This window comes from Streptomyces sp. SudanB52_2052 (assembly GCF_964272415.1).
In the GTDB taxonomy this organism is placed as follows: domain Bacteria; phylum Actinomycetota; class Actinomycetes; order Streptomycetales; family Streptomycetaceae; genus Streptomyces; species Streptomyces olindensis.
Map to the genome: position 1 here is coordinate 4,763,015 of NZ_OZ186796.1, position 56,575 is coordinate 4,819,589.

The following is a 56,575-nucleotide window of genomic DNA, read 5'->3' on the forward strand; positions in this document are numbered from 1 at the left end:
CCGCCGGCCCGGACCACAGCTGGCGGCTGGACCTGCCCGACGAGCCCGCGCTCGTCTCGGCGGACGCGGCCCGGCTGCAACAGGTCCTCGTCAACCTGCTAGGCAACGCCCGCACCCACACGCCGCCCGGTACGACCGTCACCGCGCGGGTGCAGCGGCGCGGCACCTGGCTGTGCGTGGACGTCGAGGACAACGGGCAGGGCATCCCGGCCGCGTTGCTGCCGCACGTCTTCGAACGGTTCGCGCGGGGCGACTCCGCGCGCTCCCGCGCCACCGGCTCGACCGGCCTCGGCCTCGCCATCGTGCAGGCCGTGGCGACCGCGCACGGCGGTGCCGTGACCGTCGACAGCGTGCCCGGGCGGACCGTGTTCACCGTGCGCCTGCCCGCGCCGCCGCCCCAGCCGCAGCGGGAAATGAACTGGCAACAGCACTCACAGGCACGCCACAGCGTCACCACATGGGCACAACAGGGCGCCTGACGAAAGTCGGTCCCATGCGAACCGACTCTTCTCCCGGCACCCTGCCGGCGCGGGAGCACCTCCCGGCCGCACCAGCCGGTACGCCTGTCCTGGACGTAGTGATCCCCGTCTACAACGAGGAGAAGGACCTCCAGCCGTGCGTCCGCAGACTGCACGAGCACCTCGCGAGGACGTTCCCGTACGCGTTCCGCATCACGATCGCGGACAACGCCTCCACGGACACCACCCCGCAGGTCGCGGCCAGGCTGGCGGCGGAGATCCCCGAGGTCACCACCTTCCGTCTCGAACAGAAGGGCCGCGGGCGGGCCCTGCGGGCCGTCTGGTCGGCCTCCGACGCCCCGGTCCTCGCCTACATGGACGTGGACCTGTCCACCGACCTCAACGCCCTGCTCCCGCTGGTGGCGCCGCTGATCTCCGGCCACTCGGACCTCGCGATCGGCTCCCGGCTCGCCCGCAGCTCGCGCGTGGTGCGCGGCCCCAAGCGGGAGTTCATCAGCCGGGCCTACAACCTCATCCTGCGCGGCTCGCTCCAGGCCCGCTTCTCCGACGCCCAGTGCGGATTCAAGGCCATCCGCCGTGACGTCGCGCAGGCGCTGCTGCCGCTCGTCGAGGACACCGGCTGGTTCTTCGACACCGAGATGCTGGTGCTCGCCGAGCGGGCCGGGCTCAGGATCCACGAGGTGCCGGTCGACTGGGTCGACGACCCCGACTCGACCGTGCACATCGTCAAGACCGCGACCGACGACCTCAAGGGCGTGTGGCGGGTCGGCCGGGCCCTGGCCACCGGGTCGCTGCCGCTGGACCGGCTCACCCGGCCGTTCGGCGACGACCCGCGCGACCGCGAGATCCAGGACGTACCGAAGGGGCTGGCCCGCCAGCTCGTCGGGTTCTGCGTGGTCGGCGGCCTGTCGACCCTCTTCTACCTGCTGCTCTACAGCGGCTTCCGCGTCTTCACCGGCTCGCAGGTCGCCAACGCCCTCGCCCTGCTGGTCTCCGCGATCGCCAACACGGCGGCCAACCGCCGGCTCACCTTCGGGGTGCGGGGGCGCGGCGGGGCCGTCCGCCACCAGGCGCAGGGCCTGGTCGTCTTCGGCATCGGGCTCGCCCTGACCAGCGGCTCGCTCGCCGCGCTGGGCGCGGCCACGTCCGACCCCGCGCACTCGACCGAACTGGCCGTCCTCATCGCCGCCAACCTCGCGGCGACCGTGCTGCGCTTCCTGCTCTTCCGGGCGTGGGTGTTCCCCGACCGGCGGGACGAGCAGGGGCCCCCGGCAGCCGTGGGCACGCCCGGCCCGCGCCGGGACCACGGCCCGCGCCAGGACCACGCCCCGCTCCCGCAGCGGCCGGCCGAGCGGCGGTACGCCCCGTACGACACGACCCGGTTCCGCGCCGGTGACGCCGCGGACCGCACCTGGAGGGACGCCACCGTGCGACTCCAGCCGGTACGCCCGACCGACACCGACCCGAGGAACGCCCGATGACGACGTCCTACGACGAGAGAACCCGCGAGACGGGCACGAGCCCCGCCGACGGGGAGCGGCCCGCCACGGCACCCCCGCAGTCCAGCTCGCCGCCCCCGGCGTCCGAGCGGCCCTTCGCGCGCCGCCTGTGGCGCGGCCGCCCCGAGGACCCCCGCTGGGCCCGCCCGGCCTTCCTCGGCCTGCTGCTCGTCACCACCGTGCTCTACCTCTACAACCTGAGCGCCTCCGGCTACGCCAACTCCTTCTACTCGGCGGCCGTCCAGGCCGGCAGCGAGTCCTGGAAGGCGTTCTTCTTCGGCTCGCTGGACTCGGCGGGCGCCATCACCGTCGACAAGCCCCCGGCCGCGCTGTGGCCGATGGCCCTGTCCGTGCGGCTCTTCGGTCTCAGCTCCTGGGCGATCCTCGTCCCCGAGGTCCTCATGGGCGTCGGCACGGTGGCCGTCGTGTACGCGGCGGTGCGGCGCCGGTTCAGCCCCGCGGCCGGTCTGATCGCGGGCGCGGTGCTCGCGCTCACCCCCGTCGCGGCGCTGATGTTCCGCTTCAACAACCCGGACGCGATGCTGGCGCTGCTGATGGCCGTGGCCTGCTACCTCGTCATCCGGGGCCTGGAGGACGGCCGTACGAAGTGGCTGGCCTGGGCCGGGGCGGCCATCGGCTTCGCCTTCCTCGCCAAGACCCTCCAGGCGTTCCTGATCCTGCCCGGGCTCGCCCTGGTCTACGGCGTCTGCGCCCCCGTCTCGGTGAAGAAGCGGATCGGGCAGCTCGCCGCGGGTCTGGCGGCGATCGTCGTCTCCGGTGGCTGGTGGGTGGCGATCGTCGAGCTGTGGCCCGCGTCGTCCCGCCCGTACATCGGCGGCTCGCAGAACAACAGCTTCCTGGAGCTGACCTTCGGCTACAACGGCCTGGGCCGCCTCAACGGCGAGGAGACCGGCAGTGTCGGCGGCGGTGGCGGGGGAGGCGGCGGCAACTGGGGCGAGACCGGCTGGGACCGGCTGTTCAGCTCCTCCATCGGCGGTCAGATCTCCTGGCTGATCCCGGCGGCGCTGATCCTCCTGGTCGCCGGGCTGGTGGCCACCCGCAGGGCCGGGCGCACCTCGGTGACCCGCGGTTCGTTCCTGGTCTGGGGCGGCGCGCTGCTCACGACCATGCTGGTCTTCAGCTACATGCAGGGCATCTTCCACGAGTACTACACGGTGGCCCTCGCCCCCTACATCGCCCCGCTCGTCGGCATGGGCGCGGTGCTGCTCTGGGAGCAGCGCGGCAAGGCGTGGGCGTCGCTGACCCTGGCAGCGGCGACGACGGCGACCGCGGCCTGGGGGTACGTCCTGCTCAACCGCTCCTCCGACTACCTGCCGTGGCTGAAGTGGCTGGTGCTGGTCGGCGGTCTGACCGCGGCCCTCGGCCTGGTCTTCGCCGGGCGGCTGGGCCGTCGACTGGCCCTGGGCGCCGCGGGGCTGGGCCTCGTCGCCGCGCTGGCCGGTCCGGCGGCGTACACCCTGACCACGCTGAACGAGGGACACACCGGCTCGATCGTCACGGCGGGCCCGGCGGTGGCCGGCGGACGCGGCGGCCCGGGCGGCGGCCCCGGTGCCGGTGGCCCCGGCGGCGGCTTCCCGGGCGGGGGCCAGAACCAGCAGGGACAGCAGAACCAGCAGAACCAGCAGGCTCCGCAGGGCTTCCCCGGCGGCGGCATGCCGGGCCAGAACCAGCAGGGGAACCAGAACCAGCAGGGCCGGAACCAGCAGAACGGCGACGGCGGCCGGACGGGCGGCATGGGCGGCGGTGGCGGCATGGGCGGTCTGCTCAACGGCGCGAGCGTCAGCTCCCAGGCCAAGAAGCTGCTGGAGGCCGACGCCGACCGGTACACGTGGGCCGCGGCGGCCATCGGCGCCCAGAACGCGGCGAGTTACCAGCTGTCCACCGGCGAGCCGGTGATGGCCATCGGCGGCTTCAACGGCACCGACCCGTCCCCGACCCTGGCCCAGTTCAAGCAGTACGTGGCCGACGGGAAGATCCACTACTTCATCGCCTCCGGCGCCGGCGCCGGCGGCGGCATGGGCGGCAGCGGCGACGGCACCTCCTCCCAGATCACCTCCTGGGTCGAGGCCAACTTCAAGAAGGTCACGGTCGGTTCGGCGACCTTCTACGACCTCACGCAGAAGGCGAGCGACTGAGCGATCCCGACCGGGACAAGGGCGGTGGCCGAGCGCCACCGCCCTTCGCCGTTACTCGGTTGTACACCGTATGGGAATCATTCTACGGTGTACAGCATGACGACGACTTCCCAGGAACAGGGCCAGGACCAGTCCCCACCCCAGGCGCAGGGCCACCCCCAACGCTGGCTGATCCTCGGTGTCATCTGCCTCGCCCAGCTGACCGTGCTGCTGGACAACACGATCCTGAACGTGGCGATCCCCTCGCTCACCCGCGAGATGGACGCCACGACCGCCGACGTCCAGTGGATGATGAACGCCTACTCCCTGGTGCAGTCCGGCCTGCTGCTCACCGCGGGCAACGCCGCCGACCGCTACGGCCGCAAGCTGCTGCTGATGTCCGGCCTCGCGATCTTCGGCGTCGGCTCATTGGCGGCCGGCCTGTCCCAGAGCCCCGCCCAGCTGATCGCGGCCCGTGCGGGCATGGGCGTCGGCGGCGCGCTGCTGATGACCACGATCCTCGCCGTCGTCGTGCAGATCTTCGACGACAGGGAGCGGGTGAAGGCCATCGCGCTGTGGTCGACGGTCAGTTCGCTCGGGTTCGCGGCCGGGCCGCTGATCGGCGGGGTGATGCTGAACCACTTCTGGTGGGGAGCGATCTTCCTGATCAACATCCCGGTGGCCGTGCTGGGCCTGGTCGCGGTCGCCGCGCTCGTCCCGGAGTCCAAGCACAAGGCGGGCGACCGGCCCGACCTGGTCGGCGCGGTGCTGTCGACCATCGGCATGACGGCCGTGGTGTACGCGATCATCACCGGCCCCGAGCACGGCTGGACCTCCGCGCAGGTGCTGGTCTCCGCGCTCATCGGCGTGGCCGTCCTGGGCCTCTTCGTCACCTGGGAGCTGCGGACCGAGCACCCGATGCTCGACATGCACTTCTTCCGCAACCAGAAGTTCGTGGGCGCGGTCGCGGGCGCGATCCTCGTGGCGTTCGGCATGACGGGCTCGCTGTTCCTGCTCACGCAGCACCTGCAGTTCGTGCTCGGCTACGAGCCGCTGGACGCGGGTCTGCGGACCGCGCCGCTGGCGTTGACCGTCGTGGCGCTGAACTTCACCGGGATCGGGGCGAAGCTGGTGCTGAAGGCCGGGACGCCGACGGCCATCGCGCTCGGCATGGCCCTGGTGTCCGCGGGGCTCGCGGCGATCGCCCTGCTCGGGGGGCACGGGTACGGCGGGATGCTGCTCGGCCTGGTCGTGATGGGCGCGGGGGTGGCCTTGTCCATGCCGGCGATGGCCAACGCGATCATGAGCGCGATACCGCCGGAGAAGGCGGGCGTGGGGGCGGGGATCAACGGGACCCTCGCGGAGTTCGGGAACGGGCTGGGGGTCGCCGTTCTCGGGGCCGTGCTCAACTCGCGGTTCGCGTCGCTGGTCGCCGTCTCGGCGGCGTCGCTGCCGGCGGCGCTGGCGGCGGCCGGCAGTGCGGAGGAGAAGGCGCGTATCGCTGACGCGTTCGCGTCCGGGTTGGAGACAAGTCAGTTGGTGGGGGCGGTTGCCGTGCTGGCCGGTGGTCTGGTCGCGGCGGCGTTGCTGCGGCGGGCCGAGCGGGCAGAATCCGCCTAGGGGGTGTCCGCCTAGGGCCTCGGGGCTGGTCGTCGTCGTGCGGGTGCGGCTTCGCTGTGGTTGATCGCGCAGTTCCCCGCGCCCCTGAAGGGCGCCTAGCATGATCGGCGTCCAGAGTCGAGGAAGGTGCGCCATGGCGAAAGCGGCCCGGGAGGGTCAGGCGCGGACCAGCGTCTGGCTGGAGAGCAAGGCGCACCGGCGGCGCGGTGGAGGTCAGCCCTCGGGGCTGGACCGGGGGCGGATCATCGAGGTCACCGTGCGGCTGCTGGACGCCGAGGGGCTGCCCAGGTTCTCGATGCGGCGGCTGGCCGGAGAGCTGAACGTGACCGCGATGTCCGTCTACTGGTACGTCGACACCAAGGACGACCTCCTCGAACTCGCCCTGGACCAGGTCATGGGCGAGATGCGGCTGCCCGACCCGGACGCCGACGAGGACTGGCGCGACCAGGTGCGGGCCCTCGCCCGGGAGTACCGGACACTGCTGGTGCGGCACCCCTGGGTGTCGGCGCTGGTCGGCGTCTTCCTCAACATCGGCCCCAACAACCTGGCGTTCTCGCGGGCCGTCCAGCGCGTCGTCCGCAGGACCGGGCTGCCGGCGAAACGCCTGACGAGCACGATCTCGGCGGTCTTCCAGTTCGTCTACGGCTACGGAACGCTGGAGGGCCACCTCGCCACGCGGGCCGCGACCGCCGGCCTGACCGTGGACGAGTACTTCCAGCAGTCGCTGAGCACGGTGACGGAGGCCCCGCAGGCCGCCGACGTCATCCGGGAGTCCCAGGAGATCATGGCGGCGCGCGGCGGCGACACCGTCGCCGAGATGCTGGAGCGCGACTTCGAGTTCGCGCTGGAACTGCTCGTCGCGGGCATCGAGGCGATGGTCGCCCGGGAGCGATGAGTCCCTGGAGTCCCTCGGGAGGGACCGGCTACTCCCCCTCGACGAGCCGAGCCGGGAACCCGCCCGTCGCCACCGGGCCCCACCGCTCCGGCGTGATCCGGATGATGGACTTGCCCTGCTTGACCATGGCCGCGCGGTACTCGTCCCAGTCGGGGTGCTCCCCGGCGATGTTCCGGTAGTACTCCACGAGCGGTTCGACGGAGTCGGGGGTGTCGACCACCTCGGCCGTGCCGTCGATCTGGACCCAGGGGCCGTTCCAGTCGTCGCTGAGGACGATCAGGCTCACCCGCGGGTCGCGCTTGGCGTTGCGGGTCTTGGCGCGCTCCGGGTAGGTGGAGACGACGATCCGGCCGGAGTCGTCCACCCCGCAGGTCAGCGGGGAGCCCTGGGGGCCGCCGTCGGCCCGCCGGGTCAGCAGGATCGCGTGGTGCCGGGGCCGGACGAAGTCGAGCAACTCGTCCAGCGAGACGCGGGTGTTCGTTGCGATGTTCGGTGCCATGGGCGGCAGCCTACGACGCAAGCGCCTCGGCGAGGTTGTCGTACACGGGGACGTCCCGGCGCAGCCCGGTCAGCTCCAGGACGCGGCTCGCGACACCGTCGGGCCGGGCCACCAGGCGCACCCGTGCCCCGGGACGCAGCCGGTGCCGTACGTCGTTGATGAGGCGGACGCCCTGGGAGTCCATGAAGGAGGTGCGGGTGAGGTCCAGGACGAGCACCTCCAGTCGGTCGCCCCGGGCCTCGACCGCGGACACGACGAGCGGAAGCAGTTCTTCGGCGTTGCAGAAGTCGATCTCGGCGGGCATGGCGAGATGGACGCGACCGGGGAGGTCACGCGATTCGGTGGGATTCGGGAGGAATGTCACGGTGCTCACCTGGCAGACGTTCGTCCGTATTCCGGTATGGCCGCTTCCTGACCCGTGAGGCCCATTCCACCACGGCGCGAGGTGGTCGCGAAAGCGCCTGGCGCGGGCGTCGGCCGGACGTCACTTCGAGGCAACCGAGCAGTTAGAGTGCTGTCCGTCCTGTGCTCGCAGTCGGGAATGTGCTGCGGAGCTCTCCTGCGCATGGTCATGGCCGTGCATGCCGAAGAGGTTCGTGGTGGCTGCGTCCGAGTTTCCTGATTTGCCCCGTTTTGCGGTCGGCTTCGAGCTGGCCGAAGCCCTCACGGTGGCTTCTCAGCAACTGCACGAAACCCTCACCCCGCACAGCACCCTGCGCACGGCGGTCCGGCTCGCCGTCCACCTGATGCCCGGGGCCGAGCACGCCGGTGTCTCCGAGATCGAGCGCGGCAACAAGCTCCGCACCCTCGCCTGGACCGACGAGGTCGTGCGCTCCGCCGAGGCCCGGCACGAGGGCCGCGACCAGCCCGGGCACTGGGAGCAGCTGTGGCACACCCCTGTCGCGCGGATAGCGGACAGCGAGTCCGACGAGGGCTGGGACGTGCTGTCGGCCCTGGGGCTGCGCTCGGCGCTGTCGCTGCGGCTGCGCGCCGACCGCCGTCGGCTGACCGTGCTCACGGCCTACGCGCGCAAGCCGGGCGCCTTTGACGAGGACGCGACACGCATCGGCCGGCTGTTCACCGCGCACGTCAGCTTCGCCCTGGAGTCCGCGACCGTGCGCGAGCAGCTCACCGAGGCCATGCACACCCGGGACCTGATCGGCCAGGCCACCGGCATCCTCATGGAGCGCCAGGGCATCGACGCCGCCGCGGCCTTCGAGAGCCTGGTGCGCGCCTCCCAGCGCGAGAACGTGAAACTGCGCGATCTGGCCCGCCGTATCGTCGGCGCTCACAACTCCACCTGAGCGGCTGTGAGTTGCGGGCGGGTGCGTTAAGGGACGCCGACGGGATACCCGTACGGTCATGAGCTCCGAGACGTCCGACACGCTGGACCAGGCGATGGTGCGCAGCAGCGGTCTCGACACCCTGCTGCGCGACCTGACCGACCGCGCGGTGCAGGAGGTGCCCGGCGCCGCCGCGTGCAGCATCACGGTGCGCCGCGCGGACCGGCTGCTCACCCTGGCCGGCAGCGAGGGCCTGCCCAGCGGCCTGGACCTGCGGCAGTACGAGAACGGCTCCGGCCCCTGCGTCGAGGCCGCCGAGACCGACACCGAGCAGTACGCCCCGGACCTGGCCACGGAGTCCCGCTGGCCGTCGTACACGGGCTACGCGCTGTCCACGGGCGTCCGCTGCGTGCTGGCGGTGCCGATCGCCGTCGAGGGCGAGACCGGCGCCGCGATCAACTTCTACGGGACGCGGGCCGGGGTGCTGGGCACGGGCCGGGACGCGGCCCGTGCCTTCGCGGCCCGGGCGGGGGACACGATCAGCGTGGCGCTGCGCATCGAGCGCCGCCGCCAGTCGGCGGCCGACGTGCGCACCGCGCTGCTCTCCCGCAGCGTCATCGACCAGGCGATCGGCATCCTCATGGCCCGGGAGCGGATCGACGCGCGCCTCGCGCTGGAACGGCTGCGCCGGGTCTCGCAGGAGCGCAACGTCAAACTCCGGGACCTGTGCAGCCAATTGGTGGCGAGAGTCTCCCGGCCGGGAGACCCCGCCTCACGCCGCCGGGAGTGACTCGCCCTGCACGGCCTGGATGTCCAGCTCCACCTTGAGCGTCGTGCCGACGGCGGCGATGCCCGCCTGGAGGACCTGGTTGTAGTTCATCGCGAAGTCCTCGCGGTGCAGCTCGGTCGTGGCGCGGAAGGCCGCGCGGGTGCCGCCCCAGGGGTCCGGGCCGGTGCCGAGGCAGGCCAGGTCCAGGTCGACCGGCCGTACGACGCCGTGCATGCCCAGTTCACCGTGGACGGTCCACCGGTCCGACCCGGTCGCCGTCAGCCCCGTGGACCGGTAGGTGATCTCCGGGAACCGCTCGACGTCGAGGAAGTCCGGCGACTTCAGGTGCCCGTCGCGCATGCCGTTGCCGGTGTCGATGGACGCGGCCCGGATCACCGCCTCCACCCGGGACTTGGTGACGTCGTCCGGGGCGATCTCGATCGAGCCGGAGAACTCCGTGAACCGGCCGTGCACGCTGGAGATGCCCAGGTGCTGCGCCACGGCGGCCACGCTGGAGTGCACCGGGTCGACGGTCCACGGCCCGGGCGGCGGCAGTTCGGTGCCGCCCTGCCGGGCCAGCGTCACCGTGCCGACCTCGGCCCGCCCGCTCGCCGTGACGATCACGCTGGAGGCCGCGGGCGCGTACCCGACGGCCGTGACGATGACCGTGTACGCCCCCGGCTCCAGCGGCGTCACGTCCCGTACGGTGCCCTCCGCGTCGGCCTCGGCGCGCAGCACCTGCGCACCCGTCATGTCCGCCACCGTGACGACCGCGTGCGACACGGCCCATCCGTCCCGGGTGCGGATCCTCGCGGTCAGTCCCATACACGTAGCTCCTCAGAATGAAACCGGCCCGTGGCAGGGGCGCACCTCCGCTCAGAGCGCGCCCACCACCACGGGCCGGGGTCCGTACTACTCGCCGGGGTGGGCGAGTTCGATGTCGTGACCGTCGGTGCCGCGGCCCGTGACCGTCAGGGCGGTGGCCACCGGCGGGTAGCCCGTGGCGATGACGGTGTACTCGCCGCCGTCCAGGTCGGTGAAGGCGTACGCCCCGTCCGTGCCGGTCGTGGCCGAGCCGACGACGTTGCCGGCCTGGTCGAGCAGCGTGACCCGGGCGTCGGCCAGCGGGCCGTGCGGGGCGCGGACGACACCCTGGACGCGGGCGCCCGAGTCCAGGTCGATCTCGACGCGGGTGACCCCGGCGCCGCCCACCTCGACGGGCAGGGCGCGCGGCCGGTACCCGGCGGCGTTCACCGCGACCGTCACCGCGCCCGGCACCAGCTCGGCGAAGGAGAACTCGCCCTGCTCACCGGTGGCCTGGGTGGCCAGCAGGTCCCCGCGCACGTCGGTCACGATGACCATCGCGTCCTTGACCGGCTGCCCGCTCTCCGCGGCCCGCACCAGGCCGGTCAGCCCACTGGTGCCGCTGAGCAGGATGTCGTAGGAGACCGGCTCGCCGTTCACCACGACCGTGGAGGCCTGCGGCTGGAAGCCGTCGGCGGAGGCGATCAGGACGTACGACCCGGAACCCGGGGCGTCCAGCGCGTAGGAGCCGTCGGCCTGCGCCACGGACCGGCCCAGCTGACGCCCGGCCAGCGAGATCAGCGTGACGGCGGCCCGCGGCACGGGCGCGGACTCGTTGCCGCGGACGAAACCGCGGACCGGCACACCGCCTCCGCCGGAGACGGGCTCCTCGCCCCGGGCCACCGTGGCGACGGCGGCGAGCCGCCGCGTGCCCTCGGGCCCGGTCCCGCCGGCGCCCTCGGTCTCGGCCACGGCCCAGCTCGGCACGGCCCGCTGTCCGGCGGGAGCCTCGGCCGCCGCCTCGGCGGACGCCGTGGCCGGAGCCTCGACCGGGGTCTCGGCGGGCGCGTCCGCGTCCGCGGCCTGCGCCAGGCCACCCTTCGTCTTCAACGGGACCTCCTTGATGAACAGCGACACCAGCAGGGCGAGCAGCGCCAGCGGGGCCGAGTAGAGGAACACGTCCGCGACGCCGTGGCCGTAGGCGCTCTCCACGACGGTGCGGATCGGGGCGGGCATCGCGCCGAGGTCGGGGATGTTGCCCTCGCCCGTGCCTGCGTGACCCAGGGCCGCGCCCTTGGGGCCGAGGTCGGTGAGACCGTCCTTGACGTAGTCGGTGATCTTGTTGCCCAGGACCGCGCCCAGGGCGGAGACGCCCACGGCACCGCCGAGGGACCGGAAGAAGGTCACCGTGGAGCTGGCGGCACCGAGATCACCCGGCTCCACCTGGTTCTGCGTGCAGAGCACCAGGTTCTGCATCATCATGCCGATGCCGAGACCCAGCAGCGCCATGAAGATCGCTATGTGCCAGTACTCGGTGTCGTACCGGATGGTGCCCAGCAGCCCCAGGCCCGCGGTCACCAGCACACCGCCGCCGAGCAGCCAGCCCTTCCAGCGGCCGGTCCGGGTGATGATCTGGCCGGAGACGGTGGAGGAGACGAACAGGCCCGCGATCATCGGGATCGTCATGACGCCGGACATCGTCGGCGACTTGTCCCGGGCCAGCTGGAAGTACTGGCTGAAGAAGACGGTCCCCGCGAACATCGCGACACCGACGAACAGCGAGGCCAGCGAGGCCAGCGTGATGGTGCGGTTGCGGAACAGCCGCAGCGGGATGATCGGCTCGCTCGCCTTGGACTCGACGAGGACGAAGACCGCCAGCAGCACCAGCGAACCGCCGACCATCGCATAGGTCTGCCACGAGACCCAGTCGTACTTGTCACCGGCGAAGGTGACCCAGATGAGCAGCAGGCAGACGGCCGCGGTGATGAAGAAGGCGCCGGCCCAGTCGACCTTGACCTTCCGCTTCACCACGGGCAGGTGCAGGGTCTTCTGCAGCACGAGCAGGGCGATCACGGCGAAGGGCACGCCGACGTAGAAGCACCAGCGCCAGCCGAGCCAGTCGGTGTCGGTGATGACACCGCCGACCAGCGGGCCGCCGACCATCGCGGTGGCGAAGACGGCGCCGAGGTAGCCGTTGTACCGGCCGCGCTCACGCGGCGAGATCATCGCCGCCATGATGATCTGGGCCAGCGCGGACAGACCGCCCATGCCGATGCCCTGGACGGCGCGGAAGGTGATGAGCATGCCGGGGTTCTGGGACATGCCGGCCGCCGCCGAGCCCAGCACGAAGATCACCAGCGCGAGCTGGATCAGCAGCTTCTTGGAGAACAGGTCGGCGAGCTTGCCCCACAGCGGGGTGGAGGCGGTCATCGTCAGCAGGGACGCGGTCACGACCCAGGTGTAGGCGCTCTGGCCGCCGCCGAGGTCCCCGATGATCCGGGGCAGGGCGTTGGAGACGATCGTCGACGACAGGATCGCGACGAACATGCCGAGCAGCAGGCCGGTGAGGGCCTCCATGATCTGCCGGTGCGTCATCGCAGCGCCGTCGCCGGAGGAGCCGTGGGAGCCTCCCCCGTGCTTGGCATGAGCCCGCACACCGGCTGGTGTGGTCGTTGCCATGGGCTTCCTTTACTTACGTGCTTGCGGGTGTACGGGTGGTCCGTTCGAAAGCGGGCGGTGCCGCCGCCCGGGCGGCGGGCCGGCAGTCGAAGCTCTCCCGCAGCCGCGCCATCAGGTCCGTGAGCTGGCCGACCTCCTCGTCGGTCCAGTCGCTCAGGCGCTCGGCCAACACCTCGGTGGTCCGCCGGGACAGCTCGTCGAGCTGGGCGTGGCCCGCGGGGGTGAGGCGCAGGATGCGGGAGCGCTTGTCCGCGGGGTCGGGGGAGCGTTCGATCCAGCCGCGGGCCACGACGTGCGCGACATGGCGGCTGGTGACCGACATGTCCACCGCGAGCAGCTCGGCGAGCTTGCTCATGCGCATGTCGCCGTGGCGGCCCAGCAGCGTCAGCACGGCCGCCGATCCGCCGGGGCACTCGGCCGGCATGATCCTGCCGAGCTCCCGCTTCACGGCGCCGAAGGCACTGAACTGGCGGACCAGCTCCTCGTACTGCGCCCTCTCGGCCATGACACCTCCGCTTTCGTTGCTTAGGGCAACCATGACAGCTGTTGGTTGCTGAAGGCAAATAAAAGAGGGGTGTGCGGCATAAAAACTTGGCAAAGGCAAGTATTGCGGCAGTAAATGTGCAGGTGGCGAGCCTGGCGGTACGGGTCGCGCCAGGACAAACGGAAGGCCAACCCCCACTTGGGGAGCCCCGGCGTTTTCGCTAGGGTCTCGGGCCATGGCTAACAACCAGGCCCCCCAGGGCAATCACGACCCTGCCGGCAGCACCCAGATGTTCCGCGCGTTCGTCGACGAGGCGCCGCAGGGGCGGCAGGCCGCGGCGAGCAGTGGCGGGCCGCGGATCGGTCTCATCCTCGGCGTCGTGGTCGCGGTGGCGATCGTCGCGGCGGTGGCTTGGCTGGCGCTGTCGTAACGGGTCCTTGCCGGCTGCTGCCGGTTCTCAGCGCTCGGCGTTGCTGCTGGGGCCGGGTGGGTCCGCAACCCGGCGGAACGGGGTGCCTCCCCCAAGCTCTCGCCTTCGCTCGAGCAGGAGGGACCCCCACCGCCCACCCGTGCCGCCCCTAGCGGCACGCATGCCCGCAGCTGAGCGGGACGGGCGGCCCGCAGCCAGGCGGCGGGCCCCGCGACGGTGGGTCTGCGGCGGCAGCCGAGACGCACCCGCAGCCGCCGGACGAAGCAAGGGGACGTGTCGGGGGGTGTCCGCCCGCAGCGGTTGGCGCGTCAACGCCAGTCAGTCGGTAAGTGGGTCCATCGCGCCGTTCCGAGGACGGACACCCCCCGACACGGCCCCGACCCACCACCGGCGACTAGGCGCGGACACAAGCCCCCACCCAGCCGCACAGGCCGCCGCAGGCACCCCCGGCTCAACCGCCGGAGGCACCCGCCCCGGTCAGTCCGAGATCAGCCCTTCCCGAAGCTGCGCCAACGTCCGCGTCAGCAGCCGCGAGACGTGCATCTGCGAGATGCCGACCTCCTCGCCGATCTGCGACTGCGTCATGTTCGCGAAGAAGCGGAGCATGATGATCCGCCGTTCGCGGGGCGGCAGCTTCGCCAGCAGCGGCTTCAGGGACTCCCGGTACTCCACGCCCTCCAGCGCCGTGTCCTCGTACCCCAGCCGGTCCGCCAGCGACCCCTCGCCGCCGTCGTCCTCCGGCGCCGGCGAGTCAAGCGAGGACGCCGTGTACGCGTTCCCCACCGCCAGGCCGTCGACGACGTCCTCCTCGGACACCCCGAGCACGGAGGCGAGTTCGGTCACCGTCGGCGACCGGTCCAGCTTCTGCGAGAGTTCGTCGCTGGCCTTGGTCAGCGCGAGCCGCAGCTCCTGAAGCCGGCGCGGCACCCGCACCGACCACGAGGTGTCGCGGAAGAACCGCTTGATCTCACCCACGACGGTTGGCATCGCGAACGTGGGGAACTCGACGCCCCGTTCGCAGTCGAACCGGTCGATCGCCTTGATCAGCCCGATCGTGCCGACCTGGACGATGTCCTCCATCGGCTCGTTCCGCGACCGGAAGCGCGCGGCCGCGTACCGCACGAGCGGCAGGTTGAGCTCGATGAGCGTGTCACGGACGTACGCACGCTCGGGGCTGTCCTCGTCGAGCGCGGCCAGCCGCAGGAACAGGGAGCGGGACAGGGTGCGGGTGTCGATGGCGCCCGCGGCCGGAAGTGCCGGGACGGGCTCGGCCGCCAAGGCCGACACGTCATCGATGGGGCCGAGTGAGTCGAGAGCATGGGGAGCTGTCTCGCTCTCCGCGAGCGTGAGCACCTTCGAGCTGCCCTGTTCTGCGGACATGCCACCCCCTTTGGGTCGCGGGACGGTCGCGGCGAACGCCCCCGTCTGAGGAACGCAGCCTTCACCTGAATACCGGAGCCGAAGCCCCGGCAAACGCGCTTCACGCAGAATGTCACATGTCGGCAACACGCTGTAGTGACATGTCGACATCTGAGACGCGAATCAACCCTGCAAACAAGGGGTCTGACGCCGTGTCGGCCCCGAACCGCCGGTAACGGCCCTGATGAGCGATTCCCTCGCCCAGGTGACCTCTCGCTCCTGTTTGCGGTTACGCGTCGATTCGGTTCGCAGACCGCAATCGCTGGAAGCTACGCGCGAGTAGCCGCGAGACATGCATCTGCGAGACGCCGAGCTCCGCGCTGATCTGAGACTGCGTGAGATTGCTGTAGTACCGCAGCAGCAGGATCCGCTGCTCCCGCTCGGGCAGTTGGACGAGCAGGTGCCGCACGAGGTCCCGGTGCTCCACGCCGTCCAGCGCGGGGTCCTCGTAGCCGAGCCGGTCCAGCAGCCCCGGGAGCCCGTCGCCCTCCTGCGCGGCCTCCAGCGAGGTCGCGTAATACGACCGCCCGGCCTCGAAGCAGGACAGCACCTCGTCCTCGGTGATGCGCAGCCGCTCGGCGATCTCCGCGGTCGTCGGGGTCCGCCCGAACGCGGTCGTCAGGTCCTCCGTCGCGCTGTTCACCTGCACCCACAGCTCGTGCAGCCGGCGCGGCACGTGGACCGTGCGGACGTTGTCGCGGAAGTAGCGCTTGATCTCGCCGACGACCGTCGGCATCGCGAACGTCGGGAACTGCACGCCCCGGTCGGGGTCGAAGCGGTCGATGGCGTTGATGAGCCCGATGGTGCCGACCTGGACGACGTCCTCCATGGGCTCGTTTCGGGAGCGGAAGCGGGCGGCCGCGTAGCGCACGAGCGGGAGGTTCGCCTCGATGAGTGCCCCGCGCACCCGGTCGTGCTCCGGCGTGCCCGGCTGGAGCTCCTTGAGCTGGGCGAAGAGCACCTGGGTCAGGGCGCGGGTGTCGGCGCCACGGCTCCGCTGGGGAGCGGCCGGGGCGGTGTCCGGGGTTTCCGAGTTTTCCGAGGTTTCAGAGGTGGGTGCCTGAGGTGCGGTACTGGCCAGCACGGTCAACTCCACCTCGTCATCGTCAACTCATCCGTCAACTCTTCCATCAAAAGCGGTCATAGCATCACAAGACATGTGCACTGTGTGCAAGCACCCCATAACTACGTGTTGAGGGATGAATGGTGCACAAATAAACCCGCGCAACAGAAGAACCCCCTGTCGCGGTGACAGGGGGCTTCAGGCGGGCGAAGCGGCCGGGGTCAGAACTCGTAGTCCGCGATCACCCAGGTGGAGAACTCCCGCCACTGGGCGACACCGGCCTGGTGGGCGGGGTGCTCCACGTACCGGCGCAGCGCCTCCGCGTCGTCGAAGGCCGAGTTGATGGCGAAGTCGTGGGCGATGGGGCGGTCGCTGACGTTCCAGCCGAGCTCCCAGAAGCGGATCTCGGGGATCGTGCCGTCGAGCGCGCGGAAGGCCTCGACCCCCTTCAGGACGCGCGGGTCGTCGCGCTCGACGCCCTCGTGGAGCTTGAAGAGGACCAGGTGGCGGATCATCACTTTCCTCCGTCGGCGACCCAGGTGGCGAAGTCGCCGAGGGCCCGGGCGGCGTCCGATATGCCCTCGAACCCTATCTGGACGTAGCCGGCGGCCCCCTTCGGGTCCGTGATGATCACGTACATCACGAAGACCACGAGCACGTAGACGGCGACCTTCTTCGCGTTCACCGCCATCGCGGCCTCCCCAGTCACTGGTGTTCCGGACAGCGCACATGATCGCACGAAGATTCCGGCACACGAAGGGGCGGATCGCACGAAGGGCCCCGTCCGACGACGGGGCCCTTCTCAAGCGGTAGCGGAGGGATTTGAACCCTCGGTGACTTGCGCCACACTCGCTTTCGAGGCGAGCTCCTTCGGCCGCTCGGACACGCTACCGAGGGAGACCTTACAGCAAGGTGGCGCGTGCTCCGAAATCGGTATTCGGGATCCGGCGGCCGAGGATTCAGCGGTCGCGGAAGAACGCCGTGAGGAGCCGGGCGCACTCCTCGGCGAGCACGCCCTCGATCACCTCGGGCCGGTGGTTGAGCCGCCGGTCGCGGAGGAGGTCCCAGAGGGAGCCCGCCGCGCCGGCCTTCTCGTCGCGGGCGCCGTAGACGAGCCGGTCGACGCGGGACTGCTGGATCGCGCCCGCGCACATCGTGCAGGGCTCCAGCGTGACCACGAGCGTGCAGCCGGCCAGCCGCCACCGCCCGAGCGCGGTCGCGGCCCGCCGCAGGGCGAGGACCTCCGCGTGGGCCGTCGGGTCGCCGCCCGCCTCGCGTTCGTTGTGCCCGGCCGCGAGCACGGTCGTGCCGTCCGGGGCCAGGACGACGGCGCCGACGGGGACGTCCCCGCCCTGGACGGCCGCGGTGGCCTCGTCCAGGGCGAGTCGCATCGCGGGCCGCCAGGGGTCCCGTACCGGATCGGGCGGTCCGGGGGTGGCGCGAGCGGTCAGCGGACGGTCTCCAGGGTCTCCGAGGCGCCCAGGGACTCGGCGATCTCGGTGACGGCGTCCGACGACAGCGTGCGCAGTTCCTTCTCGCTCACGCCGAGGTCCTCCAGGATCTGGGCGTCGCCCACCGGGCCGTGCGGCACGGACTCGGCGGAGCCTGCGACCGGGTCGGCGTCGTCGGACTCGTCGTCGTCGGGTTCACCGTCCTCGGTGCCGTCGAGGTCGAGGGCGTCCAGGTCGTCCCCGTCGTCCGGGTCCCGGCCGAGCAGCTCGTCGGTGAGGAGGATCTCGCCGTAGCTGCTGCGGGCAGCGGCGGCGGCGTCCGAGACGTAGATGCGAGGGTCGTCCTCGCCGTCCACGCGGACGACGCCGAACCAGGCGTCCTCCTGCTCGATGAGCACGAGCACCGTGTCCTCGTCGGGGGAGGCTTCACGGGCCAGGTCGGCCAGATCCGACAGGGTTTCCACATCGTCGAGCTCTGTGTCGCTCGCTTCCCACCCGTCTTCGGTGCGCGCGAGCAGTGCGGCGAAGTACACCGTGACTCTCCCACTGGTCATAGGCGTGCCGGTTGGGGGTCCCCCCGGCGGAGGTTGCGGGCGGGGAGTGCTCGTCCGAGCCCCACCCACTCGGAATCGTGGCAGAAACAAGGCGTTCAGGGGACGTCTTCGGCTCCCTGTGTCCGGCAGTTTTGATCGCGCGCTCGTTGCCGCCACCTGCGGATCGTACGCGGCTTTGCCCCGCTCCACGCACGGCCACCTCGACAACGCCCGCGCGGTTCGTGATCTTCCCCGGGGGTTTCCTCACCCGTTTCCTACCAGCGGAAGGTGCGCATGCGCATCGCGTGGCGCAGCCGGGCGGTCTTGGCGCGGCGCGGCTGGACGCGGTCGCGCAGCTCCCGGGCCTCGGCCAGGTCGCGCAGGAACCGGGCGCGGCGCCGGCGGCGCTCGGCGTCCGACTCGTCGGTGTCGGTCGTCTCGTCCATCCGGTCGGTCTCCGGGTCCGCCCCGGGCTGTGCGCGCGGCGACGGAACCACTCGTCGGGAATCCCGGTCGGGCATCAGGCTCACCACCCCCAGTCCGTCCCTCCCACATTCCCCCGGACGGGCGGTTTGACGCCAGCGAACGGGTGACGGCCGGGCGGCGGGCTTGCCGTGCGGCCGGGCTCATCCGGCCCGGTTACTGTTGTCGACATGCGTCTCCACGTCGTCGACCACCCCCTGGTCGCCCACAAGCTCACCACGCTGCGCGACCAGCGCACCGACTCCGCGACCTTCCGCCGTCTCGCCGACGAGCTGGTCACCCTGCTCGCCTACGAGGCCACGCGCGACGTGCGCACCGAGCAGGTCGACATCCGGACGCCGGTGGCCGGGACCACGGGCGTGAAACTGTCCCACCCGCGCCCGCTGGTCGTGCCAATCCTGCGGGCCGGCCTCGGCATGCTGGACGGCATGGTCCGGCTGCTGCCGACCGCCGAGGTGGGCTTCCTCGGCATGATCCGCAACGAGGAGACGCTCCAGGCCTCCACGTACGCGACGCGCATGCCGGAGGACCTGTCGGGCCGTCAGGTGTACGTGCTCGACCCGATGCTCGCCACCGGCGGCACGCTGGTCGCGGCGATCCAGGAGCTGATCCGGCGCGGTGCCGACGACGTGACGGCCGTGGTGCTGCTGGCCGCGCCGGAGGGCGTGGAGGTCATGGAGCGCGAGCTGGCGGGCACGCCGGTGACGGTGGTGACCGCCTCGGTCGACGAGCGCCTGAACGAGCACGGCTACATCGTCCCGGGCCTCGGCGACGCGGGGGACCGGATGTACGGGGCGGCCGAGTAGGCCTGGGCTCGAGGAGTCGTTACGGGCCCCAGGGCTCCTTCTGGGCCCCAGGGCTCTCTGGGCCCAGGGGTCCTTCCGGGCTTCAGCAGCCCTTCTTCGACGGCGCCGGCTCGGGCCTGGCCAGCTTGGTCAGGGCCTGGTCGGCGGCCGGCTTCTTCGCCAGCTCCTTGAAGCCGTCGCCGATGACGAGGTCGACGGCGGCGCCCTTGCGGGCCGCCTCGGTGCGCCGTTCGGCGCCGGGGAGCTGGGTGCCGAGCACGGGCAGCGCGGTGTCGCGGGCGGCGGCGGGGCCGAGCAGCACGCCGGGGCCCTTGACCTTCTTGTCGTACTCCTTGGTCGCGTTGCCCACGTCGCCGATCTTGAAGCCGCGCTTCTTCAGCTCGTCGGCGGTCTTCTTCGCCAGGCCGCTGCGGGTGGTGGCGTTGAGCACGTTGACCGTGATGGCGCGGGGCTCGGGCAGGGGCTTGGCGCTGGGCGAGGGGCTCGCCTTGGTCGCGGGGCCGCACTCCGTGCCGCCGCCGGCCGCCGAAGCCTTTCTGCCGCCGCCGGTGAAGACGTCGATGAGCTGCAGCGTGCCCCAGCCGCCCACGCCGAGCACGGTCACGGAGGCGACGGCCAGGACGACGAGCCTGCCGCGCCGCCGGGGTCGGCGCATCCGGGGGTACTTGTTGCCCTTGATGCGGTACTTGCCGCCCATGCCGGGGGGAGTCAGCATGCTCATGAGCGCAGCGTAGTGCGCCCGGGCGACGATGCCTACTAGATGATCATTCGACGTCGCCCAGCGGAACCCGAAAGGGCCAACCCGTGACCTGCGGGGGTCAGTCGAGCTCGAGCACGCGCGCGTGCAGCACCTGGCGCTGCTGGAGTGCCGCCCGCACCGCGCGGTGCAGGCCGTCCTCCAGGTAGAGGTCGCCCTGCCACTTCACGACGTGCGCGAAGAGGTCGCCGTAGAAGGTCGAGTCCTCGGCGAGGAGGGTCTCCAGGTCGAGCTGTTGTTTCGTCGTCACGAGCTGATCGAGGCGGACCGGGCGCGGCGCGACGTCCGCCCACTGCCGGGTGCTTTCCCGGCCGTGGTCGGGGTACGGCCGGCCGTTTCCGATGCGCTTGAAGATCACACGGAAAGCCTACCGGTCACGACCTTCCGGGCGCAGCCATGGCGACGGAGTACGACGCTGAAAAAAACCCCACAAGGGGGTACGAAACGGGAACAGGGGCGTGAATATGCCGGAGGATGAGCCCTTTCATCGGCCCCGGCTGTTCTCGGTGCTCCTGGGGGCGATTCCGTGAACCGTGCGCCTGGTTCCCCCGAACGGGTGAGGTGTCGTCGGGATTTTCCGGGCGCCGCGGGGGCGTCGGGCCGACGCCCCCGCCGCGGTCGGGTCAGCCGCGTTCCCGCTTCTTCGGGGGCTGCCGACGCGGTTTCCGCGGCTCCGGCTCGGCGTCGGCCTTGGGGGCGTTGCGGACGGCTTCCGCGCGCACGAGGGCGCGCAGGACGGCGTACGGGTCTTGAAGCATGGCTGTGCTCCTTCTGGTTCCGTGCGGGGACTGCGGGACTGAGGGACCGGCGGGGTCCGCTCAGCAGCGCAGGACCTCGGAACGCAGGGGGCGGGGGTCGGGCCGCGGGTCCGGTGGCGCGGGCACGGGGTGCTGTGCGGTGGGCGCGGGCCCGGGGCCCTGGAGTGGTGCAGGGCGCAGGGGGACGGCGGCGCGGCGGGAGGCCCGGGCCGGCGGGCGCGGGGCGGTGTCGAGGACGTCGCACACGACGGTCGTGCTCTCCCCCGGGACGGTGGCCGTCGGCCCGGTGTGCGCCTCGGCGTGCGCGCCCGGCACGAGCAGGGCGAGCAGCAGCACGAGAACCCGCAGCCAGGCGCTTCGGCGGCGGCTGCCGCGGGGGACGGGCTGCGGTGCGGGGCTCACGGGAGGTCGTTCCCCGGTATGAGGGCGCCGTTCATCGCACCGGCTGCGAGATCCGCTCGCTCGGCGTACGGCGGCCCTGAGGGGACGCGGCGTCGCCGGCGTCCTGCGGGCCCGGCTGGGTGTGACGGGGCCGTCCGTGGACGAGCGCGCCCGGGCCCTGGGGGGCGTCGGGTGCCGGGCCGTGAGGCGGGTGGGGCCCGTGGCCGCGGGAGAGGGGCGGCTCCGGAGTCCAGGAGCCGCTCGGTGGCTCGGTCATGGTTCATGCTCGGACCGGCCCTGAGGGGCCCGCCACCTGGGACGGGCCGGGTGGCTGACGGCTACCTCCCGGCGGCCTTCGCGGCCTTGGCCGCCGCCTTCATCTCCTGCTTGTGGGCCCGTACCTTGGCCAGCGACTCGGGGCCGGTGATGTCGGCGACCGAGCGGAAGGACTTCGGCTCGCCGTAGGAGCCGGCCGCCTCGCGCCACCCGGGCGGCTGCACCCCGAGCTGCTTGCCCAGCAGGGCGAGGAAGATCTGGGCCTTCTGCTTGCCGAAGCCGGGCAGTTCCGCCAGCCGCTTCAGCAGTTCCTTGCCGGTGCCGGCGTCCTTCCAGACGGCCTCGGCGTCACCGTCGTAGTGCTCGACGAGGTACTGGCACAGCTGCTGGATGCGCTTGGCCATGGAGCCGGGGTAGCGGTGCACCGCCGGTTTCTGCGAGAGCAGCGCGGCGAAGGCCTCGGGCTCGTGCGCCGCGATCTCGTGCGCGTCCAGGTCGTCGGTGCCGAGCCGCTGGGCGATCGTCGCCGGACCCTTGAACGCCCACTCCATCGGGATCTGCTGGTCGAGCAGCATCCCGACCAGCGCGGCGAGCGGACTGCGGCCGAGCAGCGCGTCGGCCTCGGGGTCCTGGGCGAGGTGAAGAGTGACGTCCATGCCCCGATCATCCCCCGGGGCGGGCCGGGCCGCGTCCTCAGCCGGCCCGCCAGTAGCCCAGCGCGTGCACCCGCTGCTTGGGCAGGCCCAGTTCCTTGCGGACGTACGCCGCGAGGGTCCGGGTGGTGGCCGTGTCGCAGGCGATCCAGACGTAGGGGTCGGGGGTGTCCCGGAGCAGCCCGGGCAGGTCCGACTTCACCCGGTCGACCAGGTGCGCGCCGGAGTCCTGGCGCGGGACCTTGCGCAGCTCGTGGCGGTCCGGGTCCGTGCGGAACGGCAGGGCGTCGTCGCCGCCCTCGAACCAGACGGTGGCCGGGGCGGGACCGAGCGCGTCCAGGAGCGAGTTGATGGCCGGGAGCGAGGCCGGGTCGCCGACGGCGAAGACGTGCGAGGGTGCGGGGCTCGGGTGCTCGAAGCCGGTGCCCTGGACGGTGGCCTCGATGGTGTCGCCCGGCTTCGCCGCTCGGGCCCAGTCGCTGGCGCACCCTTCGTGCAGCGCGAACTCCAGGCTGAAGGTGCCGGCCGCCGGGTCCGGGTCGACCAGGGTGTAGGCCCGCTGGTGCGGCTTGCCCGCGTTGTCGAACCAGAGCCGGACCCACATGGTGGGGTGGACGCCGGTCGCGGCGAGCAGGCCGCCGTCGGTGAAGCGCAGCCGCCGGTAGTCCGGGGTGACGTCCTCGGCGTCCGTCACGGTGAACTCGAAGTCCTTCGCGCGCAGCAGTTTGAGGACCGCGCCCTCCCAACCCCGCCCCTGCCCCATCGCGTCTTCACCCTTCACGTACGATTTCGCCACGCATGATACTTAGGCAAGCCTAACCTAAAGCAAAGAAGGGGCACAGCGTGGCCACCGAGATCTACCGTGATGCCTGGGGCATTCCGCATCTGCGCGCGGGCAGCGCGGCCGGACTCGCCCACGCCCAGGGCCTCGTCACCGCCCGCGACCGGGCCTGGCAGCTGGAGGTCGAGCGCCACCGGGCGCGGGGCACCTCGGCGTCCTTCCTCGGCGAGAGCGCCCTGGCCTGGGACCGGTTCGCCAGACGCGCCGGACTCGACGACACCGCGAGACGCTGCTTCGCGCGGCTGGAGGGGCAGGACCCGGAGACGGCCGCGTGGGTGCGGGCGTACGTCGACGGCGTCAACGCGGGGCTGGCCGAGGGCGCGGGCGCGGCCCCGGAGTTCGCGCGCACGGGTCTCGCCCCCGGCCGCTGGGAGCCCTGGACCCCCCTCGGCGTCTGGCTCGCCACGCACATCCTCTTCGCCGGGTTCCCCGCCAAGCTCTGGCGCGAGCACGTCGTCTCCCACCTCGGCGCGGAGGCCGCCGGCCTGTTCGCCACCGACGGCCCCGGCACCTCCGGCAGCAACGGCTGGCTGGTCGGCGGCGAGCGGACGGTCACCGGGCAGGCGGTCATCGCCGGCGACCCGCACCGCTGGATCGAGGACCCCGGCGTCTACCAGCAGATCCGCCTCTCCTGCCCCGAGTTCGACGTCGTGGGCCTCGCCGTCCCGGGCGTCCCCGGCATCGCCCACTTCGGGCACGCCGGCACGGTCGCCTGGGCCATCACCAACGCCATGGCCGACTACCAGGACCTGTACCGGGAGCGGCTGCGGCGCACCGGCGCCGGAGTGGAGGCGCTGGACCCGGACGGCGTCTGGCGGCGGGCGGTCCGGCACACGGAGGTCGTCGAGGTCGCGGGCGAGGAGCCGGTCGAGGTCGAGGTGATCGAGACCGACCGGGGCCCGGTGGTGATCGGCGGCCCTGAGGGCCTGGACGGCGGCACCACCGACCCGGGCCTGCCCCCGGTCGCCGTCAGTCTGCGCTACCCGCCCCGGGTCACCGGCGAGCTCGGCTTCGATGCCCTGCTGCCGCTGCTGCGGGCCCGCCGGGTCGCCGACGTGGACCGGGCCTTCGACCGCTGGGCCGAGCCGGTCAACGTCGTCCAGGCCGCCGACACCGAGGGCGGTGTGCTGCACCGCGTGGCCGGGTTCGTGCCGCTGCGCGCCGAGGCCAACCGGCTGCGGCTGGTGCCCGCCTGGGAGCCCGGCCACGAGTGGCACGGCCGACAGGAGACGCCCCGCGCCGGGCTCACCGACGGCGTCGCCGTCATGGCCAACCAGCGCGGCCCGGCTTCACCCCTCGGCGTCGAGTTCGCCCCGCCCCACCGCCACGACCGCATCGCCGCGCTGCTCGCGGGCCGGGAGCGCTGGTCCGCCGCCGACATGCCCGCCGTCCACACGGACACGTACCTCGCCTCCGCGACCGCCCTGCTGGAGCACCTGAAGTCCCTCGGCGACCTCAGCCCCGAGGCCCGCGCCCTGCGGGACCGGCTCCTCGGCTGGGACCGCCGCATGGACGCCGGCAGCGCCGACGCGGCCCTGTACGCGGCGGTGCGCGGCGCGGTCGTACGGAAGCTGGCGGCGCACCCGGCGTTCGCCGCGCTGGCGACCCCGCCGGCGTACCCCGAGGTGTTCCTGCCCTGGCTGGCCCTCGTCCCCCGCGTCGGCTTCGCCCTCGAACACCTGCTGGCCGCCGGGGAGCTGTACGGGATCGACCGCCCGGCGGCCGTCCGCGCGGCGATCGAGGAGGTGGCCGCGCAGCCGCCGACCGGAGTCTGGGGCGACACCCACCGGCTCGCCCCGTGGCGGGCGCTGGAGCCGGAGCAGCCGTACGACGAACCGGGGCTGTCCGGCGACCACGACTGCGTGCTGTGCACCTCGGGCGTCCCGGGCCTCACCGACCGGGCCGCGCGGGGCCCGGCCGCCCGGTACGTCTGGGACCTGGCCCGGCGCGAGGACAGCCGCTGGGTGGTCCCCCTCGGCGCCTCGGGCGTGCCCGGCTCGCCCCACCACCGCGACCAGCTCCCCCTCTGGCTCGGGGGAGACCTCGTCCCGGTCGTCACCGACTGGGCGCAGCTGACGAAGGAGACCGATGTCTGACCCGTACGCCTCCCGCACCGCCGTCCACGAGCAGGTGACCGACGGCTTCGGCACCGTCCGCGTGCTGCCGCTGGACCCGCGGGCCGACGCCGAGGTGATCCACCGCTGGGTGAGCGAGGACCGGGCCGTCTTCTGGGGCATGACCGGCCTCACCGAGGACCAGGTCGCCGAGATCTACGCCCACATGGAGACACTCACCACCCACCACGCCTTCCTCGTCGTGCGCGAGGGCGAGCCGGTGGCGCTCCTGCAGACCTACGAGCCGGAGGCCGACCGCGTCGGCGAGTGCTACGACGTCCGGCCCGGCGACATCGGCGTCCACCTGCTGCTCGCCCCCGCCGGGCCGGAGGGCGGACAGCCCGGCTGGACCGCCCGGCTGGTGACCGCCGTCGCCCGGTACGTCCTGCTCGGGCTGGACCGCCGGCGGATCGTCGTCGACCCGGACGTGGCCAACGAGAAGGCGATCGCCCGTTTCCTCAGGCAGGGCTTCACGGCGGGGCCGGTGGTCGTCCTGCCCGAGATCGACCTCCCGGACGTGTACCTGCCGGAGAAGAAGGCCCAGCTCGCCTTCCTTCACCGGGAGATACTCTTGCCCGGGTGACGCCCGACGACCTCATCACCCACTACGGACTCGAGCCGATCCCGCGTGAGGGCGGCCTGTTCTGCCAGACCTGGGCCGGCCCCGAACGCCCCGACGGCAGACCGGAGGGCACGGCGATCGTCGCCCTCCTCACGGCGGACGACTTCTCCGCCCTTCACCGCCTGCCCACGGACGAGATCTGGCACTTCTACCGGGGCGACCCCCTGGAGCTCCTCCTGCTCGCCCCGGACGGCAGCACCCGGACGGTGGTCCTGGGCCCGGACGTCCTCGACGGCCAGCACGTCCAGTTCACGGTCCCGGCGGGCACGTGGATGGGCGGGAGGGTGGTCGAGGGCGGCTCCTGGACCCTGTTCGGCTGCACGATGGCTCCCGGCTTCACGTTCGAGGGCTACGAGCACGGGGACGCGGCCGAGCTGACGGCCCGCTACCCGGCCGCGGCCGACAGAATCTCCGGGCTTTCCCGGCCCTAGGCCTGACCGGTGAGCGCTACACGCTTCCCGTCCGTACATAACCGGGAGCCGTACAGCCCGACCCCGGAGACCCACGTGGAGCGCAATGTCGGACACCCCCGGCGACTTCAAGCCCTGGTGCTGCTCGGCACCGTGCTGGTACTGCTCCTCGGGGGAGCGACCCCCGCCTCGGCCCACGCGGCCCTCCGCTCCACCGACCCCGACGACGGATCCCTCGTCCAGCGGGCCCCCCGCCACGTCACCCTGACCTTCACCGAGTCCGTGGGCCTGCTGGACGACTCCTTCCGGGTCTTCGGCCCGGACCAGCGCCGCGTCCCCACCGGCGAGGCCACCCACGCCGACGACCGCTCCGACACGGCCCGGGTCGCCCTGCCCGGCAAGCTCGCCCAGGGCACCTACACGGTGGCCTGGCGGGTGGTCTCCGCCGACAGCCACCCCGTCTCCGGCGCCTTCAGCTTCTCCGTGGGGAAACGTTCCTCGACCATGCTCCAGGTCGACACCGGCGCGGACGAGGACCCCCTCACCGACGGCCTCTACACCACCGCCCGCTACCTCGCCTACCTCGCCGCCGCGCTGCTCGTGGGCACGGTCGCGTTCGCGCTGCTGTGCCGGCCCGCCCGCACCGCCCCGCTGCGCCGGCCCCTGGTCGTGGCCTGGTGGACGCTGCTGGGCTCGACGGCCGTCCTGCTCCTGTTGCGCGCCCCGTACGAGGCGGGCACCGGCCCGGCGGCGGCCTTCGACGCCGACGCCCTCGGCCGCACCCTGTCCAGCCGCCCAGGCCTCGCCCTGCTCGCCCGGCTGGCCGTCCTCGCGCTGACCGCGGTGTTCCTGGTGTGGCTGTCCAGGCGCCGGGACCGCCGAGAGCCCGTCGAACTCGCCCTCGGCACGGCCCTGGCCGCCGGCCTGGCCCTCACCTGGGCCGCGGCCGAGCACGCCTCGGCCGGGATCCAGGTGCCGGTGGCGATGACGTCGTCCGTGCTGCACCTGCTGGCGACCGGGGTGTGGCTCGGAGGTCTCGTGGCGCTGCTCCTGACGCTGCGCCGCTCCTCCGGCGAGGACCTCACGGAGGTCGTGCCCCGCTTCTCCCGGATCGCGTTCGCCTCGGTGATCGTCCTGTGCGTCACCGGCTTCTACCAGTCCTGGCGCGGCCTCGGCTCCCTCTCCGTGCTGAGCGGCACGTCGTACGGCAGGCTGCTGCTCGCCAAACTGGCCGCGGTGACGGTGCTGTTGCTGGCGGCCGGGTACGCGCGGCGCTGGACGGAGCGGATCGCCGCGCCGGCGGCCACCGCCCGGACCGCCGCACCGGCCGGCACCGCCCGGACCGCCGTACCGGCGCGGGTCCCGCAGCCGGTCGGCGCACCGGTCGAAACCGGGGAGCGGGACGGCGCCGACGTGGTGGCGGGCGACTCGGCCGACTCCACCGATGCGAGTGACTCAGCCGGTGCGGGCGGCTCGGCCGATGTGGGTGACTCAGCCGGTGCGGGCGGCTCGGCCGATGTGGGTGACTCGGCCGGTGCGGGCGGCTCGAGCGCGAGTGGTCCGGGCGGACCGGGCAGCCCAGGCGATCCGGACGCCCTGCGCCGTGGCCTGCGCCGCTCCGTCCTCGTCGAAGTCGCCGTCGCCGCCGTGGTGTTGCTGATCACGACCGTGCTCACCGGGACCCTGCCCGGCCGCGCCCAGGCCGAGGCGGCGCAGCAGGCCCCGGCGGGTGCGCTGCCGCCCGTCTCCCAGGTCACGGTGCCCTACGACACGGGCGTGGACTCCGTGACCGGCCGCGGCAAGGTGCAGGTCACCGTGGACCCGGCGCGGGTCGGCGAGAACGGCGTCCAGGCCGTGGTCTACGGCTCCGACACCGGGCTGGTCGTCGTCCCCGAGGTCCGCATCACCTTCAGCCTCCCTTCCCGCGACGTCGGCCCGATCGACGCCGAACTCGCCGACCGGGGCGGCTACTGGAGCACCAACACCGTCAACCTGCCCCTCCCCGGGACCTGGACGATGAAGACGACCGTGCGGGTGTCGGAGGTGGACCAGGTGACGGTGAAGCGGCAGGTGCGGATCGCGCCCTAGGCAGCCTGGGCAGCTCGGGGAGCCTGGGCGCCGCCGTCGGCCCGTCGCCGTCGAGGAGCCGGGTCATGGTCTCGGCGGCGCTCACGGCGGCGTCGCCGCAGCAGTTGTTGAACAGGACGTGGACCCGCTCGGTCCGCTCCGCCAGCCGGCGCACGCGGGGCAGCCACTCGGCGAGTTCGTCCTCGCCGTACGCGTACCGGAACCGGTCCTCCTTGCTGCCGGTCCCCCAGGCGGCGCTGCGGCCGTGGAACCGCACGACGGACAGCCGGGGCGAGGTCACCGGCGTCACGGGCGGCACGGAGGACGGCAGCGCCTGCGTCATGTCGACGGCGACCGCGGCCATGCCGTACCGGGCGAGCAGCGCGCCCGTCGCCTCCTCCCGGCCCGGTTCCCACCAGGACGGATGCCGGAACTCCACGGCGAGGGGCCAGCCGCGCGTCCGCTCGGCGCACTCCCGCAGGAACGCCTCCGCCCGCTGCCCGGGCCGGAACCAGGGCGGGAACTGGAACAGCACGCTGCCGAGCCGCCCGGCCCGCCGCAGCGGTTCGATCCCGGCGGCGAACCGGGCCCACACTTCGTCCAGCACCGCCGGGTCCCGGGGGTCCGCCGGCAGCCCGGCGGGCATCACCGCCGCCCTGGTGGGATGCCCGGTCAGCAGCGAGAACGCCTTCACGTCGAACACGAACCCGTCCGGTGTCCGCTCGGCCCACAGCCGGCTGTTCCGCTCGCTCGGCAGCGCGTAGTACGACGCGTCGACCTCGACGACCGGGAACCGCTCGGCGTAGTGCCGTAACCGCCCCTCGGCGTCCCGCCGCCCGGGTGGGTACCAGCCGCTGCCGACCAGCGCCCGGTCGGTCCAGGAACACGTGCCCACGAGGATCTCGCCCATGGGGGAGCGGTTACCCGGGCCGGGCGGCGGCAGGCCCTTCGAGCCGGGGCGCGGTGGGACGGTCAAAGCCTCGCAATAGGGGTAATCAGGTGATAATTGCATGTATCCGGGGTCATGGCTGATTCCCCGCAAGAGCGAGATGACCGACATGGAGCAGCCCGTCACCCTCGGCCGGGTCACCCGGTCGTCCGGAGAAGAGCCCGAGGTCCTCGAAGCCCTCGTCGGCGAGGCCCTCACCGCCCGCGTCACCCTCGACGACCGCGGCACGGTGACGGGCTGGAACGCGGGCGCCGAGCGGCTCCTCGGATACCCGGCCGGGCGGATGACCGGCCGCCGCGCCGCCGATCTGCTGGCCGAGCCGATCCCGGTGCGTGGCGGCATGCCCGCCCTCGCCGGGCTGCCCCGGTGGAACGGCGACGTCGAGCTCCGGCACCGGGACGGCCGCAAGGTGACGGTCAGGATCCTCGCCCACCACCGGGAGCCCGGCACCGGCGCCCCCGCCTGGCTCATCGTCTCCGCGCTGACCGGCGGGCAGCCCCGGCCCGGCCTCGACGACGCCCTGGTGAGCTGGAGCTTCGCCCAGTCCCCGTGCTGCGCCCTGGCGCTCTACGACACCCGGCTGCGGCTGCGCCGGGCCAACGCGGACATGGAACGCTCCGTGGCGCTCACCGAGGCGGAGATGCGGGGGCTGCGTGTCTCCGAGATCGTCGACGACGACGCCGGTGCCCGGGCGGAACGCAGCATGGCCCGGGTGCTGCGGACCGGGGAGCCGCAGTACGAGGAGAACTACCTGCGCGCCCCGGGCGAGGACCACGAGCACGCCTGGTCCGTCTTCATGTCCGCGCTGCGCGACCCCGAGGGCACGATCCAGGGTGTCTGCCTCTCCGCGCACGACATGACGGAGCAGTTCCGGGCCCGCCAGCGGCTCCAGCTGATCGCCGAGGCCGGCCGGCGCATCGGCGGCACGCTCGACGTGACCCGCACGGCCCAGGAGCTGGCGGACGTGACCGTCCCGGTGCTGGCCGACTTCGTCAGCGTCGACCTGCTGGCCGAACTGGACGACCTGCACGAACCGCCCGCGCACGCGGTCCCGGCGGACGGGCCGCTGCTGCTGCGGCGCGTCGCGCTGCGCTCGGTGATCCCCGGGGCCCCGGAGGCGGTCGGCGCGGTCGGACGGGTGGAGTCCTACCCGGAGGGCTCGGCGCCCTTCGAGAGCCTGCGCACGGGACGGCCCGCCGTGCACGCGGTGACCGACGCGGCGATCGCCGGGTGGCTGGCACACGACCCGGCCCGTGCCGCCCGGGCCCGGGCGTTCGGCGTCCACTCGGTGATGACCGTGCCGCTGGCCGCCCGCGGCACCACACTGGGAGTCGCCTTCTTCGTCCGCAACCGCACCCCCGAGGCCTTCGGGCACGACGACGAGATCCTGGCCGGGGAACTGGCGGCGCGGGCGGCGGTCAGCATCGACAACGCCCGCCGCTACACCCGGGAGCGGGCCACGGCGGTCACCCTCCAGCGCAGCCTGCTGCCACAGCGGCTGCCCCGGCAGGCGGCGGTCGAGGTCGCCTCCCGCTATCTGCCGGCCGGCGCGCACGCCGGGGTCGGCGGCGACTGGTTCGACGTCATCCCCCTGTCCGGGGCGCGGGTGGCGCTGGTCGTCGGCGACGTCGTCGGCCACGGCCTGCACGCCTCGGCGACCATGGGGCGGCTGCGCACGGCCGTCCGCACCCTCGCCGACATCGACCTGCCCTGCGACGAACTCCTCACCCACCTCGACGACCTCGTGGCCCGCCTGAACACCGAGGAGGAGGCCGGTGCCGAGCCCACCGCGCCCGCGGAGACCCCCGGGCCCGCGCAGGTCCTCGGACACCCGGAGCCGGCCGGCTACCCCGAGACCTCCGCCGACGTCGGCGCCACCTGCCTGTACGCCGTCTACGACCCCGTGTCACGCCGCTGCTGCTTCGCCGGCGCCGGGCACCCCGTCCCGGCCCTGGTGAGCCCCGACGGCACCGTCGAACTCGTCGGGCTCCCGGCCGCGCCCCCGCTCGGCGTGGGCGGCCTGCCGTACGAGGCCACCGAGGTCGAGATCCCCGAGGGCAGCGTGCTCGCCCTCTACACCAACGGCCTGGTCGAGAACCGCGACCGGGACATCGACGCCGGCGTCCACCGGCTGCGCGAGGCCCTCGCCCGCCCGGCGCCCTCGCTGGACGCCCTCTGCGACACGGTGCTCGCCGACCTGCTGCCGCGCCGCCCCGCCGACGACGTGGCCCTGCTCATCGCCCGGACCCGTGCGCTCGACTCCGAACACGTCGCCACCTGGGCGGTGCCCGCCGACCCCTCCGCGGTCGCCCAGACCCGCAAGGACGTGGTGGCGCAACTGGACAGGTGGGGGCTGTCCGACGCCGTCTTCGTCACGGAACTGGTCGTCAGCGAACTCGTCACCAACGCCATCCGGCACGCCGAGCCGCCGATCCAGCTCCGCCTGATCCACGACACCACCCTCATCTGCGAGGTCTCCGACGGCGGCAACACCGCACCCCACCTGCGGCGTGCCCGCAGCTACGACGAGGGCGGCCGCGGCCTGCTCCTCGTGGCCCAGCTGACCGAGCGCTGGGGCACCCGCCAGGGCGCCACGGGCAAGACCATCTGGGCGGAACAGTCCCTGTCTCTCCAGTGAGGAGCCACCGGCCATGACCACACCCACCTCCCACCGGGCCGCCCGCGCCCCCGTGCAGCAGGCCGCCATGCTGGTCGGTCTCGTCTTCCTGCTGGTCGGCGTGCTGGGCTTCATCCCCGGCATCACCACCGACTACGACTCCATGGAGTTCGCCTCCCACGAGTCGGGCGCCGAGCTGCTGGGCCTGTTCCAGGTCTCGATCCTGCACAACCTCGTGCACCTGGCCTACGGCCTCGCCGGGCTCACCCTCGCCCGCACGGCCGCCGGCGCGTACGCCTACCTGATGGTCGGCGGTGCCGTGTACCTGGTGCTGTGGGTCTACGGCCTGTCCGTGGGCCATGACAGCGACGCCAACTTCGTGCCCCTCAACACCGCGGACGACTGGCTCCACTTCGTCCTCGGCGTCGGCATGATCGGGCTGGCCCTCGCCCTGAGCCGCCGCACCGCCCGCACCCGCCAGACCCGCTGAGGCCCGGGGCCACCCGCGTGCAGACCTTCCTCCCCCACCCCGGCTTCCGGGACTCGGCCCTGGCCCTGGACCGCCGCCGGCTCGGGAAGCAGCGGGTCGAGGCGCTGCAGGTCCTGCGGGGCCTGATCGTGCCCGGCTACGGCTGGCGCCGGCACCCGGCCGTCCGGATGTGGGCCGGGTACGAGGAGGCGCTGGTCCGCTACGGCCTGGAGATCTGCCGCGTCTGGCGGGAGCAGGGCCACCAGGACAGCTGCGCGGCCACCCTGGTCGCCGACCTCGCCGCGGCCCGCCCGCACGCCCCGGTCCGCGACCAGTCCGTCCTGGCCGCCGAGGGCGAACTCCCGCCCTGGCTGGGCGACACCGGCTTCCACCGCAGCCACCGCTCGGCCCTGGTCCGCAAGGACCCCGCCACGTACGCGGAGCTCTTCCCCGGCGTACCGGACGACCTGCCCTACGTCTGGCCGGCGTCGGACCGGGAGCCGTAGACCCGGTTTCACAACTCCCTTCCATGCGGCCACCGTTGTCGACCGGATGGTTCCGTGTTCCACTGGATCTTTTCTGGCACATCGGTCACCGGTCACCCGCCCGCGGGCGGGCAGGCACTCCATGGGGGGTCCGTGTGTGAAGAACTGGGCTTCGAGAAACTCCTCGACGAGGAGGGCTTCTTCGCTCGACTGTTCGGCAGGGCTCCGTCGGGTGCCGGCAAGGACCCGCTGTACGGACCCGACCTTCCCGTGGTGCTGCTCACCGGCGGCCCGGGCATGGGCAAGGGACGGCTGCTGCGCGCCGTACGGGACCGCTTCGCCGCCAAGGTGCCGGTGATCCACCTGGACTGCGCCTCCCCGGTGTACGCGGACCGCGCGGACCCGGAACCCGGCGCCCGTTCGGCCACGACCGAGGCCCTGGTCGAGGTCGCCGGGCGGCTGAGCACCTGGCAGGGCACGGGCGGCTCGTTCGCCTTCCCACGGCTCTTCACCGGCCTCGCCGTGATCGCGACCGGCGTCGCGGAGGGCACGCCCGAGGCGGTCGCGACCGAGGCCGAGCGCTACGAGAACCTGCCCCAGAAGCAACGCCTGCGCGGCCTGGCCACGGGCGACTTCTGGCGCGGCGTGCTGCGCGGCGCCATCCGCAACCTGCTGACGACCCTGTCCGGGCAGGCCTTCGACCCGTACTCGGCGGCCGTGAGCAACGCCCTGCTGGACGCCCTCTTCGAACGGCTGGCCCCCCGGGGCAGGGCGGAACTGGAGCGGATCTACGGAGCCTACCCCGGCGCCGCCGGCCAGCCCCGGATCGGGCTGCGCATCCTCGCCGCCGACTTCCGGGCCGGCGGCGAGGCCCGGGAGGTGGCGGAGAGCTTCCTCTTCCGGGCCCTGCGCGAGGACCTGGAGGCGGCGTACGCCGGGCCGGCCGGCTGGCTGCGCCGGGTCGGCCGCCCCGGCCTGCTGCTGGACCACGCCGAAGCTCCCCTGGGCGAGCGGCTGCTGCGCGCCGTGCTGACCGACCGCCGGGGCGGGCAGCGCGACCGCGTCGTCATCGTGGGCACGGCACGCCGGTCCGACGGGGGAGCCTTCCTGCACGGCGGCCTGCCGCCCCGGGAGGCGACGCCCCCGGCGGAGTACCGGCCCGCCGACGGCGCCCCGCCCACCTGGTCCCGGCGCACCGACGAGGGCGCGGACCGGGCCCCGCTCGCCGACGGCGTGCTCCTGCTGCGGATGCCGCTGCTCACCGGCGACCAGCTGCGCCGGGAGACCGTGCGAAGACAGCAGCGCGCCGAGCCGGAGGGCGGCGCCAACCGCCGCCGCATCGACGCCGCCGTGGCCCGGCTGAGCGGCGGCCGGCCGCACACGGTGATCCGCCTGGCCGCCGCGGCGGCGGCCTTCCGCATGCCGGCGGACGCCAACGACCGGGACATCCTGGACGCCCCGCTGCGCCTGCCCGGCGACGACGCCACCGAACGCCCCGTCGCCGAGGTGCTGCTGCGGGAGCTGGTCCTGGACCAGTTACCGGTCCGGCTCCCGACCGAGCACCACGCCCACTGGCTCGACCTCCTCACCCACCTGTCCGTGGCCCACGACACGGAGTGCGCGGACGTCCTGCTCCGGCACCACCAGTCCGGGCACGTCCACCACCTGACCGCCCACCACGTCTCCCGGCTCCTCACCGACACCGGCTGGCCCACCTGCGAACGCCACTTCATCGGCGACTTCGGCCTCCGCCAGCTGCTGGTGCACCGGCTGTACGGACTGCGCCCCGGCGGCGCCGCCTGGTACGCCGACCACCACCTGCTGCGCGACCACTACGCCGACCGCGCGGCCGGCGCGGACACCCCCGGGACGGGCGGCGCCTTCCGCTCCCTCACCGCCCACCGGATGAACCACCACCTGGTGTCCGGCGGCGCCGACGACGTCGTCAGCCACCTCGCCGCCACCCTCCCCGGCCGCCCCCGCGAGTGGTGCGCCGAACTCCTGGAGATCGCCCAGGCCCCCTACCCGGGCGGCGCGGACGCCCGGCGGGAGCGCGCCCAGGGCCTGGTCCCGGCGGACGGCCCGCCGCTGCGCCGCACGGTCGACCAGCTGCTGCACGCGGTGTGGCTGTGCGAGGAGCGGACCCGGCCCACCGGCCAGGAGACCGCCCGCACCCTGGCCAAGCTGCTGGACCTCCTCTCGATCATGGACTTCGACGGGGCGGGCCTGCTCAGCAGGACGGCGACGGAGTGGAGCGGCCTGGCGGAGAACGAGCAGCCCCTGTTGCGCTGCACCTGCACCGAACAGCTCCGGCGAAGGAGATAGCGGGCATGCCCAGATGGAAGAAGATCCTCTACTCGGTCTTAGCCGCGGTGGTGGCCATCGCCGCCATCGCGTTCACCACCTCCGTCGTCCGCAAGCCCGACACCTGCGCCGACGGCGTCGAGCGGATCGAGGGCGAGTGCGTCGGCGTCAACGGCGACGGCTACGACTTCGGCACCCCGGAGATCGCCCCCGTGGCCCGGGCCATCGCCCGCGAGAACCGCAGGATCGAGAAGCAGCCCCACGTCACGGTCGCGATGATGCTGCCGCTGCAGTCGGACCGCCCGGCGCTGCGCCGGCAGATGCGCAGCGACCTCCAGGGCGCCTACCTCGGGCAGCGGCAGGCCAACGCCGGCGAGGGCGAACCGCCGAAGATCCGGCTGGTGCTCGCCAACCCCGGGCAGGACTACGGCCGTCAGGCGAAGGTCGTCGACACGCTGCTGCGGATGGCCGCCTCGCCCGAGGACCGGCTGCGCGCCGTCACCGGCTTCAACCTGAGCCTCGCCGCCACGGAGGCGGCCGTCGCCCGTCTCACCGAGAACAGGATCCCCGTACTGGCCGCCCGCATCAGCGGAGACCGGATCGCCAACAAGGACCAGGAGGACGGCATGGCCGAGCTGCGCTTCCCGGGCCTCGCCCGCATCCTCCCCACCAACACCGACGCCGCCCGTGCCCTGGCCGACTTCAACGGCGAACGGGGCCGCCGGAACCTCAAGACGGTCCTGGTCTACGACAAACGCCCCGACGGCTACAACGAGTCGCTCGCGAGGGCCTTCAGCGGGATCAAGGAGAAGGGCCCGGCCGGCCCCGCCGCGATGTCCTTCGAGTCCCCGTCCATCGACGAGGCGGGCTCGACCGGCAACCAGTTCACCCAGACCGCCAACAACATCTGCGACTCCGAGGCGGACACCGTCTACTTCGCCGGCCGCACCCTCCACCTGCGCATCTTCGCCCTCAAGCTCGCCGAGGTGGGCTGCAAGGACCGGCACTACACCATCGTCAGCGGCTCCGACGCGGCCTCGCTGCGCCAGGACATGACGGAGCAGGACTGGGCGAAGCTCCGCGGCGACGACGGCCGGGCGAAGGTCACCGTGCAGTACGCGGCCCCCGCGCACCCCGCCGCCTGGACCACCGAGCTGACCGACTGGGCGAAGAAGTGGCGGTCGACCCACAACAACCGGGAACCGGCCGAGCGGGACCTCCCCCAGTACCTCACCGAACCGAGGGCCGCCCTGGACGCCCTGCGCCGCCAGATCATCGCGGCGGAGGCCGAGGGCGTCGATCTCGGCGGCACCCCGAACCTGGAGGACTCCCGCACGATGCTCGTCCACGACGGCCTCCTCACCATCGGCAAGGCCCTCCACCAGGCCCAGCAGGGCGCCCCCGAGACGACGGTCCCCTCCCGCGAGGACGTCGGCCGCCAATGGTCCCTCCTCCACTCCCGCCACCGCGTCGCGGGCACCAGCGGCCTGATCTGCCTGACCACCGGCGGCAACGCCTACGACAAGCCGGTCTCGATCGTCGAACTGGACCCGGGCACGAAGGGCAACGGCACCCTCAAGTTCGTCGGCCTGGGCTGGCCCACGGGCCGTCCCCAGCCGAAGAACTGCGTGATCCCCAGTACCACGCCATGAGCGCCTTCGTCCGGGGCGTCGCGGGCGGTCCCGCAACTGGCCATACTGGTCGTTGAGTTGCCGGACGCGGACGAACCGACGGGGATGTGATGGCGGGGAGCACGGGCACGACGCGGGGCCTCGTCCTCCTCGCGACGGCCGCGGCGGTCCTGGTCGCCGGGGCCGGCGCGGGTGCCGTACTCGTTACCGTGGACGGCGCTCCGGCGGCCGGTCTGTGGCTGCTCGGCGGCTGGCTGGTGCTCGTGGCGGCCGCCGTGTGGTGCGCCGAGGCGGCCGTGGCCCGCGTCCGGCGCAGCCGCCAGTCCACCCGTCAGGGGGAAACCCGGTCGCTGCACCTGGACACGACCGGGATCCTGGCGACGGTCTTCGTGGCCGAACTGACCCTGGTCATCGCGAGACTGACCCGCGGCCAGGAGTACGCGACGGCCTGGGCGGCCGGAGGCCTGCTCCTCGTGCTGCTCGGCGCGGCGTCCCGGCGCACCGCCCACGTCAGCGGCCGCTACGGCTCGGCCACCGGCCACACCCCGTCCGACGACATCCTCACCATCGCTCCCTTCGTCCTGGCCGAGGCGTGCGGCGCCTGGCTCACCGCCCGCTTCGCGGCCGAGGGGCCCCTGTGGGCGGCCTGGGCCGTGGGGGGCGCGATGGTGGCGCTGGCCGCGGGCTTCTGGCTGTCCGACGGGCAGGACTGGTCGGCCGAAGACAGGTACCTGAAGGTGTTCGGGGCCGCCGCGGTCCTGGGCGCGGGCGGTGTGGTGGCGCGGTTCGCGCTGCGCGGCGAGACCGTGGCCGCGTGGTGGGCGGGCGGTGTCGCGGTGGGCGGTCCGCTGCTCGTCTTCGGCGTGTCGTCCCTCGCCTCCGCCCTCCGCCGGCGTTCCCCCGGCGGCCGCGGCCGGACGGCTCCGCCCGGGGCGCAGCTCGCCGGGATCCTGGTCCCGCTGGCCAGTGTCGCGTGGGCGATGTCGCACGGGGAGCCGTGGAGCGCGGCGGACTCCGGCGAACGACTGCTGCGGGCCGGCTGGCTGGCCGGGGCCGGCGCCGTGCTGCTGCTGGCGCAGAACGTCGTACTGCTGTGGACGGGCACCGGGCAGCCGGGAAGCTGGGCGACCGACCTGGCCCGGCGGGCCCGCGCGCTGGCGGAGGAGGAGGCCGGGCACCGGGGCCGTCCGGACCGCTCGGGCCGACTGTCCCCCGGGCACGGGTACGGGCCGCCCGGGTGGCTGTCCCCGGAGGACGTGTGGGACTGGGAGCGGGAGCAGGCCCGGGAACGTGAGCGGCAGTGGGAACGTGAGCGGGAATGGGAACGCGAGCGGGCCAGGGAACGCCACCTGCGCGAACTGGACTCACTTCCGGACAACGCCTGGTGGCGGCGCCTCGCCCACCCCCTCCACTCCGCCGCCGTGACCGAACTCCACCGGCGTACGGCCCTCACCACCGGCCTCGCCATCGACGAGATCTGGCCCCGGATCGCCCTGGTCGCCTCCGACGAGGTCGTCCGCCAGGTGCGGCGCGGGGAACGGGGCGTCCTCGGCTGGCGGATCACCATCGCCGCCGCCCTGTGCACGGCGGGTGCCTGGCTGCTCATCGCGCTCACCGGCTTCGGCGGTTTCCGCTACACGGACTGGCGGCCCGTCCTGCTCGTCTGGGGTCCGCTGCTGGTGGCGGCGATCGCGCTGTGGCAGGCGCGCAGGCTGCTGGCCGAGGTGGACCAGGCCAAGGCGGAAGCGGTCGGGGTCTACCGGTACGACCTGGCGAAGCGCATGCACATCAGCCTGCCGCCGGACCCCTCGGGCCCGTACATGATCCGGCTGGCCGGCGCGCTGAGCGGTGACGAGCCTTTGGACCCGTCCGTGTTGCACCGGCCGCACGAGCCGGAGCTTCCCGACGGCGCCCGGCTCGCCGAACTCGCCGCCCGCGTGGCGCAACAGGTACGGAAAGGTGTACTCGCCGAGGTACGCCAGGCGGTCCGGGAGGGCTACGCCTCACCCGGCCCGCGCTTCCCGGCCGGCGCCGCCGGCCCGGACCTCGACCTGACCGCCCTCGCGCGGGAGGTCGCCGACCGGGCGTCCGGTCCCGTCACCGAAGGCCTCAAGGGTGATCTGAAGAACCATCTGACGGAACTGCACCGGCAGTTCGAGCGGGACGTCCGGGCCGCGATCCACGCCTCGGTGAAGGAGTCCGTGAGCGGCCCCTCCTTGTCGAACTTCACCGGCTACCTCGCGATCGAGCTGGACCGCGGGCAGCGGGACGTACGGGCCGAGGGCGGCACGATCACGGCCCCGGCGGGGCGGCGGGTGAAGCTGTTCGTCTCCGTCGTGCGCGACCCGCGCGCCCGTGACCTCCCGTCGGTCGTCGAAAGCCCGCCGGGCCGGGACTTCTTCGTCTTCGAGCCGGTACGCGTCGAGGGCGGCAGGGACACCCGCACGGTGTCCTTCGACGCCATGGCCGACAGCTCGACGCTCACACCCCTGCCCCAGCGCAGGAACCTCCTCGTCGAGAACGAGCAGCAGACGGCCTTCGAGTTCCGGCTGCCCGAGGAGGAGGGCGGCCACGAGGTGTGGTTCCAGCTGTACCAGGCGGGCCACCTCGTCCAGGTCGTCGCCCTCAAGGTAGAGGTACGGGCCCCGGCCGGGGCGACGGACGACGCATGAGCGAAGCACGATCCCCGGACGTCCGTGTACGCGTCCTGACCACCGACGAGGCGACCCGCCTGGAGTTCACCGCCGGGCGACCGGGCATCCCGCCCGTGCGCGCCACCCTGGTCGGCGGCGACGCGCTGCTCAGGGTCCGCCAGGAACTGGACAGGGGGCTGACCCGTCTCAAGGACGAACTCACCGCGTTCGATGTCGAGGACAAGGACCTCAACCGGGTCTTCCAGAGCCTGCACGGTCTCGGCCGCACCCTGCTCTTCATCCTGTTCGGCGGACAGCAGGCCGTCCTCAAGGAGCTCCAGGCGTTCTGGAACAAGGCCCTGCCGTACGGCATGAATCCCGAACTGCCGCCCCCGCTCGTCGAGTGCGTCGGCGGCCGGGACGGCTTCCTGCCCCTGGAGTTCCTGCCGCTGTTCCGGATGTTCCCGGGCGCGCCCGTCGAGACCCCGGGCGACTTCATCACCGCCTGCCGCACCCTCGTCGGCTTCTCGTGCGTGGTGCGCCGCGCCATGCTGCCCGCCCCGGTCCACGGCGGCCTCGCCCTGCACACCGGCCCGCACGGCCGGGTTCCCGCCCGCTACCTGTACTACGAGCACCTCGAAGGAGCCGTCGAGGAACTGGCCTGGTTCAGCGGCGCCGGAAGCGCGCACATCGACCTCGAAGGCCCCTACCCCGACGGGGCGGAACGCGCACCCGGGCTGGCCGAGCAGATCTTCGACCCCCGGCTCCTCCTCGACGGCACCCGCCGCGAACTCCCCGACCAGGTCCAGCACTTCGCCTGCCACTGCTACACGCGCTCCGACGACACCCTCGCGTCCGAGATCGAACTCAGCGGAGCGGGACACCACTCGCGCACCACGCTCGGCACTCTCGGAGCGGACCTCGTCGCCCTCGGCGCCGAACGGGACCTGCGCGACTTCGACCTGCCGCTGGTGATGATGAACGCCTGCGGCTCGGGCCGCATGCGGGCCCCGGGAGCCCCTTCCTTCCCGTACCTCTTCCTCATGAACGGCAACCGCGGCTTCATCGGCACCGAGACCGAGATCCCCGACGACGTCGCCGCCGCGTTCTCCAAGGCGCTGTACGAACGGTTCCTCATCCGCAGGATCCCGCTGGGCAGAGCGCTCCTGGAGTCCCGCCGGCACCTCCTCTACACGCTCCGCAACCCGCTCGGCCTCACGTACGCCGCGTACGCCGACCCCCACCTCCACGTCCACCCGACCCCCGAGGAGACACCCCGTGCCCCAGCCCACCCCTGACACCACGAAGACGATCAGCGTCCTCGGCCTGGAGGACACCGACCAGGGCCGCACCGACCGGCTGACCCTCCGCCGCCTGGAGGAGTGGCGTGCCGCCCGCACGGAGATCCCCACCGAGGAACTCCGCACCCGCCTCGCCGACTTCGTCACGACGATGCAGGACGTCATCGCCTCCCTGCCGGAGCGCGCGGGCGAGTTCCAGCTGAACGAGGTGACGTTCAGCGCGGAGGTGAGCGCGAAGGGGACGGTGTCCCTGCTCGGCTCGGGCGGCGAACTGTCGGGCCAGGCGGGCATCACGTTCACCTTCACCCGGGGCTGACCCCCCTCGGGGGCCCGGCCCCTCCCGCCCCGCCGCCCCGATCCGGCCATGGCCGACTCGCGCCCTTCTCGCACCACCCGAGGCTGCTCAGACTGCCTTACACGGTCCGATGGGGGAGGGGTGCTCGACGTGGCTGGGCGTAAAAGGGGCGCGGCCGCTCGTCGGCGGCAGGCGGCGCGGCTGAAGGTGGGGGTAGCCGGCGGTGGCCTGGCGCTGGTCCTGCTGGCGGTGTTCTGGCCGGCCGTCCGGCCCTACGCCACGGGGGCACTGATCCTCGGTGGCGCAGCAGCCGCGGGCTGGTGGCTGTGGCGCACGGACCGGACCGCCCGCGGCCGGGACCGCCAGTGGCGGCGGGAGGAAGCGGTGAAGGCCGGTCACCGGACACTCGCCGAGGTGGACGCGATGACCGGTACCGAGTTCGAGGAACTGGTCGCGGGCCTCTGCCGGCGGGACGGATGCACCGACATCCGGCGCGTGGGCGGTGCGAACGACAACGGCGCCGACGTCGTCGGCCGTCTCCCGGACGGCCGGACCGTGGTCATCCAGTGCAAGCGCTACGCGCCCAGCAGCACGATCGCCAGCCGTGAGCTGCGCGACCTGCTCGGCGCCAAGGTGCACTTCGGGGCCGACGTCGCCGTCTTCGTCACGACCACGCGCTTCAGCCGCCCCTCGGAGAGATTCGCCCTCCAGCACGACATCCTCGCCGTGCACCGGGACCACCTCGGCCTGTGGAACAACGGCGCCTCCCTGCTGACCCTGCCGGAGGTGAACGGCCGGGGCCAGGGCGACTCCCGCCACCGGGCACGCTGGAAGCAGGCGTACGGGAAGTGACGGGCCGGGACGGTCAGACCTGTCGACTGAAGCCGGGCGCGTCCTGACCTGCGGCGGTGCATGCGGGCGGTCTCTGCCCGGACCGCAACGGACGGAGGCGAATGCAACCAGGACTGCAACCATGGAAGCCCAGCCCTGCTCAGACCCTGCGCCAGGCGGTGAGCAGTTCGTCGGGGCCGTAGGCCGCCTGGAGACCGGAACATCTGATCCCGCTGCGGGAGACCGCCACGAGCGGTACCGGCTCGTCGGTGACCGCCGCCCGATGCTTCTGCAGTGCTGCCAGGTCGTGGCTGTCGAACGTGGAGTTCTCCAACCACTTGACCGAGCCGAGGAAGAGCAACTGCTTGGCCACCGGCTGCCGGTCGGCGCCCACCAAGTCGATTTCCACGTCGTTGCTGCGGGTCCAGTACCCGCCGACCGCGGGGGGCGGGCAAAAGCCCGTCCGGCAGGAGACGGGCTAGGGATTCCCGGACGAGGGGCTCGATAGCACGCCCCCGCCAACTCGTCCACTGCTCCTTGATCCGGCTCAGAGTGAGATCCCCCCGCATCCGCTCGATCTCGGCCATGTGCGGATCCAGAAACGCGAGCCAGAAGCGCAGGTAGGGGTCGGCCACCCGGTAGCGGCGTTCCTTCGACGGCCTGAGCGAGAGCGGCAGCTCGGCGGCCACGACCCTCTTCTCGGTCAGGACGTCAGTGGCCCGGGTGAGAGTGGTGTGGGCGATGCCGCCGGCCACGCGAGCGATGTTGGTGAAGGTTCGCTCCCCGGATCCGATGGCCCGCAGGACTTCCCTGCTCATCGCCTGCGGTGGAAACTCCGCGGCCAGTGACCGTTCAGCGGAGACCAGCAGCGCCGAGACCGGGTTGTCCAGCGAGTCGCGGAGGAACTCCCAGACATCCGCTCCGGCCCGCCACTCGGCACAGATCAGAGGCAGACCTCCCGTGATCAGAGCGGCGTCGAACGCGGCCGCCGGAGACAGGCCGAGCATTTCGCCGATGTCGGCCGGGTTCAAAGGGCCCACGACCATTTCCCGGCCCCGCTGGTGAAAGGGCCGGTCGTAGCTGTTCAGCGCCTCCATCATCGACAGATCGGACCCGACCAGGAGGAGAAGCACCGGCTTGCGGCTCAGCAGCCGGTCCCATGCCCGCTGGAGCATGCCCTCGAAGGCGTCGATGCGGTCCATCAGATAGGGAACCTCGTCGATGACGACGACGCTGGGAGTGTCGTCGGGCAGGATCTCCGCAAGGAGCCTGAGTGCCGCATTCCACTGCTCCGGGGTCTCCTCCGAGAACAGGTCCCGTTCCGGCAGGGTGGACCTGACGGCGTCGAGCAGCTCCGTCAGCTCGTCCTCGGCCGTGCCGCCCGCCGCGGTGAAGAAGAGGTACGGCGTCTCGGCCCGCCGGATGAACTCCTCGACGAGGCTGGACTTGCCGACCCGCCTCCGTCCGCGCATGAGGATGCACTGCCCGGGTTTCGCCGACCCGGCGGCGTCGTGAACCGCCTGCAAGGCGTTGCCGAGCACGTTCAGCTCACGTTCCCGCCCGATGAAACGACCCATGTAGGCTCCCGCTGGGCGCATGAGACTCATGGCGCCGTGGATATGGGAGCGGGGAAAGTTGGTCGCGTACCGGCGACCTCCCGCTGATCGAGACCCTTGGGGCGAGCTGCCGCGGGGCGCGCCTGGGGAGCCCCGGAAGCACCCGCTGCGGACAAGAACCAGGACAACGAAGGCCGAGACACGTCGAAGGGCCCCACCGCGAACGGTGGGGCCCTTCGACATCGTGCCCGGTGAGGCACTGGCGGAGGATACGAGATTCGAACTCGTGAGGGGTTGCCCCCAACACGCTTTCCAAGCGTGCGCCCTAGGCCTCTAGGCGAATCCTCCGCCGGAAACATTACATGACCGAGAGGAGTGCTCGCGAACTCGTTCCCCGCCCCCGACATCAGGTAGCCTTGGCGCAGCCCCTCACGCGGCGCTATCTGACTGAACTCCCCCAGGGCCGGAAGGCAGCAAGGGTAGGTTGGCTCTGGCGGGTGCGTGGGGGGCGTCTGCGTTCCCGGGCGGGGCCCGATGTCAGTGGGCGCCTATAACCTCGTATGCGTGTCGTCTCTCGCTCTGTACCGCCGCTACCGCCCGGAGACCTTCGCCGAGGTCATCGGGCAGGAGCATGTCACCGCCCCGTTGCAGCAGGCGCTGCGGAACAACCGGGTCAACCACGCGTACCTGTTCAGCGGGCCGCGCGGCTGTGGCAAGACGACCAGCGCGCGGATCCTGGCCCGGTGCCTGAACTGCGAGCAGGGCCCGACGCCGACCCCGTGCGGCGAGTGCCAGTCGTGTCAGGACCTCGCGCGCAACGGACCCGGTTCCATCGACGTCATCGAGATCGACGCCGCTTCGCACGGTGGCGTGGACGATGCCCGTGACCTGCGCGAAAAGGCCTTCTTCGGGCCCGCCCGCAGCCGGTACAAGATCTACATCATCGACGAGGCCCACATGGTCACGTCGGCCGGTTTCAACGCGCTGCTGAAGGTCGTCGAAGAGCCCCCGGAGCATCTCAAGTTCATCTTCGCGACCACCGAGCCCGAGAAGGTCATCGGGACCATCCGGTCGCGGACCCATCACTATCCGTTCCGGCTCGTCCCGCCCGGGACCCTGCGGGACTACCTCGCCGAGGTGTGCCAGAAGGAGGCCATCCCGGTCGAGGACGGCGTCCTCCCGCTCGTCGTGCGGGCCGGCGGCGGGTCCGTGCGTGACTCGATGTCCGTCATGGACCAGCTGCTCGCCGGCGCCGCGGCGGACGGTGTGACATACGCCATGGCCACCGCCCTCCTCGGGTACACGGACGGCTCGCTCCTCGACTCCGTCGTCGAGGCCTTCGCCACCGGCGACGGGGCCGCGGCCTTCGAGGTCGTCGACCGTGTGATCGAGGGCGGGAACGACCCCCGTCGTTTCGTCGCCGACCTGCTGGAGCGGCTGCGTGACCTGGTGATCCTCGCCGCCGTCCCGGACGCGGCGGAGAAGGGGCTCATCGACGCCCCCGCCGACGTCGTCGAGCGCATGCAGGCCCAGGCCGGCACCTTCGGCCCGGCCGAGCTGAGCCGCGCCGCCGACCTCGTCAACGAGGGACTGACCGAGATGCGCGGCGCCAACTCGCCCCGTCTCCAGTTGGAACTCATCTGCGCCCGCGTCCTGCTCCCCGCCGCCTACGGCGACGAGCGGTCCGTCATGGCCCGCCTGGACCGGATCGAGCGCGGCGTGAACTTCTCCGCGGGGCCCGCGGCCGGCATGCCCGCCATGGGTTACGTCCCCGGGCCGGAGGGCCACCACCAGGCGCACGGGGGAGCGGCCCCGGCGGACTCGGCTTCGGTCCCGCCCGGTGGCGGCCCCGCCGCGGCCCGGGCGGCGGTCCGTGCCTCCGGAGCACCCGGCGGAGGGAGCAGCGGGAGCAGCGGGAGCAGCGGTGGCATGGGCGGTCCCGGTGGCCACGGTGGCCCCGGTGGCAGCGGCGCCGGTACGGCGGCTGCCGCGGGCCCGAGCGCGATGACGCCCCAGGCGCCGGGCACGCCCGGAGGACAGGCCCCTGGTGCCTCGGGAGCACCCGCCCCCGACGCCCCTGCCGCCTCCGACCCCGGCACCGGCGGACCCACTCAGCCCGGTGGACGCACCCAGGCCGGCGGACCCGCCCAGCCCGCCCAGACACCGGCCCCGGCCCCGTCCGCCCCTGCCCCCGGCGCCTGGCCCACCGCCGCCTCGGCGGGCAGCGGCGGCCGTCGACCCGGCGGCTGGCCCACGGCCGCCCCGGGTGCACCCGCCGCGCATACACCCGCACCGGGGACCCCGGCGCCGAACGCTCCCACACCCAGCGCCACCCCCGCCGCCTCATCGGCAGCCCCACCGGCGGCCCCACCGGCAGCTCCCGCCCAGGCCGCCCCTGCCCAGCCCCCGACCGGCGGCCTCGACCCCCGCATGCTCTGGCCGAACATCCTGGAAGCGGTCAAGAACCGCCGCCGCTTCACCTGGATCCTGCTCAGCCAGAACGCCCAGGTGGCCGGCTTCGACGGCACCACCCTCCAACTCGGCTTCGTCAACGCGGGCGCGCGGGACAACTTCCTTAGCAGCGGCAGCGAGGACGTGCTGCGGCAGGCGCTGGGCGAGCAGTTCAACGTCCAATGGAAGATCGAGGCGATCGTCGACCCCTCCGGCGGCTCCGCGCCCCCGGCCCCGGGCGGCCCCTCCGGCTTCGGCGGCGGTGCCCCCGGCGGCTACACCGGCGGCGGTGGCGGCGGCTACAACGCCGGCGGTGGCGGCGCCCCAGGCGGCTACAACGCGAGCGGCTACAACGCGGGCGGCGGCGGTACGGCAACCGCCCAGCGCCCCGCCCCGACCACCCAGTCGGCCGCCCCGTCCGCCCCCGCCCAGCAGTCGAGCAGACCCGCGCCCGCCCCCGCCCCGTCCGCTCCCGTCCCTCAGCCCTCCGCCCCGGAGCCCCGCCACGTCTCCGTGGAGGAGGACATCCCCGAGGACGACGACCCGGACCTCGACGAGTCGGCCCTCTCCGGCCAGGAGCTCATCGTCCGGGAGCTGGGAGCGACGGTGGTGGAGGAGTTCTCCAACGAGTGATCCAACGAGTAACCCGGGCCGGGCAGGGCAGCGCCCAGCCCGGCCTTGGAGGATCCTCCAGCCCGAGATTCCCACACCCTTCGGCAGCCCGCACAAGGGAAACCCGCCGCCTCCCGTTAGGCTGACCCCCGTGAAGGTCCTCGTCATCGGCAGCGGCGCCCGCGAACACGCCCTGTGCCACTCCCTGTCCCACGACCCCGACGTCACCGCGCTGCACTGCGCGCCCGGCAACGCCGGCATCGCCGAGGTGGCCGAGCTGCACCAGGTCGACGCCCTGGACGGCGCGGCTGTCACCGCGCTGGCCACGCAGCTGGGCGCGGAGCTCGTGGTGGTCGGCCCGGAGGCCCCGCTGGTCGCCGGTGTCGCCGACGCCGTGCGCGAGGCGGGCATCCCGGTGTTCGGCCCGTCCGGCCAGGCCGCGCAGCTGGAGGGCTCCAAGGCCTTCGCGAAGGACGTCATGGCGGCGGCCGAGGTGCCCACGGCACGCTCGTACGTCTGCACGACCCCGGAGGAGGTCGACGCGGCCCTCGACGCGTTCGGCGCCCCGTACGTCGTCAAGGACGACGGGCTCGCCGCCGGCAAGGGCGTCGTCGTCACCGACGACCTGGAAGCCGCCCGGGCGCACGCCGCGGCCTGCGAGCGCGTGGTCATCGAGGAGTACCTGGACGGCCCCGAGGTCTCCCTGTTCGCCGTCACCGACGGCGAGACGGTCGTACCGCTCCAGCCCGCCCAGGACTTCAAGCGCGCCCTGGACGGCGACGAGGGCCCGAACACCGGCGGCATGGGGGCGTACTCCCCGCTGCCGTGGGCCGACCCCAAGCTGGTCGACGAGGTGCTGCAGACCGTCCTGCAGCCGACCGTGGACGAGATGCAGCGCCGCGGTACGCCGTTCTCCGGCCTGCTCTACGCCGGTCTCGCGATCACCTCGCGCGGGGTGCGCGTGATCGAGTTCAACGCCCGCTTCGGCGACCCGGAGACGCAGGTCGTCCTTGCCCGGCTGAAGACGCCGCTGGCCGGCCTCCTGATGGCCGCGGCCACCGGCAACCTCGCCCACCTGGAGCCCCTGCGCTGGAGCGACGACGCGGCCGTGACCGTGGTCGTCGCCTCGCACAACTACCCCGGCACCCCGCGCACCGGCGACCCCATCACCGGTCTCGACGAGGTCGCCGCCCAGGACGCCCCGCACGCGTACGTGCTGCACGCCGGCACCAAGCGGGACGGTGACGCGATCGTCAGCGCGGGCGGCCGTGTCCTGTCCGTCACGGCCACCGGCAAGGACCTCACCGAGGCCCGCGACCGCGCCTACACCGCCGTCGGCCGCATCCGCCTCGACGGCTCGCAGCACCGCACGGACATCGCCGCGAAGGCGGCGGCCGGCGCGTAACCGACCCGCGCGGGAAACCACCACGCGGGAAACCCCCAGTGCCCGGGAAACCCCCGCCGCCGATGAACCGCACAGGCCCCGGATCCGTCTCAGGATCCGGGGCCTGAAGTTTTCGGTAGGCGGGGGCCTGACCCTCGCTGTCCGTCATCCACCTCTCCCCAAAGCCATTCCATCGAGTGACCGATGCCCTATCCGGCTGACGGGGGCCGAGGCCCCAACTAGGGTGCCGCGCAAGCGTTCCGGCACTTGGCCCACCGGCATTGCGATGTCGGTGGCGGGTGCCACAGTGGGGGAGTGAGCAAGGAAAGCGTCAGGTCAACGGGGAGGGGGTGAGGTCGGTCGTGACCGGAATGGGTGTGGAGGCGGGCGCGCAGGCGGCCGCGCGGTACCGGGCGCTCGTCGTGCTGCGCATCCGCAGCCGCGCGCTGGCCGTCGCCCTGCTGCCCGCCGCCGTCGCCGTGATCCTGCTCGCGGGCCCCGCCACCGGCCGTCTCACGGGCCCCGGCTGGGACGCCGCCCGCTGGGCCCTGACGCCGGTCGCGGTCCTCGTGCTGCTCGCCGCCGCAGGTGTCGCCCTGGTCGTCGCCCGGGCCCGCCCCGCGATCAGCCCGACCGTCCCGATCACCGAGGAGGCGGCCCCCGACCTGTACCGGATGGTGCGCGACCTCGCCGACCGCCTCGACGTCCCCGCGCCCTCCGCGATAGCGCTCACCCCGGACTGCGACAGCTGGCTGGAGGACCGTACGCACCGGGCTCACGGCCCGCCCCCGGCCGAGGAGCACGACGACATAGCGGGCGCGGGGAAGTACCCGCACCGCCGGCACCCCGTCTCACCGGTCCTCGTCATCGGCTCGCCCTTCCTGTGGTGGATGCGCGTCGGCGAACTGCGGGCGGTCCTCGCACCGGTCGTCGCGGGTACGGGCCCCTCGGCCCACCCGGACATAGCCGCCGCCCGGCGCTTCGTCCGGGGGCTGGACGCCGCGGTGGCCGTGGCCTCGGGTCCGCGCCGCGATCCGGTGTCCCGGGCGGTGCTCGCCGGTGTCGGCTGGGTGGCCCGGCTTCTGTTGCGCAGCTGCCGTGGGCACGCCGCCGAGATGGAGCGGGGCGTGGCGGCCGCGGCCGCGGAGCGTGCACAGGCTGTGGATTACGGCCTGCGGATCGTCGCCCAGGAGCAGGTGGGGCTGGCGTACGCGGGCTGGGACCGGCTGCTGACCAGGGTCGCCCTGCCCGCCTGGCGGATGGGCCGCTGGCCGTCCCGACTGGACGCCGGTGTGGTCGCGGCGCTCACGGAGCTGTCCCGGCGCGACCGCCTGGCCGAGGGGTTCGCGTCCCGGCTGGGGGAGCGGCCGGCCTGTGATCTGCTGGAGGAGCCGGGCGCGGTCGACGAGGCCGCCTCCCTGCTCGCCGCCCGCCTCTTCCACGGCGGCCCTGCCTGGCCCGGGCCCGACTGGTCGCCGGTGGCCTGGAGCGAGTATCCGGAGGAGGTCGTGGACCGCAAGTGGCGCCTGGACGCGGCCCGGCTCCACCGCGTCCTGGACGCGCTGGGCGTCCGCCCCCTCACCGGCCCCACGGCGCCCGCCACCGGCGCCCCGACCCTCGCCCGCGTCCTGGACCACCTGACGGACACCACCCCCGACAGCCCCGCGGTACCAGGCGACGACGCCACCCCGAGAACCGACGGCACCACCAGAACCGACAGCACGACGGCAACCGGACTCGGCCCCGCCACCGGACCCGCAACCGGAGCCGGACCCGCCACCGGACCAGGACCTGCCCACCCCACCTCCTCCTCGTCCGCCGCCGACGACGAAGAAGAAGACCTCTCCGGCACAACGGCCCGCAGCGCCGCTCTCGCCGCCCGCCTCAGCGCCGAACTGTCCCGCGAGGAAAGCCCGACATCCCACCCGTCCCCCACGGCCTCCGACGCCACGACCGCCGACCCCGCCGCCCTCTGGGACGATCGCACGCTCCCCCTCTTCCCCCTCCAGCCCCCGCGCACGGCCCGTGACCTGCTCGCCGACCACCTGACGGCGATGGTCTGCTGCGCCGCGATGGACACCGCCGGCGCGACGCCCGGCCTGGACTGGCTGGACGGCCCGACCCTGCTCCTCGACGGCGCCCGCACGCCGGATCTCGCGCCGAAGGTCCTCGCCCTGATCGAGGACGGCGACGCCACCCCGCTCCGGGCCTGGCTGGCCGACCTGGGGATACGCCCGGAGAAGCCGGTCCGGCTGGCCTGACCCCGGCCGGTCCCCGGCACCCACCAGCCGGAGCACTGCCTTCCCCTTCTGGCCAATTCGAAACGAACAGTGACGAAGTGCGCGCGTTATGTGATGTGCTTGGACCGTTCGCGCATGGCAAAGGCGCGCGACATACGACAAAACCACAGGACCACACAAGAACACACGAGACCACGCGAGGCACCACAAGGTGCCACAGGGCGTCACCAGGCACCACCGCCACATCAGCAGGCACGACCACGGGGGCGAAGGGGAGGGGAAGCGACCATGGGCCCGGAACAGATCCGCCGCTGGGAGTCGGGAGCGCTGGCGCACGCCGTGACGGATCCCTTCGGGCTGGGCCCGGTGCCGTGGCTGCGCGGCAACGTGACGTACCTCGACGACACGGGCCGGATCGTCCCCTGGTACGCGGACCAGGACGCGCCCCACGAGCCCCGAAGCGAGGGCAGCCGCTCCGGCGGCCCCCGGGCGGCCGACGACGTCCACCGCCAGATCAAGGGCTTCACCTCCACCGGCGCGGTCGCCCCCGGCGAGGCCATCGACTTCCACGTCACCGTCGACCCGCCCCAGGAGTTCGGCGTCGACATCTACCGCATCGGCCACTACGGCGGTGACGGCGCCGCCAAGATCACCACCAGCCCGCGCCTGTCCGGCATCGTGCAGCCCCCGCCGCTCACCGCGGACCGTACGGTCTCCTGCCACCACTGGTGGCTGTCCTGGCGCCTGCAGGTCCCGTCGTACTGGAACGTCGGCGCGTACGTCGCCGTGCTCACCACCGCCGACGGCTACCGCTCCCACGTGCCGTTCACCGTCCGCCACGACCAGCCCGCCGACCTGCTCCTGGTCCTGCCCGACATCACCTGGCAGGCGTACAACCTCTACCCGGAGGACGGCCGGACCGGCGCCAGCCTCTATCACGCCTGGGACGAGAAGGGCCGGCTCCTCGGCGAGGCCGACGCCGCCACGACGGTCTCCTTCGACCGGCCGTACGCGGGCGCCGGCCTCCCCCTCCACGTCGGCCACGCCTACGACTTCATCCGCTGGGCCGAGCGCTACGGCTACGACGTCGCCTACGCCGACGCGAGTGACCTGCACGCGGGCCGCGTCGACCCCGCCCGCTACCGCGGTCTGGTCTTCCCGGGCCACGACGAGTACTGGTCGGCCGACATGCGCCGGACCGTGGAGGTCGCCCGCGACGCCGGCACCTCGCTCGTCTTCCTCTCCGCCAACTCGATGTACTGGCGGGTGGAGCTGGGCCCTTCCCCGTCCGGCGTCCCCCACCGGCTGCTGACCTGCCGCAAGCGCAGGGGCCCCGGCAAGCCGGTGCTGTGGCGGGAGATCGACCGGGCCGAGCAGCAGCTCCTCGGCATCCAGTACGCGGGGCACGTCCCCGAGCCGCACCCGCTGGTCGTGCGCAACGCCGGGCACTGGCTGTGGGAGGCGACGGGAGCGCACGAGGGCGACGAGATCGAGGGCCTGGTCGCGGGCGAGGCCGACCGCTACTTCCCGCGCACCCCGCTGCCCGAGCACGAGGAGCGCGTGCTGCTCGCCCACTCCCCGTACCCCGACAAGGAGGGCGTCCTCCGCCACCAGGAGACGTCCCTCTACCGCGCCCCCTCCGGTGCCTGGGTCTTCGCATCCGGAACGTTCGCCTGGTCCCCGGCCCTGGACCGCCCCGGCCACGTCGACGCGCGCGTCCAGCGCGCCACGGCCAACCTCCTGGACCGCATCTGCAAACGCGACTGACCCGCTGTCGGTGATCAAGCTCGCATACGGGAGAATCGAGCCACTCGTACAGAACCACGGGGAGGAACCGTGTCCGGATTCGTCGAAAAGCCCGAGCCGCTCCAGGTTCCGGGCCTGGTGCATCTGCACACCGGCAAGGTGCGCGAGCTGTACCAGACCGAGGCGGGCGACCTCGTGATGGTCGCCAGCGACCGCATCTCCGCGTTCGACTGGGTACTGCCGACGGAGATCCCGGACAAGGGCCGGATCCTCACACAGCTCTCCTTGTGGTGGTTCGACCAGCTCGCCGACCTGATCCCGAACCACGTCCTGAGCACGGAACTCCCCGCGGGAGCGCCCGACGACTGGCAGGGCCGCACGCTCATCTGCAAGTCGCTGCAGATGGTCCCCGTGGAGTGCGTGGCCCGCGGCTACCTCACCGGCTCGGGCCTGGTGGAGTACGACGAGTCCCGCACGGTCTGCGGCCTCGCCCTGCCCGAGGGCCTGGTCGACGGCAGCGAACTGCCCGCCCCGATCTTCACCCCCGCCACCAAGGCCGCCGTCGGCGAGCACGACGAGAACGTCTCCTACGAGGAGGTCGCCCGCCAGGTCGGCGCGGACACCGCGGCCCGGCTGCGCCAGGCGACCCTCGCCGTCTACTCCCGGGGCCGGGACATCGCCCGCGACCGGGGCATCATCCTCGCGGACACCAAGTTCGAGTTCGGCTTCGACGGCGACACCCTGGTCCTCGCGGACGAGGTCCTCACAGCCGACTCCTCCCGCTTCTGGCCGGCCGACCAGTGGCAGCCGGGCCGGGCGCAGCCGTCGTACGACAAGCAGTTCGTGCGCGACTGGCTGACCTCGGCGGAGTCCGACTGGGACAGGAAGAGCGAGCAGCCGCCGCCCCCGCTGCCGCAGCACGTCGTCGACGCCACCCGCGCCAAGTACGTGGAGGCGTACGAGCGCCTGACCGGCACGAGCTGGTCGTAGGAAGAAGCGGGACACAGAGAAGCCCCCCGGCCGGAACCGGGGGGCTTCTCATTGGAGCGAACGACGAGGTTCGAACTCGCGACCTCAACCTTGGCAAGGTTGCGCTCTACCAACTGAGCTACGTTCGCATGCGCCGTGGCGCGGGAACCACTATACCCAACCTCGCTCCCGTGCGAGGCGCACCGCGGCATGACGGTTCTCCGCACCGAGCTTCGACACGGCCGACGACAGGTAGTTCCGCACGGTCCCCTGGGACAGTGCGGCCCGCTCGGCGATCTCCGCGACGGGCGCCCCGTCGGCGGCGAGTTCCAGCACCTCGGCTTCCCGGGCGGTCAGCGGCGAGTCCCCGGCGGCGATCGCGTCGGCGGCCAACTCCGGGTCGACGTACCGGTTCCCGGCGTGCACCGTGCGGATGATCTCCGCGAGCCGCTGCGCGCTCACGGTCTTCGGCACGAACCCGCGCACCCCGGCCTCCAGCGCCCGCTTCAGATGCCCGGGCCGGCCGTGGCTGGTGACGATGAGCACCTTGCAGCCGGGCAGTTCGGTCCGCAGGGATGTGGCGACGTTCACACCGTCGGCGCCGGGCATCTGGAGGTCCAGCACGGCGACGTCGGGCTTGTGGGCCCGGGCCATCGCCAGCGCCTCCGGCCCGGTGGCCGCCTCGGCGACGACCATGAGGTCGTCCTCCAGGGAGAGCAGCGCGGCGAGCGCCCCCCGAATGAGGTGCTCGTCGTCGGCGAGCAGCAGCCGCACGGGCTCCACGGCCGTCACGCGGTGACCTCCCTCACGGAACGCACGGCGGCGGCCGGCACGGCGACCGGCGGCAGCGGGATCTCAGCCGTCAGCCGGAACAGCCCCTTCCCCGCGGGCCCGGCCTCCAGCCTCCCGTCGATCTCCGCCAGCCGCTCCCGCAGCCCGGCGAGCCCTGAGCCGGACGAGCCGGATGAGCTGGATGAGGCCGATGAGCTGGATGAGCCCGATGAGCCCGACGAGCCAGACCCGGCCTCCGCAACCCCGTCGTTCTCCACCGTCAACACCACACGCCCCTCCAGCACCCCGAGCCGCACCTCACACCGTTGCGCGTCCCCGTGCCGCAGGACGTTCGTCGCGGCCTCCCGAACCACCCACCCCAGGGCGGACTGCACCCCGGCCGGCAGCCCCACCGGCGTCCCCCCGCTGACCGTGCAGGAGATCCCGGCGGCCGCCAGCACCCCTTGCGCACCGGCCAGTTCCGACGTCAGGTCGGCCTCGCGGTAGCCGCGCACGACCTCGCGCACCTCCCGCTGCGACTCCCGCGCGAGCCGCTGCACCTCGACCATCTGCGCCACGGCCTCCGGCCGCCCCCGCTCGGCCAGCTGCACGGCCAGCTCGCTCTTGAGCGCGATCACGGCGAGGTTCCGCCCCATGACGTCGTGCAGATCCCGCCCGAACCGCAGCCGCTCCTCGGCGACGGCGAGCCGGGCGCGGTTCTCGCGGGCCTCGTCGATCTCGTAGACGGCGTTGAGCAGCCACACGGAGAAGACGGCCGCGAAGGCGAGGAACACGCCCCCGGACAGCACCGACACCGCCGTGAGGATCGCGGCGAGCGCGGGGGCGCCCAGCGCGAGCAGCACGAGGCAGGTGCCCGCCGCGAACGCGCCCGCGATCCCGAACGCCCAACGTGGGCGGACGCCGAGCGCGATGATGCCGGGACCGAAGATCAGGACGACTCCGAAGACCGCGGCCGCGGCGGTGCCGACGCTCTCGTGGTCCGGTCCGCGCTCGGCGATGCCGATCGTGGCGACGGCGACGCCGGCGGTGACGGCGGCCAGGGTCCACAGCAGCCGCACGGGCTGGGGCCGACGGCCACGCGTCCAGTCCAGCGCCCGCGAGACGGTGGCGAAGCAGACGACGGCGTGCACGCCCACCATGAGCAGCACGAGGCCGCCCAGCCGCACTCCCAGCGGTGTCAGGGCCGTGACACCCACGAAGAAGAACTCGACGACCGCGAAGGAGTGGAACGACCACCGCGTGTACGTCTCGACCTTCTCCGGCGTGCTCTTCCGCCGCCACCACCTGCCCGGACCGCGCATCAGCCCGTCACTCCCCCTTCGGTCAGCGCCGCGGTTCCCAGCGGAACCACCGCCGTACAGCAAACACGGCGAGCACCGTCCAGGCCACCGCCGTCGCGACGGCGCCCAGCGCCTCGGCGCCCGAGAGGTCGCCGGTCCAGCCGCCGCGCACCAGGGTGACGACGGGCGTCAGCGGCAGCAGTTCGCAGACGGAGGCCACCCTGTCCGGCAGCAGCTCCAGCGGGACGAACATGCCGGAGCCCATCATCGAGACGAGCAGCAGTGGCATGGGCGTGACCTGGGCGCTCTCGCCGGTCCGGGTGAAGCTCGCGGTGGCCGCGGCGAGGGCGGCGCACAGCACCAGCCCCAAGAGCAGTCCGAGCACGGCCAGATGCGGCGCGGACGGCGCGGACAGGTCCAGCAGCACCGAGCAGCCCGCCGCCAGCAGCAGACACTGCACGAGCCCGGTGAGGGCGGCCGGCAGCGCCGAGCCGGCCAGGATCTCGACGTCCCGCAGCTCGCCGGTGCGCAGCCGCTTGAGGACGAGTTCCTCACGCCGGACGACGAACGAGCCGACGAGCACCGAGTAGACGGCGAACAGCAGGGAGAAGCCGACCGCGGCGGGCAGCACCAGGGTCCCGGTGTTCAGCCCCGCTTCGGCGAGGTCCATCTCCCGGGCCGCCGACCGCACGCTGACCGGCAGCACCAGCGGCACGAACAGCGCGGCGACGAGCGCGCCCCGGGTCCGCCCGAGCAGGGTCAGTTCGGCCCGGGCGAGAGCCGTCATCCGGCTCAGCGGCGTGGTGAGGGCCGCTCCTTTCACGACGGTGCTCATGCCGCGTACTCCTTCGTCGTCGTCCCCGTGGCCCGGCCCGCGGAGGCATCCTCGGCGATCCCGAGGAACGCCTCCTCCAGGGACGCCGACCGCACGTCCAGGCGGCGCAGCTCGACCCGGGCCCGCTCGGCCCACAGCAGCAGCCCGGTGGCGGACCGCTGCAGTTCACGGGTACGCAGCCGGACGGTGCGGCCGTCGGTCTCGTGGCCGGTCACGCCCAGCTCGCCGAGCGGCGGGAGATCGCCGACGAAGTAGCCCTCGGGCAGCTCGAATGAGATCCGCGACGGCTGCGTGGCGGTCACCTCGGCCGGTGTGCCGGTGACGGCGATCCGTCCCTCGTGCATGATCGCCAGCCGGTCGGCGAGGTTCTCGGCCTCCTCCAGGTAGTGCGTGGTCAGCAGCACCGTCGTACCGCGGTCGCGCAGGGCGCCGACCAACTCCCAGGTGTCCCTGCGGCCTTCGGCGTCCAGGCCGGTGCTCGGCTCGTCCAGGAAGAGCACCTCGGGGTCGCCGAGCAGGGCGAGCGCCAGGTCCAGCCGGCGCCGCTGGCCGCCGGACAGCTGCTTGACCCGGATGCCGGCCTTCGACTCCAGCCCGACCAGCGCCAGGACCTCCGCCGGCGGCCGCGCCCCGCTGACGCACCCCGCCCACATCCGCGCGGTCTCCGCGACGGTCAGCTCGGACGGGAAGCCCCCTTCCTGGAGCATCACGCCGGTGCGGGGGCGTACGAGGGCCCGCTCGGTGTACGGGTCGTGCCCGAGGACGCGTATCCGTCCGCCGGCCGGCGGCGCGAGTCCCTCCAGCAATTCGACGGTCGACGTCTTGCCCGCGCCATTGGTGCCGAGCAGGGCGAAGATCTCCCCGCGTCGTACGGAAAAGCTGATTCCGCTTACTGCCTCGAACCCGCCCCCGTACACGCGCCGCAGGTCAGTGACCTCAATCACGTGTTCGTGTCCGTTGTTCTCCATGCCCCAAGCGTCCCGTC

50 protein-coding genes, 3 tRNA genes, 1 other RNA gene and 1 pseudogene (1 of these 55 only partly in view) are annotated in these 56,575 nt (G+C 72.9%); 28 read left to right on the plus strand and 27 right to left on the minus strand.

The features are described from left to right. The 5 genes from ACSUPV_RS21075 to ACSUPV_RS21095 form a co-directional block, all read left to right on the plus strand. Positions 1-479: the 3' end of an ATP-binding protein gene (locus ACSUPV_RS21075; protein WP_031115302.1), read on the plus strand. The gene continues 1,141 nt to the left of window position 1, outside the view; 479 of the gene's 1,620 nt are visible here — the last part of the coding sequence; its start codon lies beyond the left edge, outside the window; the stop codon is at positions 477-479. Between the two features lie 14 nt (positions 480-493). Continuing rightward, a complete protein-coding gene (locus tag ACSUPV_RS21080) occupies positions 494-1,960 on the plus strand; it encodes a glycosyltransferase (protein ID WP_436948171.1) in 1,467 nt (488 codons plus the stop codon). Then, positions 1,957-4,134, plus strand: coding sequence for an ArnT family glycosyltransferase (locus ACSUPV_RS21085; protein WP_436948173.1), 2,178 nt, complete (start codon positions 1,957-1,959; stop codon positions 4,132-4,134). Before ACSUPV_RS21080 ends, ACSUPV_RS21085 begins: the two co-directional genes overlap by 4 nt. 96 nt (positions 4,135-4,230) lie before the next feature. Further along, entirely contained in the window at positions 4,231-5,733 is a 1,503-nt protein-coding gene (locus ACSUPV_RS21090) for an MFS transporter (RefSeq protein WP_436948175.1), read from the plus strand. A 133-nt stretch (positions 5,734-5,866) separates the two neighbouring features. Beyond that, a complete protein-coding gene (locus ACSUPV_RS21095; protein ID WP_037760217.1) occupies positions 5,867-6,628 on the plus strand; it encodes a TetR/AcrR family transcriptional regulator in 762 nt (253 codons plus the stop codon). Between the two features lie 28 nt (positions 6,629-6,656). Here ACSUPV_RS21095 and ACSUPV_RS21100 read toward each other — a convergent pair whose 3' ends face one another. Both ACSUPV_RS21100 and ACSUPV_RS21105 read right to left on the minus strand, forming a co-directional pair. Then, positions 6,657-7,127: a PPOX class F420-dependent oxidoreductase gene (locus ACSUPV_RS21100; protein WP_037760219.1), complete on the minus strand. Its 471-nt coding sequence runs from the start codon at positions 7,125-7,127 to the stop codon at positions 6,657-6,659. Between the two features lie 10 nt (positions 7,128-7,137). Continuing rightward, complete coding sequence (locus ACSUPV_RS21105) at positions 7,138-7,491, minus strand: STAS domain-containing protein (RefSeq protein ID WP_031115308.1); 354 nt, start codon at positions 7,489-7,491, stop codon at positions 7,138-7,140. Between the two features lie 217 nt (positions 7,492-7,708). Here ACSUPV_RS21105 and ACSUPV_RS21110 point away from each other — a divergent pair, with 217 nt between their 5' ends. Further along, the gene (locus tag ACSUPV_RS21110) at positions 7,709-8,431 is read left to right on the plus strand and encodes an ANTAR domain-containing protein (RefSeq protein WP_051648553.1); all 723 of its coding nucleotides are present in this window, start codon (positions 7,709-7,711) and stop codon (positions 8,429-8,431) included. Positions 8,432-8,489: 58 nt separating this feature from the next. Beyond that, on the plus strand, positions 8,490-9,200 hold the full coding sequence (locus ACSUPV_RS21115) for a GAF and ANTAR domain-containing protein (protein ID WP_037760222.1): 711 nt from the start codon (positions 8,490-8,492) through the stop codon (positions 9,198-9,200). Here the strand turns inward: ACSUPV_RS21115 and ACSUPV_RS21120 are convergent. From ACSUPV_RS21120 to ACSUPV_RS21130, 3 genes are all read right to left on the minus strand, one after another. Then, positions 9,183-10,004: a YceI family protein gene (locus tag ACSUPV_RS21120; protein WP_436948178.1), complete on the minus strand. Its 822-nt coding sequence runs from the start codon at positions 10,002-10,004 to the stop codon at positions 9,183-9,185. The genes ACSUPV_RS21115 and ACSUPV_RS21120 overlap by 18 nt on opposite strands. A gap of 87 nt (positions 10,005-10,091) precedes the next feature. Further along, positions 10,092-12,662: an MFS transporter gene (locus ACSUPV_RS21125; RefSeq protein WP_436948180.1), complete on the minus strand. Its 2,571-nt coding sequence runs from the start codon at positions 12,660-12,662 to the stop codon at positions 10,092-10,094. A gap of 13 nt (positions 12,663-12,675) precedes the next feature. Further along, the gene (locus ACSUPV_RS21130; protein ID WP_031115314.1) at positions 12,676-13,167 is read right to left on the minus strand and encodes a MarR family winged helix-turn-helix transcriptional regulator; all 492 of its coding nucleotides are present in this window, start codon (positions 13,165-13,167) and stop codon (positions 12,676-12,678) included. Positions 13,168-13,381: 214 nt separating this feature from the next. Between ACSUPV_RS21130 and ACSUPV_RS21135 the strand changes: the two genes are divergently transcribed. Then, positions 13,382-13,576: a hypothetical protein gene (locus ACSUPV_RS21135; RefSeq protein ID WP_031115315.1), complete on the plus strand. Its 195-nt coding sequence runs from the start codon at positions 13,382-13,384 to the stop codon at positions 13,574-13,576. Between the two features lie 477 nt (positions 13,577-14,053). On the opposite strand, the gene ACSUPV_RS21140 is transcribed toward ACSUPV_RS21135, so the two are convergent. From ACSUPV_RS21140 to ACSUPV_RS21175, 8 genes are all read right to left on the minus strand, one after another. Next, the gene (locus tag ACSUPV_RS21140; RefSeq protein WP_031115316.1) at positions 14,054-14,956 is read right to left on the minus strand and encodes an RNA polymerase sigma factor SigF; all 903 of its coding nucleotides are present in this window, start codon (positions 14,954-14,956) and stop codon (positions 14,054-14,056) included. Positions 14,957-15,224: 268 nt separating this feature from the next. After that, positions 15,225-16,079 (minus strand): RNA polymerase sigma factor SigF, encoded by an 855-nt coding sequence (locus tag ACSUPV_RS21145; protein WP_436949920.1) that lies wholly within the window; start codon positions 16,077-16,079, stop codon positions 15,225-15,227. Positions 16,080-16,279: 200 nt separating this feature from the next. After that, on the minus strand, positions 16,280-16,573 hold the full coding sequence (locus ACSUPV_RS21150) for a Dabb family protein (protein WP_031115318.1): 294 nt from the start codon (positions 16,571-16,573) through the stop codon (positions 16,280-16,282). After that, positions 16,573-16,749, minus strand: a complete 177-nt coding sequence (locus ACSUPV_RS21155) for a hypothetical protein (RefSeq protein ID WP_037760231.1) — start codon at positions 16,747-16,749, stop codon at positions 16,573-16,575. The genes ACSUPV_RS21150 and ACSUPV_RS21155 overlap by 1 nt, the downstream gene beginning before the upstream one ends. Positions 16,750-16,865: 116 nt before the next feature. After that, positions 16,866-16,950 (minus strand) — tRNA-Ser (locus ACSUPV_RS21160). A 67-nt stretch (positions 16,951-17,017) separates the two neighbouring features. Then, the gene (tadA, locus tag ACSUPV_RS21165) at positions 17,018-17,449 is read right to left on the minus strand and encodes a tRNA adenosine(34) deaminase TadA (protein ID WP_382618123.1); all 432 of its coding nucleotides are present in this window, start codon (positions 17,447-17,449) and stop codon (positions 17,018-17,020) included. A gap of 56 nt (positions 17,450-17,505) precedes the next feature. After that, a complete protein-coding gene (locus tag ACSUPV_RS21170) occupies positions 17,506-18,042 on the minus strand; it encodes a tRNA adenosine deaminase-associated protein (RefSeq protein ID WP_031115322.1) in 537 nt (178 codons plus the stop codon). A 275-nt stretch (positions 18,043-18,317) separates the two neighbouring features. Beyond that, the gene (locus ACSUPV_RS21175; protein ID WP_359788118.1) at positions 18,318-18,488 is read right to left on the minus strand and encodes a hypothetical protein; all 171 of its coding nucleotides are present in this window, start codon (positions 18,486-18,488) and stop codon (positions 18,318-18,320) included. A gap of 207 nt (positions 18,489-18,695) precedes the next feature. Between ACSUPV_RS21175 and upp the strand changes: the two genes are divergently transcribed. Then, positions 18,696-19,331, plus strand: a complete 636-nt coding sequence (gene upp / locus ACSUPV_RS21180) for a uracil phosphoribosyltransferase (protein WP_031115323.1) — start codon at positions 18,696-18,698, stop codon at positions 19,329-19,331. Positions 19,332-19,413: 82 nt separating this feature from the next. Here the strand turns inward: upp and ACSUPV_RS21185 are convergent, their stop codons facing one another. From ACSUPV_RS21185 to ACSUPV_RS21210, 6 genes are all read right to left on the minus strand, one after another. Further along, positions 19,414-20,028: a LytR C-terminal domain-containing protein gene (locus tag ACSUPV_RS21185; protein ID WP_031115324.1), complete on the minus strand. Its 615-nt coding sequence runs from the start codon at positions 20,026-20,028 to the stop codon at positions 19,414-19,416. Positions 20,029-20,149: 121 nt separating this feature from the next. Continuing rightward, a complete protein-coding gene (locus ACSUPV_RS21190) occupies positions 20,150-20,446 on the minus strand; it encodes a type II toxin-antitoxin system VapB family antitoxin (protein ID WP_004943146.1) in 297 nt (98 codons plus the stop codon). 265 nt (positions 20,447-20,711) lie between these two features. After that, positions 20,712-20,846 carry a hypothetical protein gene (locus ACSUPV_RS21195; RefSeq protein ID WP_359788115.1) on the minus strand — a complete coding sequence of 45 codons (135 nt, stop codon included), beginning with the start codon at positions 20,844-20,846 and terminating at the stop codon, positions 20,712-20,714. A gap of 60 nt (positions 20,847-20,906) precedes the next feature. Continuing rightward, the gene (locus tag ACSUPV_RS21200; RefSeq protein ID WP_051648555.1) at positions 20,907-21,248 is read right to left on the minus strand and encodes a hypothetical protein; all 342 of its coding nucleotides are present in this window, start codon (positions 21,246-21,248) and stop codon (positions 20,907-20,909) included. 317 nt (positions 21,249-21,565) lie between these two features. Continuing rightward, positions 21,566-22,159, minus strand: a complete 594-nt coding sequence (locus ACSUPV_RS21205; RefSeq protein ID WP_031115326.1) for an HhH-GPD-type base excision DNA repair protein — start codon at positions 22,157-22,159, stop codon at positions 21,566-21,568. A gap of 37 nt (positions 22,160-22,196) precedes the next feature. Then, positions 22,197-22,919 carry a siderophore-interacting protein gene (locus tag ACSUPV_RS21210; protein WP_436949921.1) on the minus strand — a complete coding sequence of 241 codons (723 nt, stop codon included), beginning with the start codon at positions 22,917-22,919 and terminating at the stop codon, positions 22,197-22,199. A gap of 80 nt (positions 22,920-22,999) precedes the next feature. Between ACSUPV_RS21210 and ACSUPV_RS21215 the strand changes: the two genes are divergently transcribed. From ACSUPV_RS21215 to ACSUPV_RS21230, 4 genes are all read left to right on the plus strand, one after another. Continuing rightward, positions 23,000-25,093: a penicillin acylase family protein gene (locus ACSUPV_RS21215; RefSeq protein WP_436948184.1), complete on the plus strand. Its 2,094-nt coding sequence runs from the start codon at positions 23,000-23,002 to the stop codon at positions 25,091-25,093. Next, a complete protein-coding gene (locus ACSUPV_RS21220; RefSeq protein WP_037760243.1) occupies positions 25,086-25,694 on the plus strand; it encodes a GNAT family N-acetyltransferase in 609 nt (202 codons plus the stop codon). The genes ACSUPV_RS21215 and ACSUPV_RS21220 overlap by 8 nt, the downstream gene beginning before the upstream one ends. After that, positions 25,691-26,164 (plus strand): cupin domain-containing protein, encoded by a 474-nt coding sequence (locus tag ACSUPV_RS21225; protein WP_037760246.1) that lies wholly within the window; start codon positions 25,691-25,693, stop codon positions 26,162-26,164. The genes ACSUPV_RS21220 and ACSUPV_RS21225 overlap by 4 nt, the downstream gene beginning before the upstream one ends. A 117-nt stretch (positions 26,165-26,281) precedes the next feature. Next, positions 26,282-28,231: a copper resistance protein CopC gene (locus tag ACSUPV_RS21230; protein ID WP_436949922.1), complete on the plus strand. Its 1,950-nt coding sequence runs from the start codon at positions 26,282-26,284 to the stop codon at positions 28,229-28,231. Here the strand turns inward: ACSUPV_RS21230 and ACSUPV_RS21235 are convergent. Further along, complete coding sequence (locus ACSUPV_RS21235) at positions 28,131-29,120, minus strand: DUF72 domain-containing protein (protein WP_359788108.1); 990 nt, start codon at positions 29,118-29,120, stop codon at positions 28,131-28,133. The two genes, ACSUPV_RS21230 and ACSUPV_RS21235, sit on opposite strands and share 101 nt — an antisense overlap. Positions 29,121-29,268: 148 nt before the next feature. On the opposite strand from ACSUPV_RS21235, the gene ACSUPV_RS21240 reads away from it, so the two are divergent. The 9 genes from ACSUPV_RS21240 to ACSUPV_RS21280 all read left to right on the plus strand — a co-directional run bounded on the left by ACSUPV_RS21240 (position 29,269) and on the right by ACSUPV_RS21280 (position 41,746). Next, positions 29,269-31,797, plus strand: coding sequence for a SpoIIE family protein phosphatase (locus tag ACSUPV_RS21240; protein WP_436948187.1), 2,529 nt, complete (start codon positions 29,269-29,271; stop codon positions 31,795-31,797). A 13-nt stretch (positions 31,798-31,810) separates the two neighbouring features. Next, positions 31,811-32,266, plus strand: coding sequence for a DUF4383 domain-containing protein (locus ACSUPV_RS21245; protein WP_037760252.1), 456 nt, complete (start codon positions 31,811-31,813; stop codon positions 32,264-32,266). A gap of 17 nt (positions 32,267-32,283) precedes the next feature. Then, entirely contained in the window at positions 32,284-32,751 is a 468-nt protein-coding gene (locus ACSUPV_RS21250) for an MSMEG_6728 family protein (RefSeq protein ID WP_031115337.1), read from the plus strand. Positions 32,752-32,883: 132 nt separating this feature from the next. Next, a complete protein-coding gene (locus ACSUPV_RS21255) occupies positions 32,884-35,055 on the plus strand; it encodes a hypothetical protein (RefSeq protein WP_436948189.1) in 2,172 nt (723 codons plus the stop codon). A 5-nt stretch (positions 35,056-35,060) separates the two neighbouring features. Next, positions 35,061-36,686 (plus strand): amino acid ABC transporter substrate-binding protein, encoded by a 1,626-nt coding sequence (locus ACSUPV_RS21260; RefSeq protein WP_436948190.1) that lies wholly within the window; start codon positions 35,061-35,063, stop codon positions 36,684-36,686. 89 nt (positions 36,687-36,775) lie between these two features. Then, positions 36,776-39,337, plus strand: coding sequence for a hypothetical protein (locus ACSUPV_RS21265; protein ID WP_436948192.1), 2,562 nt, complete (start codon positions 36,776-36,778; stop codon positions 39,335-39,337). After that, positions 39,334-40,596: a CHAT domain-containing protein gene (locus ACSUPV_RS21270; protein WP_436948194.1), complete on the plus strand. Its 1,263-nt coding sequence runs from the start codon at positions 39,334-39,336 to the stop codon at positions 40,594-40,596. Before ACSUPV_RS21265 ends, ACSUPV_RS21270 begins: the two co-directional genes overlap by 4 nt. Continuing rightward, on the plus strand, positions 40,577-40,915 hold the full coding sequence (locus tag ACSUPV_RS21275) for a Pepco domain-containing protein (RefSeq protein WP_031115343.1): 339 nt from the start codon (positions 40,577-40,579) through the stop codon (positions 40,913-40,915). Before ACSUPV_RS21270 ends, ACSUPV_RS21275 begins: the two co-directional genes overlap by 20 nt. A 129-nt stretch (positions 40,916-41,044) precedes the next feature. Next, positions 41,045-41,746, plus strand: a complete 702-nt coding sequence (locus ACSUPV_RS21280; protein ID WP_436948196.1) for a restriction endonuclease — start codon at positions 41,045-41,047, stop codon at positions 41,744-41,746. A gap of 139 nt (positions 41,747-41,885) precedes the next feature. Here the strand turns inward: ACSUPV_RS21280 and ACSUPV_RS21285 are convergent. Together ACSUPV_RS21285 and ACSUPV_RS21290 are read right to left on the minus strand one after the other, a co-directional pair. Next, a pseudogene (locus tag ACSUPV_RS21285) lies at positions 41,886-43,302 on the minus strand (ATP-binding protein). Between the two features lie 239 nt (positions 43,303-43,541). Next, positions 43,542-43,629: transfer RNA gene (locus ACSUPV_RS21290), tRNA-Ser, on the minus strand. A gap of 73 nt (positions 43,630-43,702) precedes the next feature. On the opposite strand from ACSUPV_RS21290, the gene ffs reads away from it, so the two are divergent. From ffs to ACSUPV_RS21320, 6 genes are all read left to right on the plus strand, one after another. Beyond that, positions 43,703-43,797: signal recognition particle sRNA small type (ffs, locus tag ACSUPV_RS21295), an RNA gene on the plus strand. A 48-nt stretch (positions 43,798-43,845) separates the two neighbouring features. Beyond that, on the plus strand, positions 43,846-46,365 hold the full coding sequence (locus tag ACSUPV_RS21300) for a DNA polymerase III subunit gamma and tau (RefSeq protein WP_436948197.1): 2,520 nt from the start codon (positions 43,846-43,848) through the stop codon (positions 46,363-46,365). Between the two features lie 130 nt (positions 46,366-46,495). Then, positions 46,496-47,749, plus strand: a complete 1,254-nt coding sequence (purD, locus tag ACSUPV_RS21305; RefSeq protein ID WP_031115348.1) for a phosphoribosylamine--glycine ligase — start codon at positions 46,496-46,498, stop codon at positions 47,747-47,749. 350 nt (positions 47,750-48,099) lie between these two features. Beyond that, a complete protein-coding gene (locus ACSUPV_RS21310; RefSeq protein WP_436949923.1) occupies positions 48,100-49,989 on the plus strand; it encodes a hypothetical protein in 1,890 nt (629 codons plus the stop codon). Positions 49,990-50,256: 267 nt separating this feature from the next. Further along, the gene (locus ACSUPV_RS21315; protein ID WP_436948199.1) at positions 50,257-51,735 is read left to right on the plus strand and encodes a N,N-dimethylformamidase beta subunit family domain-containing protein; all 1,479 of its coding nucleotides are present in this window, start codon (positions 50,257-50,259) and stop codon (positions 51,733-51,735) included. A 69-nt stretch (positions 51,736-51,804) separates the two neighbouring features. Then, positions 51,805-52,704: a phosphoribosylaminoimidazolesuccinocarboxamide synthase gene (locus ACSUPV_RS21320; protein ID WP_436948200.1), complete on the plus strand. Its 900-nt coding sequence runs from the start codon at positions 51,805-51,807 to the stop codon at positions 52,702-52,704. A gap of 52 nt (positions 52,705-52,756) precedes the next feature. Here ACSUPV_RS21320 and ACSUPV_RS21325 read toward each other — a convergent pair. The 5 genes from ACSUPV_RS21325 to ACSUPV_RS21345 all read right to left on the minus strand — a co-directional run bounded on the left by ACSUPV_RS21325 (position 52,757) and on the right by ACSUPV_RS21345 (position 56,558). Next, positions 52,757-52,832, minus strand: a tRNA-Gly gene (locus tag ACSUPV_RS21325). Between the two features lie 22 nt (positions 52,833-52,854). After that, on the minus strand, positions 52,855-53,475 hold the full coding sequence (locus tag ACSUPV_RS21330; RefSeq protein WP_031115354.1) for a response regulator: 621 nt from the start codon (positions 53,473-53,475) through the stop codon (positions 52,855-52,857). Then, a complete protein-coding gene (locus ACSUPV_RS21335) occupies positions 53,472-54,776 on the minus strand; it encodes a sensor histidine kinase (protein WP_436948202.1) in 1,305 nt (434 codons plus the stop codon). Before ACSUPV_RS21335 ends, ACSUPV_RS21330 begins: the two co-directional genes overlap by 4 nt. A gap of 22 nt (positions 54,777-54,798) precedes the next feature. Continuing rightward, positions 54,799-55,590 carry an ABC transporter permease gene (locus tag ACSUPV_RS21340; RefSeq protein WP_031115356.1) on the minus strand — a complete coding sequence of 264 codons (792 nt, stop codon included), beginning with the start codon at positions 55,588-55,590 and terminating at the stop codon, positions 54,799-54,801. Further along, positions 55,587-56,558, minus strand: a complete 972-nt coding sequence (locus ACSUPV_RS21345; RefSeq protein WP_031115357.1) for an ABC transporter ATP-binding protein — start codon at positions 56,556-56,558, stop codon at positions 55,587-55,589. The genes ACSUPV_RS21340 and ACSUPV_RS21345 overlap by 4 nt, the downstream gene beginning before the upstream one ends. Positions 56,559-56,575 lie beyond the last annotated feature (17 nt).

Excerpts from the sequence above, each read along its gene's own strand:
- ACSUPV_RS21310 (WP_436949923.1), top strand. The coding sequence starts at position 48,100 with ATGGGTGTGGAGGCGGGCGCGCAGGCGGCCGCGCGGTACCGGGCGCTC.
- ACSUPV_RS21120 (WP_436948178.1), bottom strand. The coding sequence starts at position 10,004 with ATGGGACTGACCGCGAGGATCCGCACCCGGGACGGATGGGCCGTGTCG.
- ACSUPV_RS21335 (WP_436948202.1), bottom strand. The coding sequence starts at position 54,776 with ATGCGCGGTCCGGGCAGGTGGTGGCGGCGGAAGAGCACGCCGGAGAAG.
- ACSUPV_RS21235 (WP_359788108.1), bottom strand. The coding sequence starts at position 29,120 with ATGGGCGAGATCCTCGTGGGCACGTGTTCCTGGACCGACCGGGCGCTG.
- ACSUPV_RS21240 (WP_436948187.1), top strand. The coding sequence starts at position 29,269 with ATGGAGCAGCCCGTCACCCTCGGCCGGGTCACCCGGTCGTCCGGAGAA.
- ACSUPV_RS21135 (WP_031115315.1), top strand. The coding sequence starts at position 13,382 with ATGGCTAACAACCAGGCCCCCCAGGGCAATCACGACCCTGCCGGCAGC.
- tadA (WP_382618123.1), bottom strand. The coding sequence starts at position 17,449 with ATGCGACTCGCCCTGGACGAGGCCACCGCGGCCGTCCAGGGCGGGGAC.
- ACSUPV_RS21080 (WP_436948171.1), top strand. The coding sequence starts at position 494 with ATGCGAACCGACTCTTCTCCCGGCACCCTGCCGGCGCGGGAGCACCTC.
- ACSUPV_RS21110 (WP_051648553.1), top strand. The coding sequence starts at position 7,709 with ATGCCGAAGAGGTTCGTGGTGGCTGCGTCCGAGTTTCCTGATTTGCCC.
- ACSUPV_RS21085 (WP_436948173.1), top strand. The coding sequence starts at position 1,957 with ATGACGACGTCCTACGACGAGAGAACCCGCGAGACGGGCACGAGCCCC.
- ACSUPV_RS21220 (WP_037760243.1), top strand. The coding sequence starts at position 25,086 with ATGTCTGACCCGTACGCCTCCCGCACCGCCGTCCACGAGCAGGTGACC.
- ACSUPV_RS21090 (WP_436948175.1), top strand. The coding sequence starts at position 4,231 with ATGACGACGACTTCCCAGGAACAGGGCCAGGACCAGTCCCCACCCCAG.
- ACSUPV_RS21270 (WP_436948194.1), top strand. The coding sequence starts at position 39,334 with ATGAGCGAAGCACGATCCCCGGACGTCCGTGTACGCGTCCTGACCACC.
- ACSUPV_RS21140 (WP_031115316.1), bottom strand. The coding sequence starts at position 14,956 with ATGTCCGCAGAACAGGGCAGCTCGAAGGTGCTCACGCTCGCGGAGAGC.
- ACSUPV_RS21245 (WP_037760252.1), top strand. The coding sequence starts at position 31,811 with ATGACCACACCCACCTCCCACCGGGCCGCCCGCGCCCCCGTGCAGCAG.
- ACSUPV_RS21315 (WP_436948199.1), top strand. The coding sequence starts at position 50,257 with ATGGGCCCGGAACAGATCCGCCGCTGGGAGTCGGGAGCGCTGGCGCAC.
- ACSUPV_RS21125 (WP_436948180.1), bottom strand. The coding sequence starts at position 12,662 with ATGGCAACGACCACACCAGCCGGTGTGCGGGCTCATGCCAAGCACGGG.
- ACSUPV_RS21260 (WP_436948190.1), top strand. The coding sequence starts at position 35,061 with ATGCCCAGATGGAAGAAGATCCTCTACTCGGTCTTAGCCGCGGTGGTG.
- ACSUPV_RS21205 (WP_031115326.1), bottom strand. The coding sequence starts at position 22,159 with ATGGACGTCACTCTTCACCTCGCCCAGGACCCCGAGGCCGACGCGCTG.
- ACSUPV_RS21150 (WP_031115318.1), bottom strand. The coding sequence starts at position 16,573 with ATGATCCGCCACCTGGTCCTCTTCAAGCTCCACGAGGGCGTCGAGCGC.
- ACSUPV_RS21340 (WP_031115356.1), bottom strand. The coding sequence starts at position 55,590 with ATGAGCACCGTCGTGAAAGGAGCGGCCCTCACCACGCCGCTGAGCCGG.
- ACSUPV_RS21175 (WP_359788118.1), bottom strand. The coding sequence starts at position 18,488 with ATGGACGAGACGACCGACACCGACGAGTCGGACGCCGAGCGCCGCCGG.
- ACSUPV_RS21345 (WP_031115357.1), bottom strand. The coding sequence starts at position 56,558 with ATGGAGAACAACGGACACGAACACGTGATTGAGGTCACTGACCTGCGG.
- ACSUPV_RS21100 (WP_037760219.1), bottom strand. The coding sequence starts at position 7,127 with ATGGCACCGAACATCGCAACGAACACCCGCGTCTCGCTGGACGAGTTG.
- ACSUPV_RS21130 (WP_031115314.1), bottom strand. The coding sequence starts at position 13,167 with ATGGCCGAGAGGGCGCAGTACGAGGAGCTGGTCCGCCAGTTCAGTGCC.
- ACSUPV_RS21095 (WP_037760217.1), top strand. The coding sequence starts at position 5,867 with ATGGCGAAAGCGGCCCGGGAGGGTCAGGCGCGGACCAGCGTCTGGCTG.
- ACSUPV_RS21210 (WP_436949921.1), bottom strand. The coding sequence starts at position 22,919 with ATGGGGCAGGGGCGGGGTTGGGAGGGCGCGGTCCTCAAACTGCTGCGC.
- ACSUPV_RS21265 (WP_436948192.1), top strand. The coding sequence starts at position 36,776 with ATGGCGGGGAGCACGGGCACGACGCGGGGCCTCGTCCTCCTCGCGACG.
- upp (WP_031115323.1), top strand. The coding sequence starts at position 18,696 with ATGCGTCTCCACGTCGTCGACCACCCCCTGGTCGCCCACAAGCTCACC.
- ACSUPV_RS21155 (WP_037760231.1), bottom strand. The coding sequence starts at position 16,749 with ATGGCGGTGAACGCGAAGAAGGTCGCCGTCTACGTGCTCGTGGTCTTC.
- ACSUPV_RS21185 (WP_031115324.1), bottom strand. The coding sequence starts at position 20,028 with ATGGGCGGCAAGTACCGCATCAAGGGCAACAAGTACCCCCGGATGCGC.
- ACSUPV_RS21195 (WP_359788115.1), bottom strand. The coding sequence starts at position 20,846 with ATGCTTCAAGACCCGTACGCCGTCCTGCGCGCCCTCGTGCGCGCGGAA.
- ACSUPV_RS21115 (WP_037760222.1), top strand. The coding sequence starts at position 8,490 with ATGAGCTCCGAGACGTCCGACACGCTGGACCAGGCGATGGTGCGCAGC.